Origin of the sequence: Undibacterium sp. SXout20W (genome assembly GCF_049340285.1) — a bacterium.
Lineage (GTDB): Bacteria > Pseudomonadota > Gammaproteobacteria > Burkholderiales > Burkholderiaceae_D > Undibacterium.
The window spans coordinates 1-51764 of sequence record NZ_JBMPPH010000032.1 but is presented as its reverse complement, the minus strand read 5'-3'; the positions used below and the strand labels follow the sequence as shown (position 1 = coordinate 51764).

Below are 51764 nucleotides of genomic sequence, written 5' to 3'. Positions count from 1 at the left end.
TATGGGCGATGAACAGCTTAAATCATCGTCCCAGAAAATGTCTCGGCTTCAAAACGCCGCACCAAGTATTTATGAAGCAGTTACAATCGCATCAACATGTGGTTGCACTTCGAAATTGAATCCGCCTCTTTATGAAAAACCTTGAACGATTGAAAGTATTACCAAATATTCTCGACTCTGAACAACTGCGTGGCATAACTAACTATGCGGAGACATCTAATACAGCGACGCAATACTCAACAGGCTCATCAGAAGATCCTCATCAATGGTTAGAAGATATTGAAAGCGACAAAGCACTCGATTGGGTCAAAGCACGCAATCAGGAAACTCGTAATAAACTCAAGAAGAATGCTGGATTTCTAAAATTACGCAAGGATTTGCAAATAATAAGCGATGCCAAAGATCGCTTTCCAAGCATCCAAAAAATTGGAGACTACTATTACAATTTTTGGGTAGACATAGATCACCCACGTGGTATCTGGCGTCGCACCAGCCTATCAGAATATCGCAAGCTAAAACCACACTGGGAAACGGTCTTCGATCTTGACGCTTTGTCTCAAGCAGAAAATACGAACTGGGTATTCAATGGTGTGATTTGCTGTAAAGATGATGTTGATCGCTGCTTAATTCAACTGTCGCACGGTAGTGCAGATGCAACTGATATCCGTGAATTCAATTTGAAATCACGCAGCTTTGTCAAAAATGGTTTTACGCTGAGCGAGGCTAGAGAATGGGTATCCTGGCGCAACAAAGGAAGTATTTTCGTCGCTACCGACTTTGGTAAGGGCACGATGACGGATTCTGGCTATCCACGAATCGTCAAAGAATGGAAACGCGGCACGCCATTGTCTGCTGCGACGACAATTTACGAAGGACAACAGACCGATCTGGCCGTCGGTGCTGGTATTTGCGCGCATGGCGGACGTAGGTATGAATTAGTATCTCGCCAAATTACGCTCTACACCTCTGAACAATTTGTACGTGAAAACGGCGAATTAATCAAACTTGATGTTCCCTCTCATTCTGGCGTGAGTTTTTTCTCAAACCAAATTTTGATCACAACGCGTGAACATTGGATGATTGGAGATAGAACCTACGTTGCCGGAAGCTTGTTAGCCATCGACTTTAATGCCTTTAAGGAAGGCGATCGTCAGTTCTTCATCTTGTTCGCACCTGGAGACAACAGCGCACTAATTGGTGAGGTTGCAACTAAAAACACTCTGTTAGTGCAATCACTTGAGCACGGTAAAAGCAAATTGCAAGAATGGTGGCTCACGCAGGGGAAATGGTTCTCTCGTGATGTTGAGCTACCAACCTTTGGTGCTATTTTTATCAGTCCAATCGATACCGATCATTCTGATGACTATTTTTTCAGTTTCTCCGATTTTTTAACCCCTAAGATTCTTATGCTCGGACATGCTGGGGCCGACCACCGAGAAAAATTAAAGAGCACGCCAAATTGCTTCGATCCATCCCCCTTTGAAACCACGCAAAATTTTGCGACAGCCAAAGACGGGACGAAGATCCCTTATTTCATGGTGAGTCGTAAAGATTTGAAGACCGATGGACGTAATCCAACTTTATTATACGGCGATGGTGGTTTCCAAGTCTCGCTAACGCCAACGTACTCTGGCAGCGTAGGTAAAGCTTGGTTAGAAAAAGGGGGGGTCTATGTCGTTGCGAATATTCGCGGCGGCGGCGAATATGGTTCGCGTCGGCGTCAAGCCACACTCAAAGAAAATCGTCAACGTGCTTACGATGACTTCGCTGCGATTGCTGAAGACTTATTTGCACGCAATATCACCAGACCAAGGCACTTAGGTGCGATGGGAAGCACAAATAGTGGGTTGTTAGCGTGGGTAGCGTTGACGCAATTTCCGACATTGTTCAATGCGGTGGTGAGCCAAGTTCCTTTGCTGGACATGCAAGCTTATAACCAATTATTACCGGGTGCTTCTTGGATGGCAGAATATGGTAATTCTGATGTGCCGTCGGAATGGGCGCATACCTCACCCTTTGCGCCATATCAAAACGTTCAAGCCAATGTGAAGTATCCCGCTGTTTTATTCCTTACTTCAATGCTAGATAACAGAGTTCACCTTGGACACGCACGTAAAATAGTAGCGCGCATGTTAGAGCAGGGACATACAAATGTTTGGTATTATGAAAATATCGATGCTGGGCGTAGGGGTGCTGCAACTAATGCACAACGCGCTGATATGGGTTCGATTATCTTTTCATTTCTTTGGAATAGGTTGAATCGCAATAATGACTAAGAGTGCCGTCTGTTAATGATCAGGAAATAAAACTCCCTGACTTACTTGTCGATGATTATGTATATCTGCCGCCTTCAATAGCACGCTTGCTTTGACCCCTAATAAACGAAATCGGTGATCAAGTGGTACTCTTCGAAGGCATTCTGTTGCCGCCTTCCTGATAGTTACTGGGTCAGCGGTTGCGATAGAAAGCGTTATATCTCTTGTAGAAATACGAAAGTCACAATATCGAATCTTTATACCCACTGTGCTGCAAACGTATCCTTTTTTTTTCAAATTATCAGCCAGGCGATAGCAAAGATCCGTAAAGATCTTCGTCAAAATTGATCTGTCGGTGACTGCATGTAAGTCGCGATCAAAAGTAACCTCCCTGCTAATTACCTTGGGTTCTGAATTTGTGATCACCTCACTATTGTCGATTCCGTGGGCGGCATGACAAAGCCATCCAGCATAATTACTTCCAAATGCGTCCTGTAATAGACTTGGGTCAGCATTCGCTAGTTCGCCTACTGTCCCAATACTCAAACCTGCAAGACGTTCAGCAGCTTTTGGCCCGATTCCATTAATCTTCTTCACAGATAGCGGCCAAATACGAGCTTGAAGGTCGTCCATCGTCAATATTGTTAAGCCATTCGGCTTCTCAAGATCAGATCCAATTTTTGCCAAGAGCTTATTGGGGGCGACACAAATCGAACAGTTTAAACCCGTAGCCTCAAAGACCGCATTTTTCAAACTTTTTGCAAGGTTTAACGTGTCGAGATTGTGATCGGTGAGATCGATATAAATTTCATCAATGCCCCTATTTTCAAATTTAGGCGCTATCTTCCTGACGGCGTCTTTAAACAAGCGCGAATAATGAAGATACAGGTCAAAATCGGGAGGCAGCAAAAATACGTCGGGAGCCACGCGTGCCGCTTTCATAATTCCCATCGCTGAAAAAAGTCCAAGCGCACGAGCTTCATAAGTAGTCGTTGTCGCGACACCTCGACCCACGTAGTCTTTGACTCGTGAAAATAGACGTGTTCCATCCGATTTAATACTAGGTTGATAGGTAGAATCGCCGCCAATGAGCACCGGCTGACCACGCAGTTCTGGATATTTCAACAGCTCGACGGAAGCATAAAATGCGTCCATGTCCAGATGTGCAATGCGACGATATTTATTAGTCATTATGATAATTTTTTAAATCATTCCTGATAAATATGGATAAACGAACATACCCACCTTGCCATTGATCAGAACCTTCCTCCCACCGCGAGAGGCCGGCCTCGCAAAAATATTTGGTACCATATTTATGTCGAGGCATAAATACAATCGCCGTCGCATTAGCTGTAGCTGTAGCTGTAGCTGTAACCGTAGCAGGAGCAACGGATAATTTTTTCAACGAAGCTAACAACTGGCAAAGGTATTTGCGCTGTTATTTTAGCTGATTTTCGTCGTAATACTGTATATTTAATCAGTTATCAGTGAACTAAGAATTTTGGTTACTTCAAACCAACACTTCTCATTATGTTGATCTTATGCATGATTAAATCTTGTATTAACAATGACAAAGTGCCAAATTTGCGTCACTATTTAACTGTTATTTTTTATATTTACTTGGATCATGAAAAAAATTCTCGCATTGCTTGCCAGCATCGCCTTTAGTCTTAGTATGGGTATGAGCGCTGCGCATGCTGATGTTGCACACCCTTATGATGAAGCTGCCGATGCTCATGCAACTGTGAACAAAGCACTGGCAGAAGCCAAAGCAGCAAATAAAAATGTATTGGTGATTTTTGGCGCCAACTGGTGCAAAGATTGTCTGGAACTGAATAAGTCGATGCAGGGTCAAAGTGCGGCGCTGATTACGAGCAAGTTTGTCGTCGTCAAAGTGAATGTTGGTCAATTTGATCAAAATCTGGATCTGGCCAACAGTTATGGTAATCCGATTAAAAAAGGCATTCCCGCAGCAGTGGTATTAAAACCAGACAACACGGTGCTGTATGCGTCAAAAGGTGGAGAATTATCAAATGCACGACGCATGAGCGAACAAGGCGTGGTTGATTTTTTTAATCAAATTATTGCCCAACACTAATAATTTTTGGCATTTATACTGAGCATCAAAGGGCGTGAACTTTTACCATCCCGGCAAATTCAGCCTGTGTTACCAGCGCCAACGTTCTAGCGAGGTCGTTGGTGCTCCCTTCATCAGTCACACTGACAAGTAAAGCTATGACCGACAAACCCGGCTTGATTACTAGCTACTCTCCCAAGTCGAGCTTAACGACCCAGGAGGAACTGGAAACAAGTCACACCTTACTCAATAATTTCTCGCGCTGCCTGCCTGGCATATTTTTTCAATTCCAGCGGTATTCAGAACAACACTTTTTCTTCCCGTTTGTCAGCGCTGCCGTTGAGCAATTGTTTGAATGTACTGCTGAAGAATTAATCAACGATGCCAGCATCATGTATCGCAAGATTCATCCGGACGATTTGGTTCGGTTAATTGTTGGCATTCGTCAATCCGCCGAAGAGCTGACGATTTGGCATCACGAATACCGCGTCATTCGCAAAGATGGCACTGAACGCTGGCTTGTGGGCGACGCCACGCCAGAGCGAATGCCCGATGGTAGTGTGTTATGGCACGGGTTTATTAGTGATAACACCGAACGTAAGCTCACCGAACAAAAATTACTGGCCGCTGAACAACAGATGCGCCTCGTGATGAAATCCTCGAATCAGGGTTTATACGACATCCATTTGCAATCGGGCGTCGGCAGCTTCAGCCCCGAATATATGCAAATGCTGGGCTATACGGCAGAAGACTTCCCGGATCCGGTCAAGTTCTGGAATTACTTCTGGACCGAAGGTGTTCATCGCGATGATGTCGCCGGCTTGCGGCAGGCATACCAAACACATTTCGCTTCACGAGGTGAAACGGATTACCATGCCGAATTCCGGCAAAAAAATAAATTGGGCGAATGGCGCTGGATTATGTCGATAGGCGCCGTGGTCGAGTGGGATGCCAACCACCGGGCAGTAAGAATGGTGGGAACCCATATTGATATCACCGAACGTAAACGCATCGAAGAAGAGTTATTGCAAAATCAGGAACTGCTAAATGCAAGTAAAAATCGCTATAAACAACTGGCGAAAGAATTAGAGATTCTGATTGCCAATGCACCCGTTGGTATCATGTTTGTGTGTAACGATGTGATCGTCCGAGCAAATCAAGCACTTGCAGAGCTGTGCCGCTTCCATAATGCGCAATCAATGATAGGTGTAAAAACTTCATTTTTATATCAGCACCTTGAAGACTTCGAAGAATTTGGTAAGGCGGTCATTCCAAAACTGGTCGCCGATGAATTAGTCGAACTGGAATGGCGCCTGCACCGCGTCGATCGTGAACCATTTATGGCGCGGGTTGCTGGTCGGGCGTTATCTGCCGAAACGTACCATCAGGGTACGGTATGGATGATTGAAGACATTACTGAACAACGTCGCACCCTCGATGCCTTACGAGATAGCGAAAGTCGCTTGCAACGACTGATGAATTCAAGCCTGATCGGCATCATTCACGGCAATGAACAAAAACGTCTGGTCGATGTCAATGAAGTCTTTTGTCAGTTATGCGGTTATTCCCGCGAAGAGATACTTGGTGAAAATTATTTCTGGCGCCGCTTGATGTCAGAGGCGGATCAATACACCAGCGTTCAAGCTTACACCGAATTATTCCGCACCGGCACTACGGCCGCTTTCGAAATTATGCTCAAACATGCGGATGGGCATAATATACCGCTACTGGTCGGCGTCAACCACCTTGAGAATTCACGGAAAGAATGGGTCGCGTTCACGATGGATATCAGCGATCGTTTACGTATGCACCAACTCAAAACTGAATTTATTTCTGTGGTTAGCCATGAACTACGCACGCCGCTAACGTCGATACGCGGTGCATTGGGCTTACTTGAATCAGGCGTCGCCGGCGTGTTAACGGAAGAATCCCGACAATTGGTGCGCATCGCCAACACCAACAGCAAACGACTGATAGGTTTGGTCAATGACATCCTTGATATGGAGAAATTGGCTAATGGTAAGATGGAAATCAAGTCAGAACCCGTTGACCTTGCCGCACTTATTCATCAAGCCATTGAAGCGAACACGACGTATGCCAGCCATTTGCATGTGACTCTGGTGGCAGAAGTTCAATTAAGCACCGCAAACGCTTGGTGTCTGGGTGACATTGATCGACTGATGCAGGTAATGGCCAATCTGATTTCGAATGCCGCTAAATTTTCGCCTGAAGGTGGCACAGTCATCATTCGTTTATCGCAACACCGACAAATTTACCGTATGGAAATTTGTGATCGTGGACCGGGTATACCATTGCAATTCCAGGCACATTTATTTGAGCCATTCACGCAGGCCGACAGCACCAACACGCGCCAGCAAGGGGGAACAGGCTTGGGATTGTCGATTACAAAAAGCTTGATAGAAAAAATGCGTGGAGAAATCTTTTTCGTCAGTTGCGCCGAAAAAGGCACTATTTTCTGGTTCGATTTACCAATCTTTACGCCTGACCGCAACGCTTAGATTTGCAACGTTAAAAAGTCGTTTGTTTTAGATAGGCTAAAAAAACATTTTGACAGGCAAACGAGCATGCAGCGAGGGGCATTCAGATTGTGACTTGACGATAATCGGCTGGACTGCGATTAGTCCACCGCTTAAAAGCACGTCTGAAACTGCGCGCATCGGAATAGCCGAGTTGTTCGGCAATCTGATCGATACTGAGGGTGGTTTGAAGTAGACGTTTTGCACGTTCGATACGCACGTTTTCGGTGACTTGAAAATACGAGGTTCCCTCGCGTACCAACAAGCGCTGCAGAGAGCGAGCGCTCGTACCCAGCGCCAAGGCCATTTCATCGACCGTGCGTAACTCACAATTTTGGCTGACCAAGGTCCGCAAAAGACTTTGCCTTCCTAATACACCGACGATCTCCAGCTCTTGCTCACACGCCGATTGCGCTGCGCGAACCACAGCGACATCCGGTGTTGATAGCGGCTTAAGCAAGATCTCGTTAGCAATCAAAACTCGGTTGCAATCCGCACCAATAGTGACGGGACAGCCAAACATTTGCTCAATTAATGCGTGTGTCGATTTACTCTGGCCTCGTAATTCCACCTGATGTAACTGAAATGAAGCGCCACACAACTGACGAGCCGCATTCACGGTCGTCAGCAAATGATCGACCGCCAAAAAATCTTGTAACTCAACATCATCAAACAAAGACTGTGCGGATACCGCAGAATAAGGCGTTCCGGCTTCGAATTGCAGATGTACCATAGAACCAGCAATCAATTGGAATTCAAGGCCGAATTGCAATGCCTGAAATAAATTGTGCTGGGCAGACATACCAATTGCCATCTGTCCCAAATGCGGCAATGACTTCCGCGCCCCGGACCACAGGCATAGCTCATCGCCACCATAATGCTTTGCTTGTAGCAAACCTTGGCGGGCTTGCAGGTAACTGATGCGTGCCCCCTTATCCTGCGTAAAAGCGGGAAACAGTGTGGATGCTTCCCAATTTTGCTCACGCGCAATCGCCAGCAAACCGCTAAAAGGGTGCGCTGGAAACACGGCATCTTGCACCGATAACAAGGGTGCAATCGAATCGACGCTATGGCTGGGCATGGATTAATCTTGTTTGGTTAATAACGTGACCTGACTGATGTTGTATTACGCCCGCAACGTGGCAGCAAATGTCCTTACATTATGTGAACGAGCGTACTAATATCGTTTCCTGACGTAGATAAAATCCTTGACGGTGTGAATCCAGTTACATCACCCACTAGCTACAGCGCTTTTATTTAAGTCTTGGCCGATACCGTACATGGTTAAGCCGAATGCGGCAACACTGCAGCGCAGCAAAAAAAATACACGGCATCAAACAAAGAGGCAAGAGTCCTTTAATCATGATAATGGAGACAATATGAACCCAGTCAGCGACTACATCGTGGTCGGAGGTGGTGCAGGTGGATGTGCCATAGCCGGTCGCCTGAGTGAAGATCCCAGCGTAAGCGTTACCGTCTTAGAAGCGGGTGGAGGTGGTGATAGCTGGGTCGTCAACGCACCAATTGGTGTGGTCGCGATGTTGCCTACGAAACTCAATAACTGGGCATTTGAAACGGTACCGCAACCTGGATTAAATGGCCGAAAAGGCTACCAACCGCGCGGAAAAATGCTGGGCGGCTCATCCGGAATCAATGCGATGGTCTATATTCGTGGTCACAAAGTGGATTACGACCAGTGGGCTGCATTAGGTAATACGGGTTGGTCTTATGACGACGTCCTGCCGTACTTCAAACGCTCAGAAAATAACGAAACGCATGGCGGCCATTTCCATGGCCAGGATGGCCCTCTGAGGGTGAGTGAGTTACGGAGTGACAATCCGTTTCAGCAACATTATGTTGATGCCGCCCGGCAAGCGGGGTTTCCGATTAATCCGGATTTTAATGGCGCCGAACAAGAGGGTGTTGGTATCTATCAAGTCACCCAATACCAGGGCGAACGTTGGACAGCCGCCCGCGGTTACCTGCGTCCGCATATGGAAAGTCGACCCAATTTACGGGTGGAAACCGGTTGCTATGTCACCAAAATTGTTTTCGAAGGAAAACGCGCTGTCGCGGTGCAAATGATACAAAATGGTCAGCAAAAGACCTTACGTGCCGGACGTGAAATATTATTAGCAGCGGGCGCTTTCCAAAGTCCGCAATTGCTCATGTTATCTGGTGTCGGCGACTCGAAAGCCTTGCAGGCATTTGGTATTCCGGTGATTCATCATTTGCCCGGCGTCGGACAAAACTTGCAAGATCATCCGGATTTTGTGTTCAAATATCGCGCCAAGAGTCTGGATTTGCTGGGGGTTTCGGCAGGTGGCAGCGTGCGTATGTTGCGTGAATTCCGTCGCTATCAAAATGAACGTCGCGGCATGCTCACCTCAAATGGCGCTGAAGGCGGTGGTTTCTTGAAAACCGATAGCGACCTGGCCGCACCGGATATCCAGTTGCATTTCGTCGTTGCTATGTTAGATGATCATGCGCGCAAACTACATTTGGGCCATGGCTATTCCTGCCACATGTGCTTATTGCGTCCTAAAAGTATTGGCGACGTGAAACTGGCGAGCCCAGATCCGCTTGCTGCACCCCTGATTAATCCGCGCTTCCTCGAACATCCTGACGACATGGAAAAAATGGTGCGAGGTTTTAAAATCACTCGCAAAATTATGGATGCACCCGCATTGGCCAACATCCGTAGCAGCGATTACCAAACTGCCAATGTGCGCACGGATGACGAAATCCGCGATGTCATTCGCGCCACAAGTGACACGGTGTACCACCCTATCGGCACCTGCAAAATGGGCGTTGACGCGATGGCGGTGGTTGACCCAAGCTTAAAGGTCATCGGTGTGCAAGGCCTGCGGGTGGTTGATGCATCGATTATGCCGACCCTGATCGGTGGCAACACCAATGCACCAACCATGATGATAGGCGAAAAGGCGGCAGATATGATCAGAGCGGAATGGCGCAACACTTAATCTACGTTCCATCTGCGTCATTTCGGTTATTGGACGGTCTGACCTCGGTCAGACCGTTTTTTTATTTTTCACTATATTCAATTTCGGTTGCAAAAAATACCACTTTTAAATCTGACTGGCATAGAATAGTTCTTCTTTTCTTCTATCACTATGAATGGGATGCGATTCCATGGATTTTTTGAATCTGACTGCGCGCGATGGCGCGACTGTTAAGATTTGCCACCAAGGCGCTCATGTGTGCTCATGGATACCGGCAAGTGGGTCTGAACAATTGTTTTTAAGTAAGCAATCTGAATTTAATGAAGGGGTCGCGATTCGTGGCGGCATTCCAGTGATATTTCCGCAATTCGCTGGCATGGGAACCTTACCCAAGCATGGCTTTGCCCGCACTGCACCCTGGAAATTATTGCAACACGGACATACCGAAGATGGTGCTGCCCAAGCAATATTTGGTTTAAAGGAAAATATTGCGCGGCTCACCATCTGGCCCTATGTGTTCAATGCCGAGCTAGCTATTAGCGTCCACGACAACAGCTTGCAGCTTGCCTTGACTGTTCAAAATACGGGCGACACCAACTTTAGCTTTACCGCTGCCTTGCACACTTATCTGGCGGTGGATGATATCCACCAAGCGAGCCTGCGTGGCCTTCAGGGAAGGCGTTATCGTGACAGCCTGAGTGGACAAAATAATTGCCTGGAATCGGCTGAATTACTACGCATCGACGGCGAAACAGACCGCATTTACGCCGATGTACCAGACCAATTATGCTTGCTGCAAAAACATCAACACCTGCATATCAACACCACCGGATTTTCCGATGCGGTGGTATGGAACCCGGGACCCCAATCTGAGGTCAAACTCGCCGACATGGAACCTGACGGCGATCAGCGTATGTTATGCGTCGAAGCAGCGGCGATTATGCGGCCGATTTTATTGGCACCCGGAGAGAGCTGGACAGGCAGCCAAAGTTTGATGGCGACTCAGATTTAAAGCGCCAGATTTTATATACTCCCCTCATATTTTATTTTTTTATATTATTTATCAAGGCAGACACAAGGCACAGAAAAAATACACGCCCCCAGTATATTTTTAATGTGTCTTTAAACTTTGTTTTTATTTTATTTTTTTGACCACTTTCAGGATGACTATGCCTTCACACTCTGTTCGCCATTCAGCCCTCGCTGTATCGCTCAAACCAGTTTTACGCGCTTTAGTACTCGGCGGTGCCATCTTGTTCACCGCGCCTGCCGCCTTTGCCGACAACTTGCCAAAAGGCATGACGCAAGTCTCCAGTGTCGAAGGAATCACTGAATATCGTCTGCCGAATGGCTTACGTGTCTTGTTGATGCCCGATGCCACCAAACCTACCGTCACGGTGAACGTGACGTATCTGGTCGGTTCGCGTCAGGAAAATTATGGCGAAACCGGGATGGCGCATTTGCTGGAACACATGATGTTCAAAGGCACACCAAAAAATCCGAAGATTACCGAAGAATTCAATAAACGCGGCATGCGCATGAACGGTACGACCTCGTTGGATCGCACCAATTACTATGAATTATTCCAGGCTGACGACAGCAATCTGCAATGGGCACTATCGATGGAAGCCGATCGCATGGTCAATTCCAATGTCGCCCGTAAAGATCTCGATACCGAAATGACTGTCGTCCGCAACGAATACGAACGCGGTGAGAACTCGCCTGGCAGCGTCTTAATGAAGCGCTTGCAAAGTGTGGCCTACGATTGGCATAACTATGGCAACTCGACGATTGGTAATCGCAGCGACATTGAAAACGTCAAAATCGAAAACCTGCAAGCTTTTTACCGCCAATACTACCAACCCGACAACGCCGTTTTGCTTGTCGCCGGTAAGTTTGACCAGGCAAAAGTACTGCAATGGGTGAATGAGTCTTTTGGCAAAATCGCCAAACCAAAACGTACTTTGCCGCAATTCTGGACCGTAGAACCAACACAAGATGGTGAACGCAGCTTTGTGGTACGCCGCGCGGGCGATATCCAAATCGTCATGGTCGCCTACAAAGTCCCGGCGAACCTACACGCTGACCGCGAAGCAATGAGCTTTGCCAGCGATATTCTGACCAATGCACCACATGGCCGCCTGCATAAACAACTGGTTGAAACGGGCAAAGTTGTCCAGGTATTTGCCACCGAAGTGGGCCGCGTTGAACCAGGCCTGGTGATCGTTGGTGCTGCAGTAAAAAAAGGCGACTCGATTGATGCCGCCAAAGACGCCTTGCTGGCAAGTATTGAAGATTTTAAAAATAATCCGCCAAGCAAAGAAGAAATCGAACGTGTCAAACGTGACAACGCCAACCAATTTGAAAAAATGCTGAACAACCATGAGTCGATCGGCATCAGCATGTCTGAATACATCGCCATGGGCGATTGGCGCTATCTGTTTAAAGACCGCGACGACGCCGACAAAGTAAGCTCTGAAGATGTCGCCGCCGCCGCAAAACGGTACATGGTGCGCGACAACCGCACAGTTGGTATGTTCGTTCCGGAAGACGCGCCGCAACGCGCTGAAGTACCGGCCGCACCGAGCATTACTGAGGTCATGAAAGACTTTAAACCTAAAGCCGCTAAACTCGATGGTGAAGCGTTTGATCCAGCGCCAGCCAACATCGACAAACGTACCCAAGTGAGCCAGATCGGCAACCTGCAAGTCGCGTTATTACCGAAAAAGAACCGCGGCGAAACCGTCAACGTCTCACTGTCTTTGCATTGGGGCGATGAAAAAAGCTTGTTTGGCAAATCTACGGTCAGTGGTCTGGCCAGCAGCTTGTTGGCATCCGGCACGACCAAATTGAGCCGTGCCGATATCGACGATCAGATGTCCAAACTGAAAATGAGTGGTGGCTTATTCTCGTATCAAACCACCAAAGAAAATCTGGCGGCATCGCTGGCGTTGGTCGCTCACGTAATGCGTGAAGCGAACTATCCAGACAATGAATTTACGCAGTTACGCGATCAAGCCTTAGTCGGCACTGAGGCATCGCGCAATGAACCCGGCGCCATCGTTGGTCGCGAAATGGCCTTGTATTTCAATAGTTATCCAGCCGGTGATTTCCGCGCTGCGAAAACGCTGGATCAAGCGCTCGCAGAAATCCGTGATGTAAAATTGGACGACATCAGAGCATTCCATAAAAACTTCTACGGAGCGTCTAAAGGCGAATTGTCGATCGTTGGTGACATGGATGTCGCCGCGACCAAAGCGGCGATTAGTGCAGCGTTTGGTAATTGGGACAGCAAAGCCCCTTACGTCCGTCTGGTCAGCCAACGTGCTGACCCGGCACCGGTTCGCAAGGTCTTTAATACGCCGGACAAGGCCAGTGGCGTCTTTGCCAGCGCGATGACATTGAATTTGCGTGAAGATGACGAAGCATTTGCCGCTTTGCGCGTCGCCAATTACATATTTGGCGGTGGCGCTGGTCTGAACTCACGCTTGATGGAACGCGTACGCCAAAAAGAAGGTCTCTCTTACGGTATTGGCTCGAATTTGTCTGCAGGTGAAATTGATCCGGTCGGTAGTTTTGGTATCAGCGGAACGGCTGCGCCACAAAATATTGCCCGGGTTGAAGTTGCCGTGAAAGAGGAATTGGCACGCGCCCTGAAAGATGGTTTCACTGCCGATGAATTAGCCAAAGCAAAATCGGGTTTATTGCAACAGCGCGTTCAATCCCGGACCAGCGATGGCAGCGTGGCTGGTGGCTGGACGAGCAATTTGTTCCTGAAACGCACTTGGGCATGGTCACAAGCCATGGATGACAAAATCAAAGCGTTAACCTTGGGGCAAGTGAACGACGCTTTCCGCCGTTACATCGATCCTGCCAAAATGAGTATTTTCATTGCTTATGACGAAGCTAAAGCACAGGCACCAGCAGCACCAGCAGTAGCACCAGCAGCACCAGCAAAGTAAGCACTAAACTTGAAAAGAGTTGATGGTCGCTCCAGCAACGACCATCGGCAATAAGCGAAACGGCCTCATTATTTTTCAACAAATAATGAGGCCGTTTGCATTATCCGACATTGAATCTGCCAAATGATTAATGATGATTTATGATGATTTATGATGATTTATGGCGTGTTAGGTCAACGATGATTGTTGTGGATTCACTCCATATCGCTCAAGCGGCTTTCCGCGTACTTGTGCAAAATTTCTTCCACCTCGGGTTTCGAAGAAACAAATGCGTTGACCAAATGTGGATCAAAATGCTTTCCAGATTGTTCTATCAAATGGGCATACGCATCTTCTAGCGGCCACGCTTTTTTGTAGCGGCGTTCAGACGTCAAAGCATCAAAAACATCCGCTATCGCCACGATACGACCCGGGAGCGGTATCTGTTCACCTTTGAGCTTAAATGGGTAACCTGTACCATCCCATTTTTCATGGTGGGACTGCGCGATTTCTTTAGCCATCTTTAATAAATCCGACGCGTGTTCACCAATAATCTGCGCTCCCATCAATGGGTGAGAAATCATGACATTCCACTCGTCACTATCAAGTTTGCCATTTTTCAACAGTATCTTATCCGGCACGCCTATCTTGCCGATATCATGCATTGCCGATGAATGAAAAATTAATTCTATCCAATTTTCATCTTTCGTAATTTTGCTGGCAATGAGTTTTGAATAATATGTCATACGAATAACGTGCCGCCCGGTCTCATTGTCCTTAAACTCCCCAGCGCGTGCCAATCGTTGTATGACCGCCAGATTGGTCTTTTGCAATTCCAAAGTGCGTTCCTGCACTTTGCGTTCGAGTTCAACATTTTGCTGATACAGTGCCAGATGTGTTCTGATCCGCGATAAGACAATAGGCGCACTAATGGGTTTAGTAATGTAATCAACGGCCCCCAATGCCAGACCTTTTTGCTCATCCTGAACTTCACTCATGGCGGTGACAAAAATAATGGGAATACTTTTGGTCTCTGGGTCCGCTTTTAAGATTTGACAAACTTCGTAGCCGTCAATACCTTGCATCATGACGTCGAGCAATATCAAATCGGGATGAGGCTCTGTGCGAGCAATAGTGATCGCATCGTGACCATTCGTCGCCGCTTTGACCTTGTAATCTTTCCTTAATAGTCCGCTTAGCACCGTAATGTTACCGGGCGAATCATCGACCACCAAAATCGTTTGTTTATTTAGCGTTTCGGGCCCATTCATCGTTAATCCCCAAAAATTCAATTTTTTTACATTGAACATCGTTGCTAACCCAATAAAATATGCAATTTTTGGGCAATTTCATTTAGTGCAGCAGATGCCTCTTTAAACGAAAAATTATTGATACTTATTTCTAAACCAGCGAGGTCGTCTTTGAGCGGATGCCCGGCAAACGCATCAGTTAGCGCACCTAACATATTCAAAGCATCGGTATCATTGTCTTCCAACAAGCGCGATAAAACGCTCAGTTGCTGGCGGACAGCCTCAAGATCAAAGTCCCCCTGCTGTGAATTTTTGGCGACAGGCTCTAACTTTGGCAGGGCTGATAATGTAGCAATGACCAAGTTCAAGCGGGTCGTCACCAACACAAATGTCTCACTTACTTCTTGTGGTTTTGCGCGGCAAGCATCTTCGAGCTTGGCTGTCAGGCTCTGTAAATCAAACGCCCCGATTGTGCCAGCAAGCCCCTTCAGGGTATGCGCCAGAAGCACACATTGTTCATGGTCGTCTGAAGTCCGGGCGGCGTTAAATTGATGTACAAAATGTTGCTGGCTAGTGACGAAGTCCGTGAGCAATTTCTGATACAGTTTGAGATCCCCACCGATCCGGAGCAAAGCGATAGTGCTATCAATACCGTTCATTTCGGGTGGCCAGTCGGACTCTCTTGAGGCGTCATAATGTGCCGACCTGTAACCTACCGGTTTCACCCATCTTTCTAAGGTTTTGTACATCTCTCTGACATCGATAGGCTTGGCGATGTGGTCATTCATTCCCGCTGCTTTACAGAGCTCGAGATCACCTTTCATTGCGTTGGCCGTCATCGCGATGACGATCAGATCTTTGAATTGGTCGAGTTTGCGTAAGGCACGGGTCGCTTCATAGCCATCCATAATGGGCATTTGAATGTCCATCAAGACCAGATCAAATTCCTTTTCACTGAGTTTGTCCAAGGCATCCTGACCGTTCACTGCCAACGTGATCTCAAAACCTGAACTGCCCAATAATTCTAAGGCAACCTCCTGATTGAGTTCGTTGTCTTCGACCAATAAGAGTCTGACGCCGGTATAGTCTGCAACGTCTATATTCGCATCTGCCAACATCAGTTTCGGTTGCCGTTCGACCAGACCCCGACCCAGCGAATTAAATAAAGTTTCCAGCAAGGTAGAAGGTGTCACTGGTTTGGTCAGAATACCGTTGATGTTTAAACCGCTCGTTGCGCGGATCAATTCATCGCGGCTATACACCGTTGCCATAACGATGTTGAGCAATCCATCAAATCGCTGATCGGCGCGAATTTTTTGACTGACTTCGATACCATCCATGCCTTTCATTTTCCAATCGAGCAAGAGTAACTGGAACGGTACCTGATTGACGTAGGAATTCTCTAACTCGGCGAGACACTCTTCTCCCGAAGCTGCCAGCGTCACATGACAGCCAAATTTACTTAACATTTTTTCAAATATCTCCCGCGCCGCCGTATTGTCATCGACGACCAATACTTTCAAATTACGCAAAGATAAAGTCGGTGTTTGCAACGATGTCTGTTCAATGTCAGACTCTTCGAGCCATACGGTAAATTTAAATGTCGAGCCGCGCCCAAACTCACTTTCAAGAGAGATCGTACCCTCCATCATATTCACTAATTGCTGGCAAATGACCAAGCCAAGGCCAGTACCGCCGTATTTTCGGGTGGTAGAACTGTCGGCCTGACTAAACGGTTGGAACATCCGCGTGCGCTGTTCCGCCGTCATGCCAACACCGGTATCTGTCACGGCAAATTCTAGCTGCATCCGCGGCGAGTTCCATTCCACCATTCTGACCGATAAAATGATTTCGCCGTGCGATGTAAATTTAACGGCATTACTGATCAGATTGAGCAACACTTGACCAAGCCGTAAAGCGTCGCCGACTAAAAGTAAAGGGATTGCGGGATCGACTCTAAAAGCTAATTCCAAGCCTTTTTCTTCTATTTTTGCGCCGACCATTGCAGTTAAGGTATCCAGCATTTCCTGGAACGAAAATGTGGTTTTTTCTATGGTCATTTTTCCAGCTTCAATTTTGGAAAAATCCAGGATATCGTTAATGATCCTCAATAGAGACTGCGCCGCGCCAGAGATTTTATTCAAATAGTTTGCTTGTTTGGGCGTCAACGATGTCTGTAATGCCAAATGACTCATCCCAATGATAGCGTTCATCGGCGTTCTGATTTCGTGGCTCATATTTGCCAGAAAATCTGACCGCAAGCGCGTCGCTTCTTCGGCAATTTCTTTGGCTTTTTTGAGGTTAGTCACATCAAAAAACCATCCTAATATGCAGGCATGGTCTTCATAAGTAATATTGATGAACGAGGCCAACACCTCGATGTCACGACCGCCAGCGGTAACGATCGACACCGACTTATTAATCAAATTTTGATGGTCGGATAAGATACTGGTAATTTCCTGGACATCATCACTATGACGATAAGACGCGTAGTGATCGGCGTCCTCTAAGTTGGCGGGCGTTTCTTCCATCATATCCAGATAGGATTGATTAAAAAACGTCAGCTTGCGACTCTCCGGGTGCATCACAATGACAGAGACAGGACTACTTTCCAGCATATAGCGGATTTGCTTTTCGCTCAAAATTAAAGCCGCAGTGCGTTCTGCCACTTCTTTTTCAAGATTTTCTTTATTATGTTCAAGTTCTAAAAACAGTTCTTCGCGGCTTTTAAATTGAACAATTTCGCTCATTCGTGCCAGATCATCAGCCTCAATTTCGGGAATACTGATCACAAAATTGGTAAAGGCGCCCTGACGTTTTGTTTCAAAAAAGGCGCCGAGGCTAGCGAGGTTGCTGGAGAAGGAATGCGTACGTAACTGCAACTGTTGCCCGCTCACGGAGACTTCCAACGATGCGCGTTCTCGTTGCAATTGCCTGCCTAGTTCTGAAAAGCCAACCAGAAAAAATCGACCTTGACCAACGGCAGCTTGCAATGCATGAGCAATTGACGAAACTTAGACCGTGCCTGATGCACATGCTGTTCGCTCAAAAATACGAATTGACCTATCGATGTCGCAACAAAATTCATACTTGATACCTCATGGCCATACAAGTCGCATCGTCGTACATTTTTCCGTAATCGTTGAGCAAACCATTGACCAGTTGTCTGGTCGTTAAACGACTACGGCTAATTAATTGCGAGCTATCGATATGTTCAGAAATGCCATCCGTCGTTAAAATCAACATATTGCCGGGGTGAATCGACGCGGTAACCGGGCGCAAACGAGGAAAATTGCTGCCGACAATGCCCGGCTGAGCAACAAACGATGTCACCTGCTCACCCACACAGTACAAAATCGTGTTGCCAACACCAGCCACTGTGATTTGGTGTTGACTGACATAGGCGAGCGTGAGCGCAGAACCGCGACTCCCCTTCAACGCAAGATGTAACGCTTGCATCACGCCAGCGACATCACTGCTACGGTGTTGTTCAAACCATTTTTCAGAAAAGCGGGCAAGCTCATGAGCCTCCTGACCGTGTCCTAAAATATCAATGATACCGATCAAAATGCCATTTGGAAGCCGATGACAAATGGTGCCATCACCACTGACCACCTCGCCAAAGCAAGGTCGGCTAACCATGGCGTAATCAATCCCATCAAGGTGTGCTTTCGTGGCGGTTGCGCGTTGCTGGCTCGGCTCTGATTTGGCTAAAGGCGATGGCGCTACAGGGGCGGGCGTTACTGACCGACCACCAAAGTCGATTTTATTGTGTTCGGGATCTAACCACTTTTTTACCGACACTCTGGTGCCGTTACCTAATTCTGATGTAATTTCAAATTCATCGACCATTCGCTTCACACCAGGCAAGCCCAAGCCTAAAGTCCCTTTGGTGCTGAAATGATCCACCATCGCCTGCTCGATATTAGCGATACCGTGACCTCGGTCTTCAGCCACAATATCGATGAAACGCCGACCATGTTTTTGCATGGAGACAACGATGGTGCCGTCACATCCAGCATATTTAACAATATTCATCGCCAGCTCTGACGCGACTGTGGCGACCTCTGTTGCCAGCGTTGGCACTGCGTGAATACTAACGAGCATGGCATACACTTGCATCACCGCACAATGAACATCTGCCTCAGAATGTATATATGTCCTGTGGGTTTGCAAGTGATCTTGATCCATTTGCTAGTGCTCCAATGCTTGCTTCAGGTTGCAAACTCCCTGCACTGCCGTGATATCCGCGCCCACGGCAGAGAGTCCAGAAATAATCCCCGGTCGCATGCCAACTAACCAAGTTTTTACGCCCATTAATTTCAACATTTTGGCGGTATCGACGATGCCGTCAAATTCCGATTTATCGATCGTTTCGATTCCAGACATATCAAGTAATGCCCGCGAACAGCGATGCTTACGTGCCATTTCCAGCAAGTCGTTGCGGAGTTTAAGCATTAAATGCCGCATTAAAACACCTTGTAAAGATGCAAAAATCGCACCTTGCATCATTGATATTGGAATGCCTTGCTGTTGGCTTTGTTGTTCCATGACATGTCACGAAACACTACGACCAATTAATTTAAATGCCTGCTCTAAAGCGTCACGTAAGGTCGCACTGGTGGAAATTTCACTCACATCAAATCCCAGATTAACCATGGTCTGAGCGATCGCTGGCGAAATACCGGAGACCAGACTGGTGCATCCCATCAGCCCGGTTGATTTAGTAATCTTGATGAGGTGATTGGCAACAGCGGAGTCAACCACCGCCACGCCGGAAATATCCATAATAAAGACTTTTGCGCGGGTTTCGAAAATGCGGGAAAGCACGGTCGTCATAACATCCTGTGCGCGCCGTGAATCAATAATGCCGACCATAGGCAACATCAGAATATCTTCCCAAATTTGCGTCACTGGCGTCGACATTTGCAGTAATGCCTTACTTTGCTGGGCAATTTGCTCGTTCACCATCCTCGTATAGGTATCGGAAACGATCGTAATATCGAGGTGCATCAGCTTGGTGACACATTCAAGTGCCACAATATAGTCCGCACTTGGAAGTTCATTGTTATACAAAGTGCGGGTCAGGACAGCGTGTGAATAATTCATTGCTGCCATATAGCTGGGTAAGGAAAGGCCGATGCGGGCGTGAGTACGACCAATGTGACGACGCGCTTCAATATATTCATCGCCATACTGGGCCAGGAAAAATTTCCGCCAGTAATTTATTTGCTCGGCTCGCGCATGCGCCATGATTTCTGGCGTAGAGAAAACGATCTGGTACTCCGGTACATCGACGACCCACGCATAAAACAACTCAGCATATTGCTCGATTTTCGGGAGAATGATATCGCCTAAAATACGGACATGAACCAGATCTTGTTCTGTAAGTTCATGCATTTTAAGCAATGCAGCCGAACTCATTTCGCGGATATCACTTTGCATGTTGCCCTCTTCAACTGTTTAAATTGCATCACCTAAATGAACATCAATGAAACTAAAGCTGAAAAAACTGAAACAAATGCTAAAAATACACTGAAACAATGCTTGAATAAACGTTAATACTGATCTTGAGAAAAGCTTGAAATTCGACGGAGAACAGGGTGCATTGTCACCCATAGTGGGATATTAGCTGAACAAATAATGAATACAAGCTTTCTCCGCATCAATTTAAATACTGATGCGTATTTACCACGAGAAAGATGTCAGTTTAACCTTTCCAGCTACGTTGCAAGCCGGTATCAGTATGAATCCAACCGCCATTTGCACTCGCGCGATAATAGAAACCGACGCCTCCCTGACGGAAACTGCTAATCAATTCGCCCAAAACTTCCTCGTGCAATTGTGGAATCCGTATGTCGGCCGCTTTACCATCCATATGTAAAGATTTGCGGGCGGCAGGGACGCCCTGTTCTATCAGATGGCGATTTGATTCTGGTGTGCGATAACCAGACAATATTTCTAACGGCTTGGTCATACCAAAGCGCGAGACATAGGCTTGGGTCGCCCATAGCGTTTCCAGCAATTTTGGATCCATTGCCACTGTTTGCTTACCATTCACATCTCGTAAAATATGGCAAAGTTCTTGATAGGCAGAATCAATGATCTCGCCGTCTTTCCAGTACAACAATTTGCTGCGTTCTTTGGATGCGGGGCGAATTAAATCAAGCGTACGTGGTTTGACCCAGAAATCGATATCCAACGCCTGTGAATCAAACAAATCTGGCGGCGGTTGCAATTGAGAGTTTTTTTCTTCTGTGGCATGTGCCGTGGCAACTAATTTTGTGGTGGTAAACAAGCCCGCGGCGGTCAAAAGCAGACTTTTTTTCAATACGTGTCGACGTGTAGGCATAAGCAATCTTTTAGATGGGAACTGAAATCAACAAGTTCGTCATTGGAATACCGTGTTTAGTTTAATAGCAAAAAGCAAATATGCAACGTTCATCGTAATTATTTACTCCCGAGAAGGCGATTTTTGCATTCTGTCGCAAAGCGACTGCAATCTGACAGGGTTACAGACTACACTTGTGTATCACTTAACAATAATCAAGCGCACATCATGAAAAAAAATCTTGTTTGGCTAAGCCTATGCATAGCAGCATTGACCACATTGACAGCATGTGAAATGCATATCGATTCCTCGTCAAGTACCAATAAAATGATGGGTAGCGGAAAAATCATCACTGAACAACGACCAGTGACCGCATTTAACGCGATCGAAAATAACAGCTTTTTCTCGGTGATCGTTACTGGCAGTGACAAGGACGAGGTTGAAATTACGGGCGATGATAACTTAGTGCCGCAAGTCGAAACCGTTGTAGAAGATCAGCGCCTGATCATTCGTAACAAGCAAAAAACCTACAGTTTCAGCTGGAAAAATAGCCCAGGCACGATCAAGATCAGTGCAGCCCATTTGCAAAGTGTAGAAAATTCTGGCAGCGGTGATATCGAACTTCGCAACGTTAACGGCGATGCACTCACGCTCAAATCGAATAGCAGCGGCGATATCAAAGCCAGCGGCAAACTACGGCTGCTCGCATTAGTTGCAAATGGCAGCGGTGACCTCGATCTTGAGCACCTTTCGATTGCACAGACTGAAGTCAATATGAACGGTTCAGGTGACGTCCATCTCGATACCATCACCCAATCACTGATTGTCAAAGTCAACGGTAGTGGCGACTTTAAAGCAAGCTCATTGCAAGATGCAGCGGCGAACGTCATGCTTCATGGATCAGGTAGCGTACATCTAAAAGGCCGCGTGAAAGACTTAAAAGTCGATGGCTCAGGTTCCGGCGATCTCGAGGTTGAAGGTCTGAAAGGAGAACAAGCCAATTTGAATTTGAATGGTCCTGGTGAGGTCAAGCTTTCGGGCGAAGTAGACGCCTTAACCATCAGTGTGACCGGGTCAGGTGACGTCAACGCCAAAGATTTGCATGCGAAAAAAGTGGTCCTTAAAAATCAAGGTCCTGCCAATGTTTACTTCAATATCGATCAGGATTTGAATGCCGAACTCTCGGGTTCGGGCGATTTGGATGCCCACTTCAATGGCGCCAATAAAATCGAATTGCTGATGAATGGTCCTGGTGCGAGTTCTTTTTATGGTACCGCGGATAGTTTGAGCGCAAAAGTCAACGGCTCTGGCGACTTACACGCCCACGATTTATTGCTGCGTACCGCCAGCATTAAAGTTAACGGACCAAGCGAAGCCGAAGTCAATGTAAAACAAGCAAGTGGATCACGGGTCGTAAAAATTGATCGTAGTGGCGTCACAAATTAATACAGAAACGACATTTACAGCCTAAGCTGCTAATTAGTTACTTAGTGAATATTTAGTGAATACTTAGTGGCTAATTAGTGGCTAATCAACTGCTACACAGCTGCCGCATCCATCCATCATCGCCACTTCTGCACGCATCTGCCGCCACAGGGAGATGCATGTCTCATTCAAATATTTTTGTGAATGGCTCAATGGTGCCTATTTGGCGATTCTTTGGTGCCTGTTGAGGAAAAATAGATTTCTCGAAATCGTTGATTGACTTCACCGATTGAATTCAAGCCGCCAATGACGATCAAATTGGCGCGTTTCAAATCCATTGATGAACAAGTTAGATGAGTACGATTCAGGTTTATCCAAGACATGATTAAGCATCGCTTCGCCAATTTCAAACTTGTCGTCATCGTGAAATTTGACCCTTCCGTGTACGTGCAACACGCGATAATTCCATGTAGGGACCTGCTTTTCTGATGCTAGATCTTCTGTATGCGGAACGCATGTTGTAATACGAGGCGACTGCTCGCGATGAGACTATTCAATCCCAGAATCAGCTGCATCAGAACTTGGCCTTGGATCAGCCAGATCTGGCCACGCGGCGGATTGACCTTGGTAACGGCTGTTAATACGGGTTGTACCCATGCTGCGTCGGGGGTCACATCTAATAAAATGTCGCCGTCACTATTGGTGTGTAAGTAAATCTCACCGCCATGCAACAGATTAAAACAGACCCCATAGCCGGCCTGAGGATTTTTACCTATCAGTTGCTGTAATTCTCTATCATGCAAATCAAGCCAGGCTTCGACATCATTCACGTTCTCTAGCGAGACCCAGGCGTGATCACGCATAAGATGTTCTGTCAAAGTGACAGTGTCAGGCATATCGTCGGCGGGAAATTCTGGTGCCATGTTCATTTCTTCAATTGATTACGGACTTTTGCTAACCCTGGGTCAGTGCGAGCTGACCAGCAAGGTTAATTATCGGATCTGTTGCTAGCAGACTTGCTGCTTACTACTTACTACTTAATTTGACGGATTTGCATTCCGTGTTGCTTCAATAAATCCGCAATACTATTTGTGCCGGAGATATGTCCCGCTCCAACTACCACCAGAACGTGCTTACCGGAAGCCATCAATTCGAGAATCTTATCTGCCATGGCGGGATTACGGTCATCCAATAAACGTTCCATGATTTTTTTTGAGCCTGGATTTTTACTCGCTTCTTCTTGCAACAAATTAATCACTTTTTCTGCTTGTCCAGCTTTCCAAGCCGCGACTAATCGATTAGTGTCACTGGCTGCTTCGCCACTTTTTAAACTTGTTATTGTTTGGCTTAGCATCGCGTCACCTTCCTCGTCGCTCAGGCCACCCAATATCTTGGCTTGAAATTCCATACTTTCTAATTCGACAATTTGTTTTTTGTCTTTCTTCGCGCGGGTGATGAAATGCACGTCGACACCAAAAGACGGATCGTAACCTTGCTTAGCAAAGGTACCCACCATCAAGCCTGTCGCTACCATTGCCGGTTTTAAGATCTGGAAACGCTCGGCTGCAGGGCCCACATATTCTTTTAAGCCATCCCACGTTGCGGGCTGTAAGTGATTTTGTAATTTATCGGGTGCCGCATAGGTCAGTAAGGGCATCGCTTTCACGATGGCATTGCGATCGGAGCTATCGAGTTCAACGGCCAGTGTGTCGGCTTGTTGATAAGCCTTTTGTACTTTATCCGGCAAAGGGTAAAAGCTGGCTTTTGCCAAATGGATAGAACCAAACAGATAAGCTGTATTGGTGGCCGACTTTACTTCCCATAACACGCCTTTGGCTGGCGCTTCTGCTACCGTTTTAGCAAAGACATTGCAGCTAAATAGAACACTAACGATCAGCAATGAAGCTTGTTTAGAAAAAGAATGAGTGCTATTTAAAATTGGCATGAGTTGCATGAGTTATTGGAACTTAAGGTGGATATTTGATGATTGTTCAGAGTGGTAAACACTCGGGTTAAAAATACGCTTACTGACCAGAGCGACGGCGCTCGTTATTTTGCTCGTTATTTCGCTCGTTATTTTGCCCGTTATTTCGCTTGTTACTTATTTCTTACTGGAAAAAAGCGCAACTCGTCATTGGCATTTTTTAAGGCGCGGTCAATATCGCCATTTTTACGCATTTTTTCAATTTGGTCATTGAAAGCTTTGAGATAATTTGCACAAGGACTCTTAGTAACAAATCCCACCATATTGGGTGTTTCAATCACGAATGGCCGTAGTGCCATAATCTCATTGTCTGAATTAGACGTCATTAATTCTTGCATCGCGGGGTAATAACCTGTCAAAACATAGTCAAAGCGCTGTGCCAGCAGCATCTTAAAGCTGGTTTCCATGTCCGGCGCAGCTTCAATGCGCAATTGTTGATCCATAAATTGGTCAAATGGCTGACCAAAGCGGTTTCCGCGTGCAATACCGCCACGACGTCCAATCAGATCTTCTTTTTTGGAGAACGGAAATGTTGCATCCTTGCGAACAAATACCGCCACAGGATTGTTTAACAGCGGCATACTAAACGTCAGGAATAAGCGCCGCTCCGGCGTATCTTTGAGGGTGGTGACTATATCGATATTGCCAAGTTCAGCGGCCGCCAACACCCGCTTCCACGGGCCAAGATAGCGTAATTCGTAAGTAAGCCCTAACTCCTTCAAGGCCTTGGTCGTCAGTTCAATACTGGCGCCGCGAAATTGCTTGCCATCATACCAATGCAAAGGCGGATAAGCTGGATCAGCGGAAATCACGACCCGGGAACACTTATCCTGCGCCAACGCCGCTGGCAACACCAGCAGCGTGATCAAAAAAGCGGACAGACGTGTGAACCAGTGGCGCATCAACATCCCTTACAGGCGGTTTTGAAAGTTCAGTCAAACATCGTTGCTAAGGCGAACAGTAAGCCATTTTCCAGGCTATGTAAAATAATGGAGCTCAATAGCCCCTGTCGCAAACGCAAATAAGCCAACAAGAAACCCGCACTTAATTGAGCACTGATGGCAAATACAAGCAGATAGTCACGGCCATTGGTTGAATAGAAATTGCCCAGGTGCACGAGCCCAAAACCGATGGCATACAACCAGAACACATAGGGGTAATGACGAATAAATGCCCTCCCGCGTGCAAAGCGTCTGCCGTTTCCTTCAGGTACCCAGCGCATTCGTATCTTATCGATAACGGCAATGGACATGAGTATGGTACCTAAAACCACAAACACGACCAGACTACCTCCGAAACAAGCTACAAAAATCGGCCCGATAAATAAGCTGTAACCAGCTTTACGCAATCCTGCTCTGAATACAAGTTCCTCCAAAATTGGTGCAAAAATTATAATTAAGAGTGCCCCTTTTGCACTAAGTTCCAATTTTGACTCTAACCCTGCCCATTCTTCGAGAGCGCCATTTAACGGTAGAGATACGAAAACAACCATACATAGATCAATACCAAAAACCATCAAAAAGCGCCGCCAGGCTTGACTCAAAGGCACAGATTTGCCGCGCCCACGTTGTGGCTTTTTGATGAATGCCAGCAAGTCTTGCCATTCCTGACGCCAGGAAAAAGTCGGTTTAGTGCTCACGGTTGGCAGTTTAGTGCTTTCGCTAAACCCTGATATTTCCTGGCTATATTGTTGCGACATCGATCTACCTCACCCTGACGAGAAAACTATTTCCCCGCGTCGATTATCAGATTTTGATTATTTTTTGTCAACAAAGCCTTCAGATTTGCTAAGCGTTCTTTTGGGGTTAAAGTTTCGGCCTCCGTGGGCACGGCATCCCCCTCATCAAGCTTCATTTCCTTGATAAATCGGGAGACATCACAATGCACCGGGGCGCCCGCACGTTTGCGCTTTTTGCACCAGGTAATATGCAGGCTGCGTTGGGCGCGCGTGATGCCCACATACATAAGTCGCCGTTCTTCTTCTATACGCGCCGCTAAGGTCTCTATTGGTGCATCTGGGTCGCCTTTGTGCGGCAAGATGCCTTCTTCAACGCCAACTAAAAACACGTGCGGATATTCCAGTCCTTTGGATGCATGCAAGGTCGACATCCGCACGGCATCTGGTTCTTCGTCTTTGCCTTCCATCATGCTCATTAAGGCCACCATCTGCGTCAGATCCAGCAGGCTACGGTGATCATCGGTACCGTCTTTGCCGCCACTGCCTTTGGTTTTCAGCCACTGTGTAAAATCGAGCACGTTTTGCCATTTGCTTTGGGCGGCGCGATCATCAAAGCTATCGTACAAATAGGCTTCGTAGTTGATTTCTTTCATCAAGTCATCGAGCAATTCTGCCGCGTGCCCTTCGCGATGGGCGTGCGCCTCAACGTGATTGATAAAGGTGGCAAATTCACGCAAAGGCCGCAATTGTCGCTCAGTCAGCTTCGCTTCGATGCCGCCCTTAAATACCGCCGCAAATAATGAGCATTGCCATTGACCAGCAAACGCGCCTAAAACTTCCAACGTAGCCTGACCGACACCACGCTTTGGTGTGGTAATGGCGCGAATGAACGCCGGATCATCATCTTCGTTAGCAATGAGGCGTAAGTACGCAATGATGTCTTTGATTTCGGCACGGTCAAAGAAGCTCTGACCACCAGAAATCGTGTACGGAATTCGTTCTTTGCGCAAGGCTTGTTCTATCACTCTGGCCTGATGATTGCCGCGATACAAAATCGCATAATCGGAATACTTGGCGCGGCGTTCAAATCTGTGCGCAGAGATCATGATGGCGACTTGTTCTGCCTCTTGCTCATCGTCTTGCATGCCCAGCACTTTGACCGGATCACCGAGACCGTGTTCTGACCACAATGATTTTTCAAACAGCTTGGGATTATTGCCAATCACCGCATTGGCGGCTTGCAAAATACGCGTGCTGGAACGGTAATTTTGTTCGAGTTTGATAATTTCTAAATTCGGAAAATCAACTTGCAGGGTTTTCAGATTTTCGATAGTTGCGCCACGCCACGCGTAGATCGCCTGATCGTCGTCACCCACAGCGGTGAACATGGGCTTTTTGCCGATGCCGCTGACTAATAATTTCACCAGCTCGTATTGGCACGTGTTGGTGTCCTGATATTCATCGACCAGCAAATAGCGCAAACGGCGTTGCCATTTATCACGCACTTGTTCATTGCTGCGGAACAGTTCCACTGGCAAACGTATCAGATCATCGAAATCGACGGCCTGATATGCTGACAAGGTGGCGACATAGCTGCGATAAATGCGGGCAGCAGTGACTTCGTCTTCGTCTTGTGCCTGTTTCAGAGCTTGTTCGGGATCGATCAGCGCATTCTTCCACAAGGACATGGCGGTTTGTATCCGGCGTATCAATTGCTTATCCGTGGTAATCGCCAAATCTTGCACAAGTGAAAAACAATCATCGCTGTCCATAATCGAAAAACGGTCTTTCAATCCCAGTGCCTGCGCTTCTTGGCGCAAAATTTTGACGCCCAGCGAGTGGAAGGTCGATACTGTCAATTGCTTGGCCTGACGCGGTTCCGCAAGCAGTTTGGCGATACGTTCCTGCATCTCCAACGCGGCTTTATTGGTAAAAGTCAGTGCCGCGATGTGCTTGGGTTCATAGCCGTGTAATTCGATCAGATTGACGATTTTTTGGGTAATCACCCGGGTTTTACCCGAGCCAGCTCCTGCCAAGACCAGGCATGGGCCGTCCATATAATTGACAGCATTTCTTTGGGGAGCATTGAGACCGTGGGACATAGGCGCTTGAAAAACAAAGTAAGCGCTATTGTAGCCTTATGCCAGCAAGACAGCGGGATTTACCACGATAGCGACCAAGAAGAGTAAACTAGCGCCCAACTAAATTGAAGGCAAGATCATGAAATTTGAACATCTGGTAGAAATTAACGACATTCTTAACCCTATCGCTGATTTTTTAACTCGCGAGCAATTGTGGCGTGGGCTGGTCATGCGTGCCGACTCACCTAAACTGTTCGTACCGCATCTGGATGAAGCCAGCATCATAGACCGCACCGGAGCCAGCATGACCAGAACTTTGCGTTATGGCAATTTATCAGTCACAGATACAGTCAATTTTGTGCATATGGAACATATCCACTATGACGTACCAGCGCAGGGTGAGATTCCGCCATCCTCATTGCGTATGATGATAGAAGAGCCACAGCCTGAGCATTTGTTTGTACGCTTTATCTACGAAAACAGTGCCAGCGAGGAACAAGATAAAGCGGAAGAGATGTATAACGAGTATCGCCGTTCCGCATATCTGGAAGCGGATATCGACACCATCAGAATGATACGTGAACTGGCCGAAGCAGGGCGTCTGGATACGCTGCTGAATTAAACGCCAATTATTCGTCAAGCTTTAGGATGTCGCCTGCCCAAAAAAATGTGCAGAAAAAGCAATGCGGGCAAGGCGCAACCTATCACGCAATGCGCCACCGACCAAAGTGGGCGGGCAGTTTCGCTGGCGAAGTAGTACAAGCCGTAGCCAGTCAGCGCCAGCCACATTAAGCTAACGATCATGGTCCAACCACTTGCCCGGTTACGATGGGCACGATGGGCGCGACGCATGTGTTGCAGCAACAAACTACCCACGAACACAGCAAATGGCACGATCAAGGCACCGTGAACTTGCATAGACCAGTGTTCTAATGGATGTACCGTTTCCCCAAACTCGCCCATCACACGCAGGCTGAAATGCGCAATAAGCCAGGCAATGCCGCTCAACAGTAAGGCAGTCAGCACGGCGTAGATACTGAGCTTATGCCAATTTTCTAACTTGAACTGTAGGCGCGCAGCACTTGTTGAAGTGGGATGACGCAGACTTTGTTTGTGGGTACGCATAGGCTGGCTAATAATGAATGGCTGGCGATAATCAGAGAATAAATGCTTTTGCCTGGTAAGCTTCCAGGCAAGGATGACGCGTATCGTGCGTAGCGGCAAGTAGCTTGGTCAGACCATCTGCCAGCGTACAGCAAGGTGCGAGCACCGAATAGCTGTGAGCGGCATGTAAAGAACGCCCGCTACGACCATCAAACAAGGCGCTATGCCAATCGCCACGCCATTTTTTCTGAGAAAAATACGTCGCCGAACTTGCTATTGCCTGATCTTGCAACAGCATTTTTCTTGCCATCATCGTGGGCTGTTGCGGATCACGAATCGCTATTTCGTGTTGACCCAACACGCGGAGATCGCCACCAGCATTAACGCAAGCGTGTTGTATACCAAAGTTTTGTAATGCCAGAATCGCCTGATCAACCGCATACCCCTTAGCGATTCCGCCCACATCCAGCCAGTCGTTGCGTAATTTTTTTATCTGACCATCGTTGAACAGTTCATAGGCCTGTTGACCGCTCTGATATTCGGGTAGCGGCGTGCTTGCGCTGTGAGGTAAAAATTCGCAGGCAGCGAGGCGACTGGCAATTCTCACGTCAAAAATCCCGGCGGTGACCTGATTCAGTTCTTGGGCAAGGTTCAGAACGCTGAATGTATGAGGACATAATTTGATCTTTGCGCCGACAGCAGCGCGATTAAAGCTTGCGATGTCGCTGTCATCTGAATGAAAACTCATGCACTCATGGACTTCGCGCACTACGCCAAAAGCAGCTTGAAATGCCGCTTGCAGCAGATTGTCCGGCAACGCATCCAAAATGCTGATATCGACCAAAGTGCCTAACCAAGGCTGGGCACGACGGTTCATTTTTTCAATGTCACCTGAGCGATGGCGGCAATACGACGAACGCCATCCGTCACGTGGGCACATGACAAGGTCGCGCCGCTGATATTGGCAATCCCTTCGCCGACGACCAAACCCGTGTTCGCCGTTTTTCCGACAAATTGCCGACGCCAGTTGGCGTTGCGAATTTCAAAGCCGTGGCTTTCACGATAAGTCAGAATTTCAACTTGTTTGACGCTCGCATCCGGTAACAAACCAACAGCATAAGAAATCAACTCAAACTTGCCAATGACATCGTCCAACACCACGTAACCTAACAAACTATTGTCTTTGTATGCGGCGATAGTGCGCCAGGCGACGGAGCGCGCTGGCACACCAGCAATTTTTTCGACCTGCTTCATTTGCTCAGCGTTTAATTGCAGGGGCTGCGCATTGAAGTGATTGGCTTCTGGAAAAATACTTTGTTGTGCTTGCTCTACCGTCAGATATTGCGTGGCAAAAGCACTGCTGCTCACAGCAGCGAGTGTTGTCAAAGACAGAGGAGCAAGCATTTTCATAAGAACCATCAGAACGAGTAACCAACACCAAGATTATATCGATCCTGGTTGCTATCCTGCTGGAACTTTTGGTAATCCGCTTTCAGCACTACACCTTCACCGATGCGGAAATTTGCACCCAGGGTCGTTACTTTTTGATCTGCTCCCGGAGCCCAGCCCAGACCTTGCGGCATTGCTGTGTAGGATTGCGCGGTATTGAACTGCTCATAACGCAAGAATGGTGTCAGACTGTAACTATCTGTTTTCCACACCTGATACGCAGCTTGCGTGTACCAACCATAGAACGAGGATGGAACCGGCGTTACTTGTCCGGCAAAAGTCTGATTCAAAGCAGCAACGCCTGTGATGGTGCCGCGGGTATACAAGGCGCTCACATCAAGCTTGCCGGGGTTGTAGCGTGCATGCACATCCCACAAAGTGACGCGGGCATCGTTAGCAACAGAATTAGGCGCCCCCTGCCCTGCTTTACCTGTAAATGCCGAACCACCTAATAGCAAGCCGGGTACACCGCGCCAATTCAGCGCCGCGTGCATGCTCAAGTCACGCGATTTAGCGAGCTGCCCTTCCTGGTGAACACTGCCCAACGGCGATGTGCTGCCGTCAGTGCTGGTGGCGTCCCATTTATTGATATCAAAACCTGTCGTCAGACCGGCGTCCCAGCTAATGCCGTTGTCATGCGTTCCGGACAAGCCAAAACCTGCTTCGCGCCAGGTACTTGGGATAATCGCAGTTTCAACAAAATTTCGCTTTACGCCATAGTAAGCAGTTGGTTCATGGTTGGTGTTGAGAAGGCCGACTGGCATCAAAAACAAACCTGCTTTGCCACTCAAACCCGGACGAATTTCATGCTCTACGTACAATTGCTCAACTTCACTCTCGCCTTTGTCGTCTTTGGAGGTGACGGCGTGTTCCCACTCAAATTCCGCAACCATTTTGGTTTTTTCATCGAAACGATGGGTGATGCCAATGACTGCACGAGCAACATCCGTTTGTGCCTGGCTGTTTGACTGACGAGGACGTGTGTAGTTGATCTCACCATAGCTACTGATCACGGTCTGCGAACCTGATTTGCTTGCTTGTTCTGCCATTGCAACCGCGGAACCCGTGTTCGCGGCGGTAACACTAGAGATTGCCGCCGCATTTTCTGCAACGCTGGTGCTCAGTTGCTGTTGATTTTTGGCGACGCTATCAGTTTTTTGCTTGGTCGCAGCCAATTCCGCCTTGATAGCATCCAATTCAGCGGCAAGTTTCTCTATTTTTTGAAGCAAGGCTGCTTCATCGGCGTGAGCTGGCGTAACAAAGGCGGTAGCGATGATGGCGCTGCAAACGCTGAGGGAAAAGATATTTTTCTTCATGTTAGCTTTCGGTATTTTAATTTTTAATGTCGATATTTTTATTGCTTAAGGCTTGTAACCGTCGTTCAAGGTCGATAAGAAAGTAATCACATCCTCGACCTCTGATGGCGTCAGTGCAGCAGCCATGCCTGGTTGGCGGTTGTACGGCCCTTCCTTGACATTGACGTTACCGGCATAGGCAGCTGGCAAATCATTGAATTTTTGAATAGTTCCATCTGTGCCAAATGGGAACCACTCTTCAGGATTGGTGTCACGGCGCACATAAAAATTGACGACATCGCGCAGATTATTGAATTGGCCGTTGTGGAAGAATACTTTGCGGGTCGCTACGTTACGCAGCGTTGGTACCTTGAATGCGCCGCAAAATTCAGTACGTTTGGCTAAATCCGTACGATCCGGACCACAGACACCCATGTCGAAATAATCTGCTGCTGCGGTTGCCGGAATCAGTTTATTCCTCGGTACGCCGAGGTTATCAAAGGTAAAGTCGGTAAACAAAGGAGCAGAACCATCGGCGCCTTTTTTACTGATATGGCAAGCTGCACAATTGCCCTTGGTCGGATTGTTGAACAAGGCAAGTCCGCGTAACTCACTATCAGATAACATTGCCTTACCCGCTAAGAAGCGATCGTATTTTGAGTCATAAGGGTGAAAATCGCTGTCCTCCAACTGATACTGTTGTAAGGCAAATAAGGCGCGTTCGAATGCGGTATCGACATTGCTAAAAATGTTGGCGCCAAATGCACTCGTAAATTCATTGACATAACTTGCACGCTGCAACTTAGCAACCACATCCGCTCGGCCAGTATTGGCCATTTCATGCGCTGCCATAAACGGTGTCTCAGCTTGGACCGCGAGATTTGGCGCCTTCCCGTCACGCGTAAATCCACCTAAAGGCTTGCCATCATCACCAAATGCGAACGCCGGTGTTTTATCAATATAGCGCAACGAAGGAACGGCACGAAAGCCTGGCACATCGAGGTTTTGACCACCAAGTTGTACGCTGAGATTATTGGTTTGAGCATGTGCGTTGCTCGGATCATGGCAAGTTGCACAAGACATTTTCCCTGACGCTGAGAGGCTGATATCGGCAAAGATTTTTTTACCAATTTGGGCTGCTGCGCTCAGCCCAACATCCGCACCGGTTGCCGCCTGTGGCGCTGTGTTGCCGCCACCACAAGCGCTCAAAATGCAAACCGATACCGCCATCACAGTGAACAAAAGAGAGCGTAAAACAAAGCGAGGCGGGAAAGGGGCATTTTCCGCTTTTGGAGCAACAATTAAGGGCAAGGTCATCATAGATTTGAAGGCAAACGCAGACTTGATATTAAAAACAGATAATAGAAACACCGAATCAAGTCTTAACGCAAATGAGAATGATTTCTATTATAATTGCAGTTATTATCCTTCACAAGGTATTTTCCTTAGAATTTTCGATTTCATCCAACGTGAAAAAAGCTGGATTTAGCCTACGTATCAATCAAAAACCTGTCATTTGTCGCTTTCTAGGGCTTAACTCTGGGATAATGGCGAACAATTTTGTTTTCACCTTCACCCTTTAAGGTCCATCATGACTAAACGCGCCGCCAAGCCAGCAGTGATCCTGCCTGCGATTCCTGCTCCAGAACCGTTTCAAGCCAAGACCCTGAAACGCAAACAATTTTCCAGCACAGGCGACGTACATATTCAGGGGGATGTAACGATCACGACGCAATTGATCGTTGGGGGAGATTTGCTGATTGATGGTGATCTGATTGCAGAAGAAGTATTTTGCCTTGGTAAATTGACGGTAACGGGTGATGTTCAGGTGCAATCTTTGTACATCGGCCATACGCTTGATGTGGGCGGCAACATTGACGTTGAATTTTTGGTTAAAACCGGCTGCAGCGCCGAATGGATGCTACGCGTATTAGAAATTGACCAACGTAAACCGGCAAAAGATGGCAGCAGTTTTATGGATGCCTTAGTCCATCCGGCGATTCTGGCGCGTCATGAACACAACGATGTGTTTGGTGGCTTTGGTGATATTCAAGGCCTGGGTTATTTGTCTTGCGCCGATCTGGATTGCCACGGCAATCTGCAACTCGACGATGATCTGGAAGCGTCAGAGGTACAATTCATCGGCGGCCATCTGGCAGCCAGCGCAATTCATGTTGCAGGTGATTGCAATTGCCAGGGTGAAGTTTTCAGCGAAACCAATATTGATGTCGAAGGCAGTTTGTTTGCGGGTGAAATTATCAGCCAGGGAAATGTTTCTGCTGGTGCCATTGGTAGCCAGGGCGACATCAGTGCCTGGGGTAGCATCCGTGCTAAAGGCGAAATCAGCAGCTTGTTTGGTGAAATCCATGCTGGCCGTTGGATTGCAACTGCCGCGAATTTGTACGCCGCAAAATACATTAAAGCCGGTGAATCTGTGGTTGGTGAAAAAGGTATTAGCTGCGGTAAAGACTACGGCATTTTTGCTGGTTCTACGCTGCCCCGCTCTGAATGGGCGACCAATGGCTTAATTTCTGCCGCGATTAAACCGCGACTGATTTTATCCGGCGAGTTTGTCGCGGATAAAAAACTCCGCCATATCGATGCCTTAGAAAAAAAGCGCAACAAAGAACTAGATTGGGAAATCGCCCGTCGCGTCAAACGCGAAATGCTAGCGGAATAAGCTAAGCCGGTCTCCCAGATATATCAGGCGAGTGCCTTTATGTAAGGCCCTCGCTGATAAACAAATCTCTGGAGTTGCTGCTCGATGGCCTCAGCCTGCGCCACGTATGATCAAGCGACTACCTCGTTCTGATTTCTGAATTACCCAACATAACGATAGTTTCCAACCCTCATTTTGGGATGCGAAACAGTGTAAAAGACGGAGCACAATTTGAAAAAATCCAACGCCCTCTCGCTATTTTTGGCCAGTGTCGCAATCACAAGTACCGCTACTGTTTTTGCAGACGAAGGTCAATGGCAACCACATCAGCTGCCACAATTAAAAGCAGAATTGAAGCGAATTGGCATCACAATTCCCGCCGAAAAACTCGCTGATCTGTCTAAGCATCCTATGAGTGCCATGGTGTCCTTGGGTGGCTGCTCGGCGTCATTTGTGTCTGATAGCGGCTTAGTCGTCACCAATCATCACTGTGCTTACGGCGCCATTCAACGTAACTCCAACGCTGAGAAAAATTACATCAGTGATGGTTTTTTAGCCAAATCAATGACCGAGGAATTACCTGCGGGTGCTGACTCGCGGATGTATATCACGGACAAGGTAGAAAATGTCACTGCTCAGGTAACCCAAGGGATTACTGCGACCATGAGTGGTAAAGAGCGTCATGCCTTAGTTGAAAATAAAATTAAGAGCCTGGTTGCTGAATGTGAACAAGACGCCGCTTACCGTTGTTCGATACCGAGTTTTCATCGGGGGTTGGAATATTACCGGATTCGTCAATTAATGATACGTGATGTCAGATTAGTCTATGCACCATCTGACAAGATTGGCAACTACGGTGGTGAAGTCGATAATTTTGAATGGCCGCGCCATACAGGTGACTTCGCCTTCTTGCGTGCCTACGTCGGAAAAGACGGACGCCCTGCAGCACCATCACCAGACAATATGCCCTACAAGTCAAAAGACTTTTTAGTGGTTTCGGCAATGGGTCTGAAAAATGGCGATCCGATCCTGTTGGCAGGCTATCCGGGACGCACTAGTCGATATAAATTGCCCGAAGAGATCCGCTTCGCCCGCGATGTCAGTTACCCCGCACGCATCGCAGAATCACAATCTGATCTGACGGTGATTGCCGCCGCTACGCAAGGAAATGCGGATGCGGAAGTCCGCTATGCTAACGTCGTCAAAAGCATTAACAATGGCTTGAAAAAAACCGAAGGCCTGGTCGATGGCTTTAAGCATAAAGACATCGCCGTGATTAAGGACGAACAAGACGCCGAGTTTCGCAGTTGGTTTAGCCAAAACAATCCAGATAAAGATTTCTTGAAAGAACTCGATACGGTCATTGCCAGCGATATGGCATTAACTGAAGAAGAATTCGCCTGGTCAGTCGCCACCAACAGTGAGTTACTCAAGAGCGCCCGTACTTTGTACCGTTTGGCTTTAGAAACAACAAAATCCGACAGCCAACGCGACAGCGGATACCAACAGCGCGATGTCACTTTTATCAGTGCCCGCCTTGCTCGATTAGAGCAATCGTATCTGGCGAATGTAGATCAGGCACGTTATACGGCGGCCTTGCAACGCTATAACAAACTTGATGCTAAAACTCATCCGCAGGGTTTGGATATCTTATTGCCGATGCCCGAAATGGTCGCGGGACTTTATCAGCAAAGCGAACTAGGTGACACTGCCAAACGGTTGGCATGGTTGAAAAAAGATCCTCTTGCATTCCAGCAATCTGATGATGCATTTATCAAACTGGCCATCAGATTGGCGGGTATCGGTATGTCATTAGAAGAGCGCCGGAAAGAAGTTAATGGCAATCTGGAACGCGTGATCCCGCAATATATGCAAGCCGTTATTGCCTGGAAAAATTCCCAAGGCAAACCGGTCTATGCCGACGCCAATTCGACCTTACGTGTCACCTTTGGCACAGTCGCACCGTATAGCCCACGCGATGGCATCAGCAAAGGCCCTTTCACGACCGTCGAAGGCATCCTTGAAAAGCACACCGGTAAAGCACCATTTATTGCGCCAGATAATTTACTTACAGCAATTAAAGAGAAACGCTATGGTGTATTCAAAGATGCGACACTCGGTACGGTACCTGTGGATTTCTTATCCAGCGCCGATACGACTGGCGGCAACTCAGGCTCTGCGGTGTTAAATAAACACGGTGAACTAGTTGGGTTGAATTTTGACTCGACTTATGAGTCCATTACCAAAGACTGGTATTTTGACAGCGCCATCACCCGCGCTATTCATGTTGATATCCGCTACATGTTATGGGTCATGACGGAAGTCGATCACGCTGACAATGTGTTGAAAGAGTTAAGCATTAAATATCCTGCCAAATAGGGTGAGCAACAAATAAGGCAAACAACATCAGCATTATTGGATTCAAAACGGTGTGTCGAAAGACACGCCGTTTTTTTATACATCAAACTCACACACAGTATGTTTTAATATCATCGCTGCGCTGTTGCGTAAAAAACCTGGGCGCTCAAGCGCAGCGCCTTAGACGCTTCAAAAATGGATAGCTTGCGATGTCAGAATTAAAACTCGTGGTATGCCACGAATGCGATTTAATTTGTCATGAAGTCACGCTCGATCGGGGTGAGGCCGCTTGTTGTCCGCGTTGCCGCGCAAAACTTTGTCAACATGGTAGCGCAACGCTGGACCAGACTCTGGCGCTTGCGTGCACAACAGCGATCCTGTTTTTTATTATGAACACGTTTCCGTTGATGTCGCTGCATCTGCAGCAAAATACCCGTGAAACCAGCCTGTTCGGCGCGGCATTGGCTATGTGGGACCGGGAAATGCACCTGTTGTGTCTGCTCGTGGTTCTCACTACGATTGTCGCACCTGCGCTGCAAATTGGCATCGAGATCTATATCTTGGGACATATAAAATGGGGCAAAGACCTGAAAACCACGAGCTGGCCTCTTGTTGTATTACGCAAACTACGTCCATGGAGCATGGTGGAAGTGTTTATGCTTGGTCTGTTGGTGTCATTAGTCAAATTGAAAGATCTGGCTGACATTATCGTCGGCCCTGCCTTTTGGTCTTGCGCCGCCTTGATCCTGGTATCGGCAATCATGGGGAGCATGTTAACGCCGCGCAATGTCTGGACATGGTCACATCAAAGGAGATCCGATGCCACACTTTGACGACCAACAAGACATCACGATACGACCGCCATCAGAAGAAAAAATGCTCACCGGTGCCAGCGCCGGACTGGTGACCTGTCAGATTTGTGAAACACTCTGCCATTTTCATGCAAATAACGTGCACTGTCCCGTGTGCGGCGCGCATTTACATGTCCGCAATGCAAACTCTTTTAGTAAGTCTGTGGCCTATCTGATTGCGGCCTATATTTTATATATCCCCGCGAATTTATTGCCTGTGATGCATATAGAGACAATCTTTGGACCGGAAGACGACACCATCATGAGTGGTGTCGTTTTGTTGTTTGCAACTGGTTCATGGCCATTGGGATTACTGGTTTTTTTTGCCAGTGTGATGGTGCCATTGCTGAAGTTATTTTCGATGAGTTTTTTGTTGTTCACCAGCTGGCGCGGAGCGACGTCACACGCGTTACAACGAACGCAACTATTTCGTATCGTTGAAACTGTCGGTCGCTGGTCAATGCTGGATATTTATGTTGTCACGGTACTCGTAGCCTTGGTACAGTTTCAAAGCTTGGCTTCCGTCTTTCCGGGGGAAGGTGCATTTGCCTTTGCCGCCGTTGTAGTATTGACTATGTTATCTGCATTAAATTTTGATTCTCGTTTAATTTGGGATGCGATAAAAAAACAATGAATGATCATGTGCCACCGTCTCCTGAGGGAGATGAACCACCGATAACCATAGTACGACATCATGCAGACGCGACTGGCGTCCCTGGCCTGACCGTCCGTTCTCGTCGACGCCTGCCATCTGTGGTCTGGATCGTTCCCGTCATCGCCGCATTAATCGGCTTATGGCTGGTGATACACAGCATTACCAGCCAAGGACCGGTTATCACCATCACATTTAAATCTGCTGAAGGCCTGGAAGTCGGTAAAACCAAATTGCGCTATAAAGATGTTGACGTTGGTCTGGTGAAAACCATCAGCCTTTCCAGTGATCGTAAAAATGTGATTGTCACTGCCCAATTAATCAAAAGCGCTGCTGATATCCTTGCTTCTGATACGCGCTTTTATGTGGTAAGACCGCGTATTTCCGGCGGCTCCGTGTCAGGTTTAAGTACACTGTTATCAGGTGCCTACATCAGTGTCGATGTTGGCCTCGCAACTGATACAACAGATCAATTCACAGGTCTTGAAACGCCGCCGCTAGTGACGCGAGATTCGGTCGGTCACGAGTTTGTGTTACACGGTAAGCAAGTCGGCTCGATTAACTACGGCTCGCCAGTTTTTTTCCGTCATATCAACGCTGGGCACGTAACGCAATACAGTCTGGACAAAGACGGCAAAGGAATTACTCTGCGCGTTTTTATTGATGCACCCTATGATCAATACGTCAATGAACAAACGCGCTTCTGGCACGCTAGCGGTGTTGAAATTGCACTGGATGCTAATGGCGTCAAAGTCTCAACAGAATCATTAACCTCTCTGATAGACAGTGGGCTCGCGTTCCAAAATACCGAAGATGCTGCGCCAGGTCAAAAACCTGCTGACAGCGGCACCGTGTTCACTCTGTTTGAAAATCGCGACTATGCAATGCGTTCTCCGGACACCAGGGTGCGTTCTTATTTGATGTATTTTAAAGATTCCTTGCGTGGTTTATCAAAAGGTGCGCCAGTGGACTTACATGGCATCGTCATCGGCGAAGTAAAATCGATCGGCGTCGATTTTTCAGAAGACCGCCAAATTCCTCGCTTTCCAGTCGAAATCAGTATTTATCCAGACCGCTTGCGTACACAACTCAGAAGCGGCTCACAAGCACCGGATGACGATACCGCACGTAAAGAACATGCCCTATTGGACCGTCTCGTTGCTAAAGGTCTGCGGGCACAATTGCGATCAGGAAATTTGTTGACCGGACAATTGTATGTCGCGCTCGATTTTTTCCCCGATAGTCCACCTGCCAAAATAATTTGGACTGGCGAGTATCCGGTACTACCGAGTAACAATGGTGGATTGGCAGAAATTCAGGATACTGTCGGACGTATTGCGAAAAAAGTGGATCAGATTCCGTTTGACCAATTATCAAGTGAGTTAGTCGCCGCGCTGACAAAGCTCAACAAGACATTAGAAAACACGGAGAAATTAACGCACCATCTGGATACCGATGTCACGCCTGAATTGAGCTCAACGCTAAAAGAGGCACGTGCCACATTAACCAGCGCCAATGCCGTTTTATCTGAAGATGCACCAGTTCAACAAGACTTACGCGATGCATTGAAACAGGTCGCCAAGTCCGCCCGCTCACTCGCCAACCTGGCTGATACTTTGGAACGACATCCAGATTCTGTCGTATTCGGTAAAGAGAAAGTAAAACCATGATCAAGAAATACAATCTTACGGCGATCTCTTTTACGTCACGCCTGAGTCAGGTTAGCCTGGTGTTACTGTCCTTGTCGTTGGCAGGATGTGCTAGTCCAAATAAGGAACATTTTTATCAACTGAGTTATGCCCACCATGAGCCTGCCTCAAGTGATACTAAATATGATGTCATTCTGGAAGCGGTCACGATTCCGGAGATGATCAACCGCCCGCAATTAGTCGTTCAAAAGTCCGTTACGGAATTACAAATTCTCGACGAACAACGCTGGATTGCACCATTAGACGAACAAATCCGACAAGCGCTGCAAGCGGATCTGCAAGCCCAATTACCGCAAGCATGGCTGCACCAGCGACCTCTGCTACATGCCACGGGGGTACGCTATTTCGTGAATGTCGAGGTACAGCAATTACATATCGCACCAGCGAAAGAAGTGCAGATGGAGATGGTCTGGGTGATTTCCGACACCAACAAAAAAATCCTGCGACGCCAACAACTACAGCGTTCTGTTGCGTTAAACAACAGTGACTACAGCAGTATTGCGCCAGCGATTTCTGAGGTGTTACAGAAACTCTCGATCAGCGTAGCAAACGACATTAAAGCTGTTGGTGAAACGCCGAATAAATAAAGGTTCAGTTCAGTTTTACATTTAATTCAGAACCAAAGTATGCCATGCCGCTGGTGCAACGTAGTTACGCACCCATGACACCACCGCATCGGCAGGCATGGGGCGGGCGATGCCGAATCCCTGTCCGAAATCACAACCCAAGCGCATGAGAGCAACGCCGTGCGCGGACGTTTCAACGCCTTCGGCGATGACTTCGCGTTTAAAGGCGCGTGCCAAACCAATAATCGCCCCAATCAATGCCAAATCGTCCTGATCATCAAGCATGTCGCGAATAAAACTCTGATCGATCTTGAGAATATTGGCTGGCAAGCGCTTTAAGTACGATAGCGATGAATAGCCGGTGCCGAAATCATCCAGGGCAAAACGAACACCAAGTTGCTGTGCAGCGAGCATCAGTTCTCGCACAGACTGAATATCCTGCACAGCCGCAGACTCAAGAATTTCTATTTCTAATGTCTGTGGTGGTAACTCAGGAAATAATGCGAGGATTTCTCTTAATTTTTCAAGAAAGTCATTCGACTGAAAATGTCTGGCCGCGATGTTGACACTGACAACCCAATGATATCCAGCAGCAACCCATTCGCGCATATGTTCTAGCGCTTTATGCATCACCCAGTCACCGACCTCAATGATTAAATCAGTCTGTTCAATGAGTGGCAAAAATTCCATTGGGCCGAGAATGCCGCGCTCTGGATGATCCCATCGCAACAAGGCTTCCATGCCGATGACCTGGGCGCGGCGCATATCAACTTTAGGTTGAAAATACAGTACAAATTCTTGGTTATACAGGGCTTCACGAATACGCGCACGTTGATTATGACGCGTGCGTACTTCAAGATCCCGCTTTGCATCAAATAAGTGAAACTTATTTCGACCACTAATTTTTGCCTGGTACATCGCCTGATCGGCAAATCGTAGCAAAGCGTCTGGGCTACTGTCATCACGAGGATAGATCGCAACGCCAATACTGGCCGACATACTTGTCAGGCGTTGCTCAATTTGATACGGCTGCGCCAGCTCGCTAAGCAAGAAGGCCAAATTTTTATTGACCTCGGCGAGATCGCGTTGATTCTGCAATAAGACGACAAACTCGTCACCTCCCAACCGAGCAATGGGATTACCTTCACCGACACTACGCTCTAAACGACGTGCAACACGCTGCAGCAACTTGTCGGCAAATTCCTGTCCATATTGTTCATTGATCGATTGAAAATGGTCAAGATCGAGTAAACAAACTGCTAAGAAATTATTCTGCTCACGAGCCGATTGGATGGCATTTTGAAAATGCGTATTAAGCGAACTACGGTTCGCCAATCCGGTTAGCACGTCGTGCCCTGCTTGCCATGAAATTTGTCGTAATAGCTGGCGTTGCTCACTCAAGTCACGGAAAATCAAAACACACCCACTCTGCGTACCATCGATATGCCGAATCGGTGCGGCAGTAAAATTAATATCGAGCAGCCTGCCATCGCGACACCGTAGCGCTTGGTTATTGGCTTGAAAGGTCGAACTTTGCCATTCAATTTTTTGTAAAAATTTTGCCAGAGATGCGTGCAAATCAGGATCAGATAATTCAAACACCTGCTCAAGTTGCAGATGCTGCGCCTCCGTCCGCGTCCAGCCCGTTAACTGCTGCGCCACGCGATTTAAAGTCAGTATCCGTCCATTGATATCGGTACTGATCACACCGTCGCCAATTGAATCGAGCGTGGTCTCTGCTCTTTCCTTTTCCACTGCCAAATCAGCTTGAATTTGTTTGCGATCGCTGATATCGACTAAAGCACCGATGACGCCGGATGGCTTTCCGTCCGTCGTGGTGTAGGCTGCCTCATAGTAGATAGCCACCAGATCGCGATCCATTGCTGGAATATTGATCTCTAATTCCACATGACCGATCGTTTGACCGCGTTGCGCCGTATGAAAATTGTGGCTGACTTGTTCGACCAAAGGCAGAAGCACATTCATTGGGCGCCCAATCGCTTGCTGCGCGGTAATCCCAAACATATCAGTCCATGCTGCATTGACGCCTCGACAAACACCGCTATGATCTTTAAAGAAGATCGGAATAGGTAAAGCGGTCAGCAACTGCCACATGAAGTGTAATTGTTCGCTTTGTTCGTCCTGGCTCAGACGCAGGCTGGCGACCAACTGTTCGATCTCGGCAGCCATGCTATTAAATGTCGAGATCAGCGTCCTACCTTCAGATGTGCTGCCGCCAGACATGCGCACAGAGTATTCGCCATGCTGAAAACGATAGTTAGCATCAGCCAGTTTTGCCAATGTACGCGCATTGTTACGCAATATCGTCCCCAGCAAAACGCAAATACACGTCAGCAAAAACCCGGAAAGAATAAGTTGTTGACCAACCTTACGCCAAATCCGGTTCAGCGCTGGCGTTGTACTGCCGGTGATTTGCAAATGCGCTTTTTGGCCGTTTGTCAAAGAGGTCGCGAGGGTCACGCTGATCGGATCTAATCGATTCATTCGTGCAAACCATAATGGCGCATCGGATGACAGTGGTCGTTGACGAACCTCGATGGATTGTTGGTTGGTGAACCACACAATCTTCGCAATATCCGGCGCATCTTGCATTGATTGTTCTAGTAGATTCGAGATAGCAGCGACGTCGCGACGGCTACTAAACTCGGTCAGACTGGGAATGAGGTGATGCTGTGCATGATATAAAGCCGCCTGCTGTCTTTGATATCCATCGTTTGTTTCGGCATCGATGAGCATGTAATAGCGTATTCCAGCGACAACGAAAATAAGCACAAACAAAGGTACGAATAAACGTTGATACGAGCCCTGTTGCAACCAAAAATGCCGGAGTTTTCTGATAGTGTGCACAAATTCGATAATTATCTAAGGTGGAAGTAGACGTCTTTTTCGCTATAAACGCAATTTTGCCTAAGTTTCTCCTGAATTCTAAGCTTCATCAAAATGAATATGTAATCAAATGTTACTTTTCAGCAAATAATGACGTACTCAAAAAATGTTTGCTGGCTAGTAGCCGTCCTAGAATTCTTATCAGAGTACCACTTACTAAAGATTTATTAAGTGTGATTGGGCACAAACTAAGGCGATTTACCGCCAAGAACAGATTCATGCCCTACAATATGCACATAAAGCCTGATGCATTATGCAGTTTGCATTCAATTTGCTTGTTTTTGTGAAGCAAAAGATCTGCCAGGATGATATTGGCGCTGCATTTCGGAGCACCACATCATCAAGACTGCGCAATTGTTTCTTCGAATATTGGTTCAAATATTGGCCCGAATATTGGCCCGAATATGACCTCGAATTTAACGCCGAATTTCAGTTACGAATTTAGCTCTGAATATCGATTCAAATATTGTCCAAGCATTGTCTAAATATTGTCCAAATATCACTCCGAATTTTTGAAATGACCCCCATGTCCGATTCCACTTCTTTCAGTTCTCTTCCTCTATCCGCCGCAATTCTCACCAACCTCGATAGTCTGGGTTATCAGACGATGACGGCGATTCAGGCAGAAAGCTTGCCAGTCATATTGCAACAACGTGATCTGATTGCACAGGCAAAAACCGGAAGCGGAAAGACAGCTGCTTTTGGTCTGGGCATCTTAGCCAAGCTCAATCCGACCTATTTCGCAGTTCAGGCTTTGGTCATTTGCCCGACGCGGGAGTTGGCTGATCAGGTTGCGAATGAATTGCGCAGGTTGGCGAGAGCCATCGACAATGTCAAGATTCTGACACTATGCGGCGGTACGGCGATGCGGCCACAAATTGCTTCGCTCGAACACGGTGCACACATTGTGGTCGGCACTCCAGGACGTCTGATCGACCACATCAGTCGCGGCACGATCAAACTCAATAGCGTGCAGACCTTAGTGCTCGATGAAGCGGACCGTATGGTGGATATGGGCTTTTATGATGACATTTATACCATCGTGGAAGCCTGTTCACCACGTCGGCAGACTCTATTGTTCTCAGCAACCTATCCAGACAATATTCGCAAAGCCAGCGAACAATTGTTGCGCGATCCCATTGAAATTAAAGTCGAGTCACAACACGCCGCAAATCACATCGAACAGTTGTTTTATCTGGTCACGCCCGAAGAACGCAATGAAGCCGTCGCCCGTTTATTGCATCACTATCAACCCGTTTCGACGATTGCGTTTTGTAATACCAAAATTCATTGCCGCGAGTTGACAGAGGAATTGCAAGCCCAGGGGATCAGCGCTCTTGCCTTACATGGTGATCTTGAACAACGTGACCGCGATGAAGTATTGATTCGTTTTGCCAATCAGAGTTGCTCGGTGCTGGTGGCGACCGATGTCGCCGCCCGTGGTCTGGATATCCAAACTTTAGGCGCGGTGATCAATGTGGATGTATCAAAGGACACCGAAGTGCATATCCACCGTATTGGTCGTACTGGCCGCGCTGGCGAGAAGGGTCTGGCTCTGAGTTTAGCCACTCCCAATGAAAAGAAATGGGTCAAACTTATCGCCGAATACCAAGGCGAAGCGGTCACCTGGGCCGACATTAACCAACTTGAAGCCGCACCAGAGCAAGTCTTGCAAGCACCTATGATGACCGTCTGTATTTTTGGCGGCAAAAAAGACAAATTGCGCCCGGGGGATTTACTCGGCGCATTGACGGCGGACATTGGTCTCAAAAAAGAGCAAGTCGGCAAAATTAACGTCTCCGAATTCTCCACCTATGTCGCGATCGACCGTCATGTTGCACGAAACACCGTGGATAAGTTAAGTCGTACTAACATCAAAGGCCGACAATTTAAAATGCGGATTATTGATTGATTTTACGAATGGCTTTAGCTGGATAAATGTGGCTGCACGCTAGGTGGCGATCCAGCGTTGGAAGTCAGATTTTTAATGTTACCGCTGGCAGTCCGATAATCTGGATTTGGTCGCAATTGCCCAATTCTGTTAGATCACTGATCTGTCAAAATTCATAATTCGGCCAATAACAGATTCGCGGCACATAGTGAGCAAGCAAATGTTTTACGGTAAAGTCTGTAGGCATTTTTTAACCTGATACCATGCGCCGGAATTTAAAAATTAGTTACTCGCTTGTGTAATTCCAAATGAAAAATATCCCGGCCCGTTATCAAAATTATTGCTGACATTATTGCCTGTAACCAGCAATCCCGATGGCGAAGAGATTAAATAGTTGATCTGGCCATCCGATGTAGTAGTTGTTGCAATACCCTCGATGGGATTATTTGCCATCAAAAAATGGGTTTGAGTTTTTACGATGATACTCCCCGCAGCTAATGTCCCAGTTGATACGCTTTGATCTGTGCTGTTGCTGGTATAGCTGTTTAGCGCGGGGTTCCAAGGGCTTTGTGGAAATCCAAAATGAATCCCGGATACTAACCCGTCACCGGTATCATGTTCGGCATTGACCAAGATGCGGCTTGTACCTGAGCCCAGCACAAACGAAACACCCCGAACCAAACCTGCCGAGACAAATTCAAACTGATTCGTTGTGCCAGCTTTAGCCTGTATCGTCCCGGTGGCGGTTGGTGTGGTGCAGGTTGGGGCGTTTTTACACATACTCCAATTACCGGCGTTATCGATAACAAAGTTAACATAAGACATGCGGGTCTGTCCGCCACCTAGCGTGTCATTCTGATAGCGCAGCATGACGTAATTGCCGGCACCTGACGATAAGTCAGTATTAGCTGCGAGTGCGCTAGCCTTCATCAAAAAAACCGGTTTGTCGATGCCGTTGACCAAAGCATGCGAAATACCAATCGATCCGGTACCACCTTGCATTGCCGTGTGCATGGAAGTAGCCGATCCGTTCGAGTCCATGCAAGAAGCGGGGATGGTTGGGTCATTGACGAGATTTAATGTACCGCTTAATCCACCGGAATAGACCAACTGCGTACCGCCATTTTGGAACTGTGCATTACCAATGTCGCCAGTCAAGGACACGGCAATCAAGGGATCTGCCGAAGAAATTGCGCAGGCTGAAGACGAGGTAGAGCCAGTACCAGAGCCTGAGCCGCTTGTGTTACCCGAGCCAGAGGAATTGGCATTGCCGCCACCACCGCATGCCGATAATGTCAATAGTAAGGTAGTCGCCACGACGAAGTTGCATTGCATGATAGTGTCCTTTTACATAAATAGTTAGTCGTATTTAAATGAATATCGGGCTCGCACTGCTTCGTTGCCGTCAGTGATTTTGTAATGAGGGAGATTTATTCATCGACAGTAATGCGAGCACTTATCCTCTATTCGTTAATCCGGCAAAAAAACGGAAATAAAAATAATAAAAAATTTTTCAAATAATGCAGAGCTTTATTGATACTTATTCAGATTGATCGCACTGTGTTCGGGATCACTATTTGGGCTGGTTGAATTAATTTTTCCGGTTTCTCGCTTGGCTAACGAATAGAACTCAAGCGTCGTTGTAATGACGCTGTTTTTGACGTTCAGATGCAACCCATGTTGGGATATGAACGAGTTCATTCAGCCGATTTTAAGGAGCCATTTTATGCACACCCGACAAGACAACATTCCCATGACCCAAGAGAGCCATGTCGACTATTTACTCAACTATCTTCTTAATGAGGGATTTTCTGCCATAGTCGATGCGGATGGCGATATTACTTTTAAGTTTGAAGGTCTGGATTACGCGCTGTGTTTTGATGAAGATGATGCAGATTTTGCTAAAATTATTTTGCCTAATATTTGGCAGATCAAAGATCAGTCGGAATTAAATCAAGCAATGTGTATGCTGGATAATGTCAATCGTAAAATGAAGGTGGTAAAAGGCTATACCACTCGGGATACGGTTTGGTTTGCTGCGGAAGTGTTGTTCTCAGAGCGAACTCAGTTGGCTATTTTTATTAAGCGGATTATTCGTGCTTTGGCACATGCCGGAAGGATTTTTGCTGCAGGAATGTTGTTGGATTCAGAGTCAGTGATTACCGTCGCCTAAGGCAAAAAAACCGAGCATTTATCCCAGTTATCGTGTTCGGGCGCCACTGTTAATGTGGCGTTTTTTGCAAAATATCCATTATTTTAGTGGCATCCAGTTGACCGGATTCGCTAAATAACTGAATTAAATTAAGTTTCGCGGGTGTGTAATTTTGGGCGGCCGCCGCTTCAAAATAGTCTTTCGCTTTAGCTGGATTTTTTGATGCGCCATGTCCCAAATACATCATTTCACCCAGTTCATTGAGTGCAAATGGCATGTGTTGTGCTGCGGCCATTTCCAGCCATTTCATCGCTTGTTGATTGCTGCGTACTTGTTGCATCCCGACGCCAAAGCCTTGCCGATAGGCCAAGCCAAGTACGGATTGTGCAATCACACTGCCTCCCTTGGCTTGCTGCATCAGACGCGGTAAATCATCGTTATTGACGGCTTTGGCTTGACGGTAAATATCGTTGGTGAGTTTCATCTGTTCGTCATTTGTCAGTGACTGAAACCACTGCATAAACTGCGGCGTTGCTGAGGACGTTAATTGGCCACGCACGATACTGCCATCGACGTTTTGGCCATTTTTAGCTGTCATGAGTTCAGCTCGCTGACCTGCTGCCGGCACAATCGCAAAATCGCCAATCAAGGATGTCGCCAGCCAAGGGCGCTGTTCATCTTTCGTTTTGGTACGCACATCGGCCATCACATGCTTGACGGCTTCTTCAAGCGGCATACCCGGGCGAACAATCCAATCGGCGAGTGCGGCAGCAAAGGGGCCGTCGTTACCGTCCCCATCCAAAGCCCGTTCGCCCGGTTGTGTGGCATAGGCAATCACCATGCCATTGGCCGGTTTTTGGGGAGCAAACCCAACCGGTGCGACACCGCGATAGATCGGGTTGAAACTAACTTGTGCGGGATCGTTTCGGCATGCATCCAGTAATACGATCGACAACTGCGCGCCGCTATCTCTTAAGCGCTGGATCAGATACTCCACCGGAATTGACTGCTGCGTGATCGCGCCGACATCTTTTAACGATACATTGACCGGGATCAGATAGTTTCGCTCTTTGATTTCGGCGCCGTGACCCGCGTAATAAAAAATACCCACTCCACCATTCTTGAGATGATCCGCCAGCCGACCAATGGCTGAAAATAAGGTATTGCGATCAGTATTGAACACTAGTTCCGTGGTGTATCCAGCGTGATGCAGTCGATCGCCAATGAGCTTGGCGTCGTTACCTGCGTTGCGTAACTGAAGCGCTCCATCGTAGCGTGTATTGCCGATTACTAGCGCATACTTTGGCGCGGTCCGATAATCTGTTTTATCGGCCCACGTGAAAGTTGTCCACGATAGTGCGACTAAAGCGGCGATAAAAACTAACGTGCTGCGCATGATGCTTTTCCTTGAACCAGATGCGCATCAATAACGAGTTTGCTGGCGTTGAGTTGAGTTAGCGCTTGCTCCGCTGAGCCGCTTTGTACGGCTATATGGGTGACCCCTTGCTGGTCGGGGCCGCAGATAATCGCTAAATTCAGAATCGGCAATACGCGCCGTAAATCACTTACAGTTACCGCATCGGCAAAGACAACTTCTATCATCGGGCTGTTTGGGGACGGTGCGGTTGCACCACCACGGTATTGGTTGCTGGCCGCACTAACTTGTGTTGCATCGCGTAATTGGTAAGTTTGCACGGCAGTGGCGATCACCAAGGTTGCTACTGCCGTTAGCGCCCATCCTGTCTGCATGGGGCGATTCCATTGCTGTACCAGCCAACTGATTAATGATGACGGCTTGTCTTCTATCTGACTCACAATAGCATCGAAACTAACCAGCGGCGCTGCCTTAGTACGATCTGCGGCGTATGCTTCGCGCGCCGCCGTCACCAATTGTTGGTCGGCTTCCAGTTCGGTCTTGAGTTCCGGATGTGACAGCAGCATTTGCTGCATCCAACTGGTTTCTGATGCGTCTAATTTTCCGCATGCATAAAGAAAGCACAATGCGCGAAAGCGGTTGAAATCGTCATTCATGGATTGCTCCTGTCCGTATTGCCATCGTTGTTCCATCCTAACTTTTGGGAAATACAATGTTGCATTCTTAATTTTGCCTGCCTGACCCATCCCCTTACTTGCTCAACATTAAGATCAGCATAACGAGGGGATTGCGCCGCCAATATGCTCATCATTTGTGCATAGCTTAAATCTTCGTCCAGGCATAATTCCATCGCCTGGCGAAAATTGGGGCCGTCTTTACTCGGTAAAATTTCAATACACGCCTTAATCGCTTGTTGCAATTGATTGGCGTAGACCTGATCATCTGGGCGCAACAACGGACAAATTTGATGATTAATTTCTTCTGCATAACCTCCGGCAAGATCTGAACCATCCACCACAGGACTTGTTTTTTTAGGCGAATGCGCATCGTCCGTGCCCTTGTCCAGAGTACATTGGGCGAGTATCTTGATACGCTTATAATAGGCACGTAATTGATCGATCGCGCAGTTAGCGCTAATCATTTTTGCCCATGTTTTCACGGACGCTTTGGCCGGATCATATTTATTGGCTGATTCTAAAATTTTAATCCAGGCTTCTTGCATCGCCACCTGCGCGATATCTTCGTTGTAGTTCACGACGCGTCTCACATGCTGATCAAGTTCTCTATTGAGGTAATTAAAGAACGTACGCTGAGCGTTGCGTATTTCGGGCTGACTGCCGTCCTTGGTTGCAAATTTATGCAGCAAGCGCGTTAGTTCTTCGTTCGAGATGTGGTGGCTAGGCATGTGTATGTGTGAAGTTAGATTCTTGCTTAATGAACTTGTTGTGATTGATGTTGAGCAAAAATAGTTACCTGTAGCAATTTTACGGCACTTGTTACTCTGTTGCAGAATTTGCAGTAGTTCTCAAGAGTAAATGTGATCGTCTAATACAAGATACGAAGCGGACCTGGAAAAGCGGAAATTTTTTTGATATTTATTTCCGTTTTGCAGAATTCGTACCGAATAACTTGTATCGGTGTCTAAATTATTGATGAGAAATATAATAAAACGACAATGCTGAACTATTTACAATAAATAGGTTAGCGCTTTAGAGCATTTAAATAGTATTAAGCAACAATTTATTAGGAATGCCGGTGATTTTGTTTTCGCGATAAAAATAAGCCGTATTCTAGGAAATTTTGTGCTTTTTTAAATAACACCGTACATACGAATTATCGTCACGTTACCCCAACACTCACCTCAGGACAGATCATGAAATTTAATATATTTACATGCATCGATAGTAAAGAAACATCTGGAAATGTATCACTTGGCCCCTTTACAAAATACGAATCAAAAGACGAAATAAACGTAGACACGACTGTTTATGATTTCGGTGGACCAGTTCCAATGGTAAACACAACCACCACTACAACGACAAGGCAAGTTCCTGTTGGAATGGAAATGATGAATTTCCCGTGGAAAGCGTTAGTTAACCGATTTCAAGCTGAAGATGGCTCATTTCTCAAAGTGGCAACGCTCAATGCCCCCTATGTCAGGATAGATGTCGCGTCAATTAATTCACATCAACCGTATTGGGGCGGAGTAAAGACATGCAGTGAATCGTTATCCAGCAGAACGCAAGGAGGCCATCCTTAAGCAGATGATGCCGC

42 protein-coding genes and 1 pseudogene are annotated in these 51764 nt (G+C 47.2%); 18 read left to right on the top strand and 25 right to left on the bottom strand.

What is annotated here, in order from left to right; genetic code table 11:
* Together ACO0K1_RS14975 and ACO0K1_RS14970 are read left to right on the top strand one after the other, a co-directional pair.
* Positions 1-119: pseudogene (locus tag ACO0K1_RS14975) on the top strand (IS30 family transposase); the annotation flags it as partial.
* Between the two features lie 12 nt (positions 120-131).
* Positions 132-2276, top strand: a complete 2145-nt coding sequence (locus ACO0K1_RS14970) for a prolyl oligopeptidase family serine peptidase (RefSeq protein WP_423027106.1) — start codon at positions 132-134, stop codon at positions 2274-2276.
* 12 nt (positions 2277-2288) lie between these two features.
* Here the strand turns inward: ACO0K1_RS14970 and ACO0K1_RS14965 are convergent, their stop codons facing one another.
* Complete coding sequence (locus tag ACO0K1_RS14965; protein ID WP_423027104.1) at positions 2289-3446, bottom strand: DNA polymerase Y family protein; 1158 nt, start codon at positions 3444-3446, stop codon at positions 2289-2291.
* A 436-nt stretch (positions 3447-3882) separates the two neighbouring features.
* Here ACO0K1_RS14965 and ACO0K1_RS14960 point away from each other — a divergent pair, with 436 nt between their 5' ends.
* On the top strand, positions 3883-4353 hold the full coding sequence (locus tag ACO0K1_RS14960) for a thioredoxin family protein (RefSeq protein ID WP_423027102.1): 471 nt from the start codon (positions 3883-3885) through the stop codon (positions 4351-4353).
* 137 nt (positions 4354-4490) lie between these two features.
* Positions 4491-6851, top strand: coding sequence for a PAS domain-containing sensor histidine kinase (locus tag ACO0K1_RS14955; protein WP_423027100.1), 2361 nt, complete (start codon positions 4491-4493; stop codon positions 6849-6851).
* An 82-nt stretch (positions 6852-6933) separates the two neighbouring features.
* On the opposite strand, the gene ACO0K1_RS14950 is transcribed toward ACO0K1_RS14955, so the two are convergent.
* Positions 6934-7950, bottom strand: a complete 1017-nt coding sequence (locus ACO0K1_RS14950; protein ID WP_423027098.1) for a helix-turn-helix domain-containing protein — start codon at positions 7948-7950, stop codon at positions 6934-6936.
* A gap of 298 nt (positions 7951-8248) precedes the next feature.
* Between ACO0K1_RS14950 and ACO0K1_RS14945 the strand changes: the two genes are divergently transcribed.
* The 3 genes from ACO0K1_RS14945 to ACO0K1_RS14935 all read left to right on the top strand — a co-directional run bounded on the left by ACO0K1_RS14945 (position 8249) and on the right by ACO0K1_RS14935 (position 13794).
* On the top strand, positions 8249-9853 hold the full coding sequence (locus ACO0K1_RS14945; RefSeq protein WP_423027096.1) for a GMC family oxidoreductase: 1605 nt from the start codon (positions 8249-8251) through the stop codon (positions 9851-9853).
* A 169-nt stretch (positions 9854-10022) separates the two neighbouring features.
* Positions 10023-10844, top strand: coding sequence for a D-hexose-6-phosphate mutarotase (locus ACO0K1_RS14940; RefSeq protein WP_423027094.1), 822 nt, complete (start codon positions 10023-10025; stop codon positions 10842-10844).
* A gap of 157 nt (positions 10845-11001) precedes the next feature.
* Positions 11002-13794, top strand: a complete 2793-nt coding sequence (locus ACO0K1_RS14935; protein WP_423027092.1) for a M16 family metallopeptidase — start codon at positions 11002-11004, stop codon at positions 13792-13794.
* Between the two features lie 194 nt (positions 13795-13988).
* Here ACO0K1_RS14935 and ACO0K1_RS14930 read toward each other — a convergent pair whose 3' ends face one another.
* The 6 genes from ACO0K1_RS14930 to ACO0K1_RS14905 form a co-directional block, all read right to left on the bottom strand.
* Positions 13989-15044: an HD-GYP domain-containing protein gene (locus tag ACO0K1_RS14930; RefSeq protein WP_423027090.1), complete on the bottom strand. Its 1056-nt coding sequence runs from the start codon at positions 15042-15044 to the stop codon at positions 13989-13991.
* A gap of 44 nt (positions 15045-15088) precedes the next feature.
* Complete coding sequence (locus ACO0K1_RS14925) at positions 15089-18016, bottom strand: response regulator (protein WP_423027088.1); 2928 nt, start codon at positions 18014-18016, stop codon at positions 15089-15091.
* 91 nt (positions 18017-18107) lie between these two features.
* Positions 18108-19214 carry an ATP-binding protein gene (locus ACO0K1_RS14920; protein WP_423027086.1) on the bottom strand — a complete coding sequence of 369 codons (1107 nt, stop codon included), beginning with the start codon at positions 19212-19214 and terminating at the stop codon, positions 18108-18110.
* Between the two features lie 3 nt (positions 19215-19217).
* Positions 19218-19574, bottom strand: coding sequence for an STAS domain-containing protein (locus tag ACO0K1_RS14915; protein WP_423027084.1), 357 nt, complete (start codon positions 19572-19574; stop codon positions 19218-19220).
* A gap of 6 nt (positions 19575-19580) precedes the next feature.
* Positions 19581-20468: a protoglobin domain-containing protein gene (locus ACO0K1_RS14910; RefSeq protein WP_423027082.1), complete on the bottom strand. Its 888-nt coding sequence runs from the start codon at positions 20466-20468 to the stop codon at positions 19581-19583.
* Between the two features lie 265 nt (positions 20469-20733).
* Positions 20734-21375: a YcbK family protein gene (locus ACO0K1_RS14905; RefSeq protein WP_423027080.1), complete on the bottom strand. Its 642-nt coding sequence runs from the start codon at positions 21373-21375 to the stop codon at positions 20734-20736.
* 207 nt (positions 21376-21582) lie between these two features.
* On the opposite strand from ACO0K1_RS14905, the gene ACO0K1_RS14900 reads away from it, so the two are divergent.
* A complete protein-coding gene (locus ACO0K1_RS14900) occupies positions 21583-22800 on the top strand; it encodes a head GIN domain-containing protein (RefSeq protein ID WP_423027078.1) in 1218 nt (405 codons plus the stop codon).
* Between the two features lie 261 nt (positions 22801-23061).
* Here ACO0K1_RS14900 and ACO0K1_RS14895 read toward each other — a convergent pair whose 3' ends face one another.
* From ACO0K1_RS14895 to ACO0K1_RS14870, 6 genes are all read right to left on the bottom strand, one after another.
* Positions 23062-23304, bottom strand: a complete 243-nt coding sequence (locus ACO0K1_RS14895) for an FMN-binding negative transcriptional regulator (RefSeq protein WP_423027110.1) — start codon at positions 23302-23304, stop codon at positions 23062-23064.
* A complete protein-coding gene (locus tag ACO0K1_RS14890) occupies positions 23271-23702 on the bottom strand; it encodes a hypothetical protein (RefSeq protein WP_423027076.1) in 432 nt (143 codons plus the stop codon). The genes ACO0K1_RS14895 and ACO0K1_RS14890 overlap by 34 nt, the downstream gene beginning before the upstream one ends.
* 110 nt (positions 23703-23812) lie before the next feature.
* Positions 23813-24724, bottom strand: coding sequence for a TraB/GumN family protein (locus tag ACO0K1_RS14885; protein ID WP_423027074.1), 912 nt, complete (start codon positions 24722-24724; stop codon positions 23813-23815).
* Between the two features lie 152 nt (positions 24725-24876).
* Positions 24877-25665, bottom strand: a complete 789-nt coding sequence (locus tag ACO0K1_RS14880) for a substrate-binding periplasmic protein (protein WP_423027072.1) — start codon at positions 25663-25665, stop codon at positions 24877-24879.
* A gap of 29 nt (positions 25666-25694) precedes the next feature.
* Complete coding sequence (locus tag ACO0K1_RS14875) at positions 25695-26462, bottom strand: type II CAAX prenyl endopeptidase Rce1 family protein (RefSeq protein ID WP_423027070.1); 768 nt, start codon at positions 26460-26462, stop codon at positions 25695-25697.
* A gap of 26 nt (positions 26463-26488) precedes the next feature.
* Positions 26489-28543: a UvrD-helicase domain-containing protein gene (locus ACO0K1_RS14870; RefSeq protein ID WP_423027068.1), complete on the bottom strand. Its 2055-nt coding sequence runs from the start codon at positions 28541-28543 to the stop codon at positions 26489-26491.
* Positions 28544-28661: 118 nt separating this feature from the next.
* Between ACO0K1_RS14870 and ACO0K1_RS14865 the strand changes: the two genes are divergently transcribed.
* Entirely contained in the window at positions 28662-29144 is a 483-nt protein-coding gene (locus ACO0K1_RS14865; RefSeq protein ID WP_423027066.1) for an SRPBCC family protein, read from the top strand.
* Between the two features lie 14 nt (positions 29145-29158).
* Here the strand turns inward: ACO0K1_RS14865 and ACO0K1_RS14860 are convergent, their stop codons facing one another.
* The 5 genes from ACO0K1_RS14860 to ACO0K1_RS14840 are packed head-to-tail and all read right to left on the bottom strand — an operon-like array spanning position 29159 to position 33690.
* Positions 29159-29647, bottom strand: a complete 489-nt coding sequence (locus ACO0K1_RS14860) for a DUF4405 domain-containing protein (protein ID WP_423027064.1) — start codon at positions 29645-29647, stop codon at positions 29159-29161.
* Positions 29648-29678: 31 nt separating this feature from the next.
* Complete coding sequence (locus ACO0K1_RS14855) at positions 29679-30503, bottom strand: FAD:protein FMN transferase (RefSeq protein ID WP_423027062.1); 825 nt, start codon at positions 30501-30503, stop codon at positions 29679-29681.
* Positions 30500-31030 carry an FMN-binding protein gene (locus ACO0K1_RS14850; protein ID WP_423027108.1) on the bottom strand — a complete coding sequence of 177 codons (531 nt, stop codon included), beginning with the start codon at positions 31028-31030 and terminating at the stop codon, positions 30500-30502. Before ACO0K1_RS14850 ends, ACO0K1_RS14855 begins: the two co-directional genes overlap by 4 nt.
* Positions 31031-31044: 14 nt before the next feature.
* Positions 31045-32391, bottom strand: coding sequence for a hypothetical protein (locus ACO0K1_RS14845; protein WP_423027060.1), 1347 nt, complete (start codon positions 32389-32391; stop codon positions 31045-31047).
* 45 nt (positions 32392-32436) lie between these two features.
* A complete protein-coding gene (locus tag ACO0K1_RS14840; protein WP_423027058.1) occupies positions 32437-33690 on the bottom strand; it encodes a cytochrome-c peroxidase in 1254 nt (417 codons plus the stop codon).
* A gap of 271 nt (positions 33691-33961) precedes the next feature.
* On the opposite strand from ACO0K1_RS14840, the gene ACO0K1_RS14835 reads away from it, so the two are divergent.
* The 6 genes from ACO0K1_RS14835 (at position 33962) to ACO0K1_RS14810 (ending at position 41186) form a co-directional block, all read left to right on the top strand.
* On the top strand, positions 33962-35050 hold the full coding sequence (locus ACO0K1_RS14835) for a polymer-forming cytoskeletal protein (protein WP_423027056.1): 1089 nt from the start codon (positions 33962-33964) through the stop codon (positions 35048-35050).
* Between the two features lie 210 nt (positions 35051-35260).
* On the top strand, positions 35261-37408 hold the full coding sequence (locus tag ACO0K1_RS14830; RefSeq protein WP_423027054.1) for a S46 family peptidase: 2148 nt from the start codon (positions 35261-35263) through the stop codon (positions 37406-37408).
* Positions 37409-37596: 188 nt separating this feature from the next.
* The gene (locus ACO0K1_RS14825; protein ID WP_423027051.1) at positions 37597-38220 is read left to right on the top strand and encodes a paraquat-inducible protein A; all 624 of its coding nucleotides are present in this window, start codon (positions 37597-37599) and stop codon (positions 38218-38220) included.
* Positions 38207-38872 carry a paraquat-inducible protein A gene (locus ACO0K1_RS14820; RefSeq protein WP_423027049.1) on the top strand — a complete coding sequence of 222 codons (666 nt, stop codon included), beginning with the start codon at positions 38207-38209 and terminating at the stop codon, positions 38870-38872. The genes ACO0K1_RS14825 and ACO0K1_RS14820 overlap by 14 nt, the downstream gene beginning before the upstream one ends.
* Entirely contained in the window at positions 38869-40560 is a 1692-nt protein-coding gene (locus tag ACO0K1_RS14815) for an intermembrane transport protein PqiB (RefSeq protein WP_423027047.1), read from the top strand. Before ACO0K1_RS14820 ends, ACO0K1_RS14815 begins: the two co-directional genes overlap by 4 nt.
* Complete coding sequence (locus ACO0K1_RS14810; RefSeq protein WP_423027045.1) at positions 40557-41186, top strand: PqiC family protein; 630 nt, start codon at positions 40557-40559, stop codon at positions 41184-41186. Before ACO0K1_RS14815 ends, ACO0K1_RS14810 begins: the two co-directional genes overlap by 4 nt.
* Before the next feature lie 21 nt (positions 41187-41207).
* On the opposite strand, the gene ACO0K1_RS14805 is transcribed toward ACO0K1_RS14810, so the two are convergent.
* On the bottom strand, positions 41208-44033 hold the full coding sequence (locus ACO0K1_RS14805; RefSeq protein WP_423027043.1) for an EAL domain-containing protein: 2826 nt from the start codon (positions 44031-44033) through the stop codon (positions 41208-41210).
* 565 nt (positions 44034-44598) lie between these two features.
* On the opposite strand from ACO0K1_RS14805, the gene dbpA reads away from it, so the two are divergent.
* Positions 44599-45984, top strand: a complete 1386-nt coding sequence (dbpA, locus tag ACO0K1_RS14800) for an ATP-dependent RNA helicase DbpA (protein WP_423027041.1) — start codon at positions 44599-44601, stop codon at positions 45982-45984.
* 261 nt (positions 45985-46245) lie between these two features.
* On the opposite strand, the gene ACO0K1_RS14795 is transcribed toward dbpA, so the two are convergent.
* Together ACO0K1_RS14795 and ACO0K1_RS14790 are read right to left on the bottom strand one after the other, a co-directional pair.
* A complete protein-coding gene (locus ACO0K1_RS14795; protein ID WP_423027039.1) occupies positions 46246-47298 on the bottom strand; it encodes a hypothetical protein in 1053 nt (350 codons plus the stop codon).
* 195 nt (positions 47299-47493) lie between these two features.
* Positions 47494-47664 carry a hypothetical protein gene (locus tag ACO0K1_RS14790; RefSeq protein WP_423027037.1) on the bottom strand — a complete coding sequence of 57 codons (171 nt, stop codon included), beginning with the start codon at positions 47662-47664 and terminating at the stop codon, positions 47494-47496.
* Positions 47665-47689: 25 nt separating this feature from the next.
* Between ACO0K1_RS14790 and ACO0K1_RS14785 the strand changes: the two genes are divergently transcribed.
* The gene (locus ACO0K1_RS14785) at positions 47690-48136 is read left to right on the top strand and encodes a hypothetical protein (protein ID WP_423027035.1); all 447 of its coding nucleotides are present in this window, start codon (positions 47690-47692) and stop codon (positions 48134-48136) included.
* Positions 48137-48185: 49 nt separating this feature from the next.
* Here the strand turns inward: ACO0K1_RS14785 and ACO0K1_RS14780 are convergent, their stop codons facing one another.
* The 3 genes from ACO0K1_RS14780 to ACO0K1_RS14770 are packed head-to-tail and all read right to left on the bottom strand — an operon-like array spanning position 48186 to position 50895.
* Entirely contained in the window at positions 48186-49511 is a 1326-nt protein-coding gene (locus ACO0K1_RS14780; protein ID WP_423027033.1) for a caspase family protein, read from the bottom strand.
* Positions 49496-50146 carry a hypothetical protein gene (locus ACO0K1_RS14775; protein WP_423027031.1) on the bottom strand — a complete coding sequence of 217 codons (651 nt, stop codon included), beginning with the start codon at positions 50144-50146 and terminating at the stop codon, positions 49496-49498. The genes ACO0K1_RS14780 and ACO0K1_RS14775 overlap by 16 nt, the downstream gene beginning before the upstream one ends.
* The gene (locus ACO0K1_RS14770) at positions 50143-50895 is read right to left on the bottom strand and encodes an RNA polymerase sigma factor (RefSeq protein WP_423027029.1); all 753 of its coding nucleotides are present in this window, start codon (positions 50893-50895) and stop codon (positions 50143-50145) included. Before ACO0K1_RS14770 ends, ACO0K1_RS14775 begins: the two co-directional genes overlap by 4 nt.
* Positions 50896-51363: 468 nt before the next feature.
* Between ACO0K1_RS14770 and ACO0K1_RS14765 the strand changes: the two genes are divergently transcribed.
* Positions 51364-51750, top strand: a complete 387-nt coding sequence (locus tag ACO0K1_RS14765) for a hypothetical protein (RefSeq protein ID WP_423027027.1) — start codon at positions 51364-51366, stop codon at positions 51748-51750.
* Positions 51751-51764 lie beyond the last annotated feature (14 nt).

Coding starts and splice junctions, on each gene's coding strand:
- ACO0K1_RS14970 (WP_423027106.1), top strand. CDS start 132: ATGAAAAACCTTGAACGATTGAAAGTATTACCAAATATTCTCGACTCT.
- ACO0K1_RS14965 (WP_423027104.1), bottom strand. CDS start 3,446: ATGACTAATAAATATCGTCGCATTGCACATCTGGACATGGACGCATTT.
- ACO0K1_RS14960 (WP_423027102.1), top strand. CDS start 3,883: ATGAAAAAAATTCTCGCATTGCTTGCCAGCATCGCCTTTAGTCTTAGT.
- ACO0K1_RS14955 (WP_423027100.1), top strand. CDS start 4,491: ATGACCGACAAACCCGGCTTGATTACTAGCTACTCTCCCAAGTCGAGC.
- ACO0K1_RS14950 (WP_423027098.1), bottom strand. CDS start 7,950: ATGCCCAGCCATAGCGTCGATTCGATTGCACCCTTGTTATCGGTGCAA.
- ACO0K1_RS14945 (WP_423027096.1), top strand. CDS start 8,249: ATGAACCCAGTCAGCGACTACATCGTGGTCGGAGGTGGTGCAGGTGGA.
- ACO0K1_RS14940 (WP_423027094.1), top strand. CDS start 10,023: ATGGATTTTTTGAATCTGACTGCGCGCGATGGCGCGACTGTTAAGATT.
- ACO0K1_RS14935 (WP_423027092.1), top strand. CDS start 11,002: ATGCCTTCACACTCTGTTCGCCATTCAGCCCTCGCTGTATCGCTCAAA.
- ACO0K1_RS14930 (WP_423027090.1), bottom strand. CDS start 15,044: ATGAATGGGCCCGAAACGCTAAATAAACAAACGATTTTGGTGGTCGAT.
- ACO0K1_RS14920 (WP_423027086.1), bottom strand. CDS start 19,214: ATGGATCAAGATCACTTGCAAACCCACAGGACATATATACATTCTGAG.
- ACO0K1_RS14915 (WP_423027084.1), bottom strand. CDS start 19,574: ATGGAACAACAAAGCCAACAGCAAGGCATTCCAATATCAATGATGCAA.
- ACO0K1_RS14910 (WP_423027082.1), bottom strand. CDS start 20,468: ATGCAAAGTGATATCCGCGAAATGAGTTCGGCTGCATTGCTTAAAATG.
- ACO0K1_RS14905 (WP_423027080.1), bottom strand. CDS start 21,375: ATGCCTACACGTCGACACGTATTGAAAAAAAGTCTGCTTTTGACCGCC.
- ACO0K1_RS14900 (WP_423027078.1), top strand. CDS start 21,583: ATGAAAAAAAATCTTGTTTGGCTAAGCCTATGCATAGCAGCATTGACC.
- ACO0K1_RS14890 (WP_423027076.1), bottom strand. CDS start 23,702: ATGGCACCAGAATTTCCCGCCGACGATATGCCTGACACTGTCACTTTG.
- ACO0K1_RS14885 (WP_423027074.1), bottom strand. CDS start 24,724: ATGCCAATTTTAAATAGCACTCATTCTTTTTCTAAACAAGCTTCATTG.
- ACO0K1_RS14880 (WP_423027072.1), bottom strand. CDS start 25,665: ATGCGCCACTGGTTCACACGTCTGTCCGCTTTTTTGATCACGCTGCTG.
- ACO0K1_RS14875 (WP_423027070.1), bottom strand. CDS start 26,462: ATGTCGCAACAATATAGCCAGGAAATATCAGGGTTTAGCGAAAGCACT.
- ACO0K1_RS14870 (WP_423027068.1), bottom strand. CDS start 28,543: ATGTCCCACGGTCTCAATGCTCCCCAAAGAAATGCTGTCAATTATATG.
- ACO0K1_RS14865 (WP_423027066.1), top strand. CDS start 28,662: ATGAAATTTGAACATCTGGTAGAAATTAACGACATTCTTAACCCTATC.
- ACO0K1_RS14860 (WP_423027064.1), bottom strand. CDS start 29,647: ATGCGTACCCACAAACAAAGTCTGCGTCATCCCACTTCAACAAGTGCT.
- ACO0K1_RS14855 (WP_423027062.1), bottom strand. CDS start 30,503: ATGAACCGTCGTGCCCAGCCTTGGTTAGGCACTTTGGTCGATATCAGC.
- ACO0K1_RS14850 (WP_423027108.1), bottom strand. CDS start 31,030: ATGCTTGCTCCTCTGTCTTTGACAACACTCGCTGCTGTGAGCAGCAGT.
- ACO0K1_RS14845 (WP_423027060.1), bottom strand. CDS start 32,391: ATGAAGAAAAATATCTTTTCCCTCAGCGTTTGCAGCGCCATCATCGCT.
- ACO0K1_RS14840 (WP_423027058.1), bottom strand. CDS start 33,690: ATGATGACCTTGCCCTTAATTGTTGCTCCAAAAGCGGAAAATGCCCCT.
- ACO0K1_RS14835 (WP_423027056.1), top strand. CDS start 33,962: ATGACTAAACGCGCCGCCAAGCCAGCAGTGATCCTGCCTGCGATTCCT.
- ACO0K1_RS14825 (WP_423027051.1), top strand. CDS start 37,597: ATGTCAGAATTAAAACTCGTGGTATGCCACGAATGCGATTTAATTTGT.
- ACO0K1_RS14820 (WP_423027049.1), top strand. CDS start 38,207: ATGCCACACTTTGACGACCAACAAGACATCACGATACGACCGCCATCA.
- ACO0K1_RS14815 (WP_423027047.1), top strand. CDS start 38,869: ATGAATGATCATGTGCCACCGTCTCCTGAGGGAGATGAACCACCGATA.
- ACO0K1_RS14810 (WP_423027045.1), top strand. CDS start 40,557: ATGATCAAGAAATACAATCTTACGGCGATCTCTTTTACGTCACGCCTG.
- dbpA (WP_423027041.1), top strand. CDS start 44,599: ATGTCCGATTCCACTTCTTTCAGTTCTCTTCCTCTATCCGCCGCAATT.
- ACO0K1_RS14795 (WP_423027039.1), bottom strand. CDS start 47,298: ATGCAATGCAACTTCGTCGTGGCGACTACCTTACTATTGACATTATCG.
- ACO0K1_RS14790 (WP_423027037.1), bottom strand. CDS start 47,664: ATGAACTCGTTCATATCCCAACATGGGTTGCATCTGAACGTCAAAAAC.
- ACO0K1_RS14785 (WP_423027035.1), top strand. CDS start 47,690: ATGCACACCCGACAAGACAACATTCCCATGACCCAAGAGAGCCATGTC.
- ACO0K1_RS14780 (WP_423027033.1), bottom strand. CDS start 49,511: ATGCGCAGCACGTTAGTTTTTATCGCCGCTTTAGTCGCACTATCGTGG.
- ACO0K1_RS14775 (WP_423027031.1), bottom strand. CDS start 50,146: ATGAATGACGATTTCAACCGCTTTCGCGCATTGTGCTTTCTTTATGCA.
- ACO0K1_RS14770 (WP_423027029.1), bottom strand. CDS start 50,895: ATGCCTAGCCACCACATCTCGAACGAAGAACTAACGCGCTTGCTGCAT.
- ACO0K1_RS14765 (WP_423027027.1), top strand. CDS start 51,364: ATGAAATTTAATATATTTACATGCATCGATAGTAAAGAAACATCTGGA.